The sequence below is a fragment of the Hungatella sp. SB206 genome, assembly GCF_051132295.1.
GTDB classification, from domain to species: domain Bacteria; phylum Bacillota; class Clostridia; order Lachnospirales; family Lachnospiraceae; genus Hungatella; species Hungatella effluvii.
This window is the reverse complement of record NZ_CP096603.1, coordinates 4560933-4617689: the sequence shown is the minus strand read 5'-3', so window position 1 is coordinate 4617689 and position 56757 is coordinate 4560933. Positions and strand designations below refer to the sequence as shown.

The following is a 56757-nucleotide window of genomic DNA, read 5'->3' as shown; positions in this document are numbered from 1 at the left end:
TTTAATTGAAAATGAGTTCGGGGAGATCGGCATCGACGGGGGATTCTTAAAGGATTCCGGAATCGAGATCCGTGAGATGAACAGCGGCTGCATTTGCTGCTCCCTGGTCGGTGATTTTGGAAAGTCCCTGGCGGAAGTGCTGACCAAGTACAAGCCGGATCGTGTGATCATCGAGCCGTCAGGCGTGGGCAAGCTTTCTGATGTCATGAAGGCAGTCAGAGATGTGGCGGCGGAGATCGAGGTTACCTTGAACAGCGCGGTTACCATCGTGGATGTGGCGAAATGCCGGATGTACATGAAGAATTTCGGCGAGTTCTTTAATAATCAGATCGAGAACGCAGGAACGGTTGTTTTAAGCCGTACCGACATTACTGCCATGGACAAGGTAAATCAGGCTGTGGAACTGATCCGTGAGAAGAATCCGAAGGCCGTGATCGTCACAACGCCATGCAGCCAGTTAAGCGGCGCCCAGCTTCTGGAAATCATCGAGAAGCCGGATACGATGGCGGAAGACTTAATGAAGGAAGTTGAGGAGTACCGTCATCACCATCACGACCATGACGGCGGGGCGTGCGGCTGCGGGCATGATGAGGAAGAGTGCGGCTGTGGCCATGATCATGAGCACCACCACCATCACGACCACGATCATGAAGCAGAGGAATGTGGCTGCGGCCATGACCATGAGCATCATCACGACCACGATCATGAAGCAGAGGAGTGTGGTTGCGGCCATGACCATGAGCACCACCACCATCACGACGGCGATCATGAAGCAGAGGAGTGCGGCTGCGGCCATGATCATGAGCACCACCACCATCACGACCACGATCATGAAGCAGAGGAGTGTGGCTGCGGCCACGATCATGAGCACCATCATCATCACGACCACGATCATGAAGCAGAGGAGTGCGGCTGCGGCCATGATCATGAGCACCACCATCATAACGACGGCGAGGCCTGCAGCTGCGGTCACGATCACCACCATGCGGATGAGGTATTCACCAGCTGGGGCCTTGAGAATGTTGCGGCCATGACGAGGGAAGACTTAGACCGGATTCTGGACGAACTGGCATATGGTGACCAGTACGGCGAGGTGCTTCGCGCCAAGGGCATGGTTCCTGGAGAGAAAGAGGGAAGCTGGCTCTATTTCGACCTTGTACCGGAGCAGTATGAGATCCGTGACGGATCACCGGAATATACCGGCAAGGTATGCGTGATCGGCGCAAAGCTGAAAGAAGACGAATTAAAGAAAGCGTTTGGCAGGTGAGAAGATGGAGTACACGGATACATTAGATGACGATTTTATGCCGGTGTTTCTGATCAATGGATTTTTAGAAGCCGGTAAGACCCAGTTTCTCCAGTTCACCATGCAGCAGGATTATTTTCAGACCGATGGAAAGACCCTGCTGATCGTCTGCGAAGACGGTGATACGGAGTACGATACAGAACTGTTGAAACGCACCAAAACGGCAGGTATATTTATCGAAAGCATGGACGAGCTCACGCCGGAGCGTCTTCTGGAGCTGGAGCTACTCTATAATCCGGAGCGCGTCTTAATTGAGTGGAACGGCATGTGGAATCAGGATGACTTACAACTGCCGGACGACTGGCGTGTATATCAGCAGATTACCATTATTGACATGTCCACCTTTGACTTATATGTGGCGAATATGAAGCCTCTGCTGTATGCCATGATTAAGAATTCTGAACTGGTTATCTGTAACCGGTGTGACGGGATCGAAGATTTATCAGGCTGCCGCAGGACCCTTAAATCCATGTGCCAGAGAGGCGAGATTGTCTTTGAGGATTCAGAGGGAGAGATCGACGAGATCGCGGACGAGGATCTGCCTTACGATATGAGTGCGGACGTGATTGCAATTTCGCCGGAGGCTTACGGCATCTGGTATATTGACTGTATGGACAGGCGGGACCGCTACGAGGGAAAGATTGTGGAATTTACGGCCATGGTATTAAAGAGCCCGGATTTTCCGAAAAATTACTTTGTCCCGGGACGTATGGCCATGACCTGCTGTGAAGCCGACATGACGTTCCTCGGATTTGTCACGAAGGCCAGAGAAGCGAAGGACTTACAGACGAAGCAGTGGGTAAAGGTCCGGGCCAGGATCGCCTATGAATTCTGGAAGGACTATGAGGGCGAAGGCCCTGTGCTCTATGCGGAGTCCGTCCAGCCGGCGGAGCCCATCCGGGCCGTGGTACAGTTTTAACAAAACAAGCTTAACGGCAGTGGCGGGCGGAGAGAAATCGGTATCCCCCACTGACATGAAGTCAAGCCGCGCATCTATAAGAGGTAGTCGCACTCTTTGAAATGATCGAGCGTGGATTGAAATAACGAAACAAAGATCGGGCAGGCCGTCTCAGCGCCATATTTCCTTCGTGCGGAGTGTCGGCCTCCGGAGGGTTTTTGTCTCATAGGACAGCTTTCCTATGAAATAAAAAAAGAGCCTTGAGGCGGAACTGTCATGGTCCCGCTTCAAGGCTCTTTTGAGTTTGCAGTGTTTTGTAATAAATGATAAAGCTACATCTGTGGTACCGGTGTCGGTCTGGCCGGATCGAATACGTCCGGGACGCTGAATAAGTCGCTTAAGCTGTCCGGATAGTAATACATGCGGTAGCCATCCAGATTCCGTCTCCCCTGGCGGAAATGATCCGGTCCCAGCTGCATCCAGTAAGGCGTGCTGGCATCCACGTTGCAGAAATATCGGAATCCCAGTGATTTTAAATAGGTAAAGCGTTCATTATCATCCGTATAAGGCTTCCAGGTCCCGATATCGCTGCCAAAGGGGTAGAGAATGATATCGGTAGGACCGATGAGGGATTCCACGTTCTTTTCCCATTTATCCGCATCCATCCTGAAGTGTTCCATGGAGATCGTGCCCAGGTTGCGGTGGCCCCAGCTGTGGGAAGCCAGTTCCCAGCCGTGGTCTCTCAGGCACTGAGCGACTGCGGCAGCCTGTTTGCGATCCTCCTCGTAATTGGGATTGGTGTCCTTATAAGATTCATCTGTCCGGTATCCAAGAATTCCATTGTAGCCCGTAAATGCGATTATGGCTCTTGCGCCCTTATAAGAAAATCCCGGGTGTTCTTTAATGAAGGTTTCCAGTATGGGAACGAGATCGAAATCTCCGGTGACGACGCTTCCGTCATCCTGTTCCATCTCTGTGGTGGGATAGCCGTCTTCCCCGATCACCATGCGGGTGGCGAAGCCGTCTCCCTTCATATATTCATAGTAGCACACGTCATCCTGTGACATGACGAAGGCCTTTTTCCCTTCGGGAAGCATGATGTCGCCGTAGACGAACTTCGGATTGCCGTTTTCATCTGTCGTCTCATAGGCGAGATCGTGAATCTTTACGAGGACGTAGCCCTTATCGTACATGGACTGCATCATCTTGATAAACTCGTCTTTCGTCGTCATCATCTGGTTGTATCCGCCCTCCCGGTTGTCTCCGTCGAAGGCTTTGGAGGTGTCGACGATCAGAGAGTGGAAGAACACGTGGGTGACTTCCTGGGGATTGACGCGGACCAGCCGGCTCATCTGATCTTTGTAGGCGGCGACGGCGTCTGCGGCTTCCTTCACGGAGGCGTAGCGGCTGTCGGAGGTGATCAGGCTGATGGCGCCTTCATAATCGTACTGCAGGGCCAGGCTTTCTGCCTGTGTAAGGAGATCGATCAAACCGGTGTCCTCTGTCTCCGGTGCCGTGGTGATGATCTCCGGAGGGGATGCCTCCGCGGTGGTCTGGGTGACGGATGCCTTGACCGCCCCCAGACCCTTGCGGTGCCGGCCCAGTATAATGCCGCCCGTGACTAAGGCGGCAACCAGTAAAATTCCTATCATAATGACAATGATATTATGTAACGTGCGGCGACGCTTTTCCTGCTGACGCCGTTCACGGTATTCTTCCATATTCATGCTATTACCTCTTTTTCCAGTGTATTGAAGGAGCTTTGGGCGGCCGGATCAGACAGATGCTTCACAGAAAGTGACATACTGCTGTACCCGAAATCGTCCTGGATACCGGACACAGTACAAACTCCTGAACCAGTATACCATACTTTCAGACAGGATGAAATCGTATCAAGGGAAAATTAAGGAAAATTTTTTGGAAAAAAGTGGCATAGGACTGGAAATCCCACCCATACAATGAAACAAAGGATTTTATCAGGGGAAATTATGAAACGATTGTTAGCTCTTGTTTTAAGCATGCTGCTTTTCCTCTGTCCGTCTCATGCCGCGTGGGGGCAGGAGCCGGACATTGCCGTGGCGTCGGACATGGTAATCCGGTCGGAAGAGGCGAAGACTGTAAACGCCGAGGGAGGTCCATCCATACAGGCGCCCAGCGCTCTGCTGATGGAAGCTTCTACCGGACAGGTGATATACGAAAAAGATGCGGATACGAAAAGGAGTCCCGCCAGCATTACGAAAATCATGACTCTGATCCTGATTTTTGATGCCCTGGATTCCGGAAAAATAAAAATGACCGACGAGGTGGTCACCAGCGCACATGCCAAGTCCATGGGCGGCTCCCAGGTTTTCCTGGAAGAGGGGGAGACCCAGACGGTGGAAACCATGATCAAATGCATCGTGGTGGCCTCAGGAAACGACGCTTCCGTGGCCATGGCGGAATACATAGCTGGAACAGAGGAAGAATTTGTGAAAATGATGAACGAGAGGGCGGCCGGACTTGGCATGACCAACACCCATTTTGAGGACTGCTGCGGCCTGACCGATTCGCCTACCCATGTGACGACGGCCAGAGATATCGCCCTTATGTCGAGAGAACTGATCAACAAGTATCCCCAGATCCATAATTACTCCACCATCTGGATGGAGAACATCACCCACGTGACGAAACAGGGAACGAAGGAGTTTGGTCTCTCCAACACGAATAAGCTGTTAAAAATGGCGACCAACTTCAATGTGACCGGTTTGAAGACGGGATCTACGTCTCTGGCTAAATACTGTCTGTCGGCGACCGCAGAAAAAGACGGTGTCCGCCTGATCGCTTCCATTATGGCGGCTCCTGATTACAAGGCCAGGTTTGCAGACGCCCAGACGCTGCTGAACTACGGCTACGCCAACTGCCGCCTGTACGAGGATAAGGAGATGCTGCCGCTTCCGGAGCTGGTGGTGGATAACGGCGTTGTGGACAGTGTCCCCTTAAAATACGGCGGCACCTTCTCCTATCTGAGCTTAAACGGGGAAGACCTGGCTGCCATAGAGAAGGAACTGGTACTGCCGGAATCCATAGCGGCGCCGGTGGAGGAAGGCCAGAGCGTGGGCGTGATTAAATACAGCCTGGCGGGAAAGAAGCTGGGAGAAGTTCCGGTACTCACGGCTGGAGCGGTGAAGGAAGCTGGGTTCATGGATTACTTTAAGAGAGTGCTGGCGGGATTCGCAGTTTGACAGCGCGGCACCAGAAAGAAAACGAAAAACGGGAGGAAAAGCGTCTCATGCTTTTCCTCCCGTTTTTTATTTCACAGGAAAGTTCATCCTATGAAACAAAAACCCTCCGGGGGCTGCGCATTCCGCGCTAAGGAAATATGGCCGCTGAAGCGACCGCGCTTCAGCGCGAGAGTCCGGCGGGCCGGACTCTTTATTATAGAAGACCACCAAACTGTAAGAACAGCGGAGCGAATACCAGGGACATAATGGTCATCAGCTTGATCAGGATATTGATAGATGGTCCCGACGTATCCTTGAACGGATCGCCTACCGTGTCGCCGACGACAGCCGCCTTGTGCGCGGAGCTGCCCTTTCCGCCGTGGTTGCCTGTCTCGATGTATTTCTTCGCGTTATCCCAGGCGCCTCCTGCGTTGGACATGAAGATGGCAGTGAGAACACCGGTCACCAGGGCTCCGGTCAGGAGTCCGCCCAGGGCTTCCGGCCCGAGAATCAGCCCGACGGCCAGAGGGACGAGCACGGCCATGAGGCCGGGAAGAAACATTTCGCGGAGCGCGGCAGTGGTGGAGATGGATACGCAGGAGGCGTAGTCCGGCCGGTCGGTCCCTTCCAGGATGCCCGGCTTCTCGTGGAACTGCCGGCGCACTTCCTCGATCATCTGGTGAGCAGCCTTCGACACGGATTCCATGGTCATGGAAGAGAAGAGGAAGGTGAGCATTCCGCCGATGAACAGTCCGACGATCACATGAGCATTTAAAATATCAATTGTTTTTAAATTTACCGCTTCTGCATAGGAGACGAACAAGGCCAGGGCGGTTAAGGCGGCGGAACCGATGGCAAAGCCCTTTCCGATCGCTGCCGTGGTGTTGCCGACAGAGTCCAGCTTGTCGGTGATTTCGCGGACCGAATCATCGAGACCGGCCATCTCTGCGATGCCGCCGGCGTTATCTGCGATAGGACCGTATGCGTCGATGGCGACGGTAATGCCGGTGGTGGAAAGCATGCCGACCGCTGCCAGGGCGATTCCGTAGAGGCCCATCAGGCGGAAGGAGACGAGAATGCCGATGCAGACCAGCAGGATCGGAATCGCGGTGGACTGCATACCGACGGCAATTCCGCTGATCACGGTGGTAGCGGACCCGGTCTCAGACTGTTTGGCAATCTTTTTTACAAAACGATAGTCGCCGGAGGTGTAGATCTCCGTGACGAATCCGATCATAACGCCCACAAGGAGTCCGGCGATGATGGCAAAGGCGGCGTTGAAGCTGCCGAAATATACGTAGCTTAAGAGGAAGGAGGCGGCCACGACCAGGGCTGTGGCGCTGTACTCTCCGCTCTTTAACGCGCGGTGCGGATTGGAATTGTTGCCGGCTCTCACGATCAGGGCTCCGATGATGGACGCCACGACTCCGCAGGCGGAGAGCAGCAACGGGAAGATGACGCCCGCTTCCTGGTAGAATACGACACCCAGCGTCAGCGCTGAGATCAGGGACCCTACATACGACTCGAACAAGTCAGCCCCCATACCGGCCACGTCGCCTACGTTATCGCCTACGTTGTCTGCGATGACGGCCGGGTTCCGGGGATCATCCTCAGGAATTCCGGCTTCCACCTTGCCGACTAAATCGGCGCCCACATCGGCCGCCTTGGTGTAGATTCCGCCGCCCACACGGGCGAATAAGGCGATGGAGGAGGCGCCGAGGCTGAAGCCTGCAAGCACTTCCACATCCTTTGTAATAAGGAAAAGCGTTCCGACACCGAGAAGTCCCAGTCCGACGACGGCCATACCCATGACACTTCCGCCGGAAAACGCCACGGATAAAGCCCGGCTCATACCGGAGGTCCTTGCGGCGTTGGCGGTACGGCAGTTGGCGCGGATCGCCGCACTCATGCCAAGATAACCGGCGATGGTGGAGAAGGCGCTGCCCACCAGGAAGCAGACGGCCGTAGTCCAGCTTCTCGTACCAAAGCCGATCACGACGAAGAGGACAGCGACAAAGATGATGAGGACACGGTATTCCGAGGTCATAAATGCCCTTGCGCCTTCCGCGATCGCGTCCGCAATCTCGCGCATCCGGTCATTTCCCGGGTCCTGCTTAATCACGTGAAGACGCAGAAAGATGGCGAATAAAAGGCCGATCAGGCCGATAACGGGTACAGACAGTATCATTTTTTCCATAATAACCCTCCCAATTTTCATGATATTTGTGCAAATTGATACCTGTGTAAACCATTGTAGCAGATAAACAACGAGAATACAACAAAAAGTTTTAGATAACCTAAAAATAATTTAGAGTAATTTATTCTGTGATTTAGTTGACAAACAATATTATACGATATATAATATAACCATGCTATACAAGATATAATATAGAACACAAAATAATATTATACTAAACAATAAGAGAAAGGTCGAGTGAGTATGGAGACGAAACGTTTATACCGATCAGTAAAGAATAAGGTAATTTGCGGCGTGTGCGGCGGCATCGGAGAGTATTTTAATGTGGACCCGGTTATTATAAGGCTTATATGGGTAATTCTGATGTTCTTCCAGCCATGGCGTCATATGTTCCATTCGTTTGCAGGATTTTCCCTCATCGGCGGCAGTTTAGTCGTTTATTTCATCGCGGCAGTGATTATACCGCGGGCACCCTCAGATGACGGAAGCCGTTAAAGGCCGTTCGGATCTGACTGAATGAGAAGATAGGAGTGGGAATATGGTTTTTAACACAGGTGCAGCCCTCCTTGACGCGATCGTACTGGCGGTTGTGTCAAAGGAACAGGAAGGGACTTACGGATATAAAATCACACAGGATGTGAGGAGTGTCATCGACATTTCGGAATCGACCCTTTACCCGGTGCTTCGCAGGCTTCAGAAAGAAGAGTGCCTGGAAGTCTACGATATGGCTATCGACGGCAGAAACCGCAGATATTATAAGATTACGGAAAAGGGAAGAGTACAGCTGAATTTGTACAAAGGTGAGTGGGCAGGCTACTCCCGGAAGATATCTCAAATCTTTGAGGAGGCATTAATATGAACAGGGAAGAGTTTATGAAGGAGCTGGAATATCTGCTTTCCGATATTCCGGATGAAGATAAGGCGGAGGCCATCGGCTACTACAGAGATTATCTGGAGGAAGCCGGAGATGAGAATGAGGAAGCTGCTATTAAGGAATTTGGAAGCCCGGAGCGCATCGCGGCGATTATCCGTTCCGATCTGTCCGGGCATTTGGAAGACGGCGGGGAGTTCACGGAGAAAGGGTATCAGGATGAACGGTTCCGCGACCCGAATTACCAGGTGGCGAAGCGGTATGACCTGCCGGACGCCGTGGAAGGACAGAAGACAGAGGAACATGAGGAAAAGAGAGAGAATCAGCCGAGAACCAACAGGACGGTGAAGATCATCCTGTGGATTATCTTAATCATTGTGGCGTCTCCGGTCCTGTTTGGAATCGGCGGCGGGCTGGTCGGGATGTTCGGCGGCCTCTTCGGACTGCTGGTAGCTGCTGTAGTGCTCGTGGGCGTCCTTACCGGAGTGCTGTTTATCTGTGGGATTGCACTGCTCATAGTGGGCATCGTGTCGATGGTGATTCATCCCTTAAGCGGGATACTGGTTATCGGCATTTCCGTACTGACGCTGGGATTTGCCTTTGCATGTCTGGCTTTATGCGGAGTGTTTTACGGTAAGTTTCTGCCGTTTCTGTTCCGGTCGATTGTGAACGGAATCAGTGGTTTACTCTATGGAAGGAGGAGTCGCTCATGAAGAATTTTACGAAGGCATGCCTGATAGCAGGCGGCGTCTGCATTCTGATCGGAGGTGGGATTACCACTGTGGCGGCCGCCATGGGCGGCAGACTGTCGGATGTGTCTGCTTACCATTACAGCTGGCTCGGCCGTGATATCGCCGACGGTATTACCCGTGACATCAGGTCGGGGATGGACGATCTCAGCCGCGACCTGTCGGATAGTTTCGACGACAGCTTTGACGAGCTGGGCCGCGAATTTGATGATATCGGCCGCAGCATCCATGACAGGCTGGATGATGGGGTATTAAACGAGAGTGCATTTTCTGAGATTTACGCCAGGAAGCTGGATCTGGAGGTTCGAAGAGGAAAGGCCGTTATCGTATATGATGCTCCGGCGGATAAGATTGTTGTCTCCAGTGAGGAAGATATGGCACGCTGGAATGTCTACAGCGAAGAGGATGAACTGAAGGTAACGGTTGGGTCCAAGTCCTGGGATTCCCATGATTATAAAGATACGGTGATATATATTCACGTTCCGGCAGATTACCGCTTCGAGGAGGTCGAACTGAAGGTCAAGGCCCAGAGTAACAACAAGGTCATCAACAGCGATAATGGTCCTGCCATTGTGGCGGAAGGCTTGAAGGCCGGCAAGATAGAGATCGACGCATCTGTCGGCGCAGTAAGAGTGACCGGAGCTGACACGGGAAAGCTGGAGGTTGATTCCGATGTGGGAGCCGTGCAGTTTGAAGGAAAGGTAGACGGCGATGTGGACACGGAATGCAGCGTCGGCGCTGTTAAACTCGACCTGGCCGGAGCGAAGGCAGACTTTAACTACGAGATCAAGTGCAAGGTAGGCAGCATTACCGTTGACGGCGAGGGCTTTTCCGGTCTGTCCAAGGAAAGAAAGATCAATAACGGGGTAGTCAAAAAGATGGAACTGGACTGCAACACAGGCGCGATTGAAGTTAAATTTCACTGATAAAATGGAAAACATAGAGAGAACAGAGAGGAGATTCGAAGATGGATGACAGAGAGACAAGAAGATTATATCGTTCTGATACAGATAAGATGATTTGCGGCGTATGCGGAGGAATCGGTGAGTATTTTAACGTTGACGCCACGCTGATCCGGCTCTTATGGGCTGTGCTGGCCTGTTCCGGCACGGGCGTTGTGGCCTATTTCATCGCGGCGATCATTATTCCCCGCAGATAGGAATTACGCGGATACGATTACCATTCCGGCTCCGGCTGCTTTTGCGGCCCGGAGCTTTTTTTCATTTCATAGGAACGTTCGTCCCATGAAATAAAAACCCTCCGGACTCTTTATTCTAAACTGAACCATTTTATCCCCTGGAGGCTCTTATATACAGGTGCACCAAAAACGGAAGGGAGAGAAGCGATGAACGAAACCCGTCCGAGGCGCCCTGCGAACAGGTGATCCGGCAGGAAGAAAAGGACCGGGTCTATGAGGCCGTATGCGCCCTGGACAGAAAGCAGAAGACCGTGGTCATCTTTTATTACTATCAGCAGCTGACGACGAGAGAGATCGCGGATATTCTGGGCTGTATGGAAGGAACGGTTAAATCGCGGCTTCATACGGCCAGGAAAAAACTTTCAAAGGCTCTTGAAGACTTGGGATGGCAAGAGGAGGAGAAAATATGGACGAAAAAAAACTGGAATCTCTGATTACGGAAACACTCGCTGAGAGGGCAGAGCGCCTTTCTGTATCTCCTGAAGTAAAGCAGCTTGTGAGACAGAAAATTTCTGAGGAAAAAAGGAGAAAACGAATATGAAACATCGGATCAGCGGAAAAATAGTAATTCTCGCGGCGGCCCTGTGCCTGCTTGGAACCATGGGTGCGGTGGCGGCAGGAAGGGCAGCTGGACTTGTCAGCCATTCCGATGGGAACGATCCGGTCTATGGAAGCTACGGGGAACTGAGAAGTAATGTGAAGCAGGATCTGGGATATTCCGTAAAAACGGTGGATTCGCTGGGAGAAGGATGGGATTTCCGGAGGGCTTCCATTGGGAGCGTGCAGGCTCAGGATGAGACGGGAAATGTGATCGGCACGTATCTGAACCTGAAGGTCTGTTACGGCGCCTCTAAGAAGGAGGCGGTCAGCCTGATCGTCAGACGGCCGGGAAGCCTCGTCAGCGAAGAGGTGAGGCAGCCTGACGCGGCAGGGGAACATGAGGGAATCGAACTCCGCTATTACTGTGACAGGTACAAATTCCTTCCGGTTGGAACCGAGATATCCGAGGAAGACAGGCTGGCCGAGGAACGGGGAGAACTGTTCCTTTCCTATGGGTCCGATCAGACAGAGATAAACGATTACTATACCGTATCGTGGAAGGACGATGGAATCAGCTACTCCATCATGTCCTTGGATCGGAGCTTTACTGCAGATGAGATGTTTGCAATGGCGGCGGAAGTCATTGATGGGAAATAATCGTAGTTTCCCTGTCTGCCGCAGCGCCTGACGGTTCGGGGTTCAGCAGGACAGAAGTCTCAAAGACGCCGTCTTCATACCGGAACCGGGTGATACCGTGGTACTGGTCTGCGATGTGGCGTACAGACATGGTACCGATGCCTTCCCCGGCGTGATGAGAGGAGAGGAAGACTCCGTTCTCTTCCCGGATCTCCCCGGAGTAGGAGTTGACGACAGACAGTGTGACCATGGAGCGGCCCGCCATTCCCAGCTTCATGCGGATAAAGCGTTCCCCTTCCGTCTGCCGGAGGCATGCCTCCACGGCATTGGACAGCAAATTCCCCAGAATAGTGCAGAAGTCTACCTCAGGAACTGTCAGAAGGGAGGGAAGCTGGATCTCGATGAAGACGGTGACCCCGCTGCTGACGGCTGTGTTTTCATAATAGCTGATGATGGAATTGACCGCATGATTGTCACAGTACTGTTTCAGGGCGTAGCTGTCGGTCTGTTTTAAAAACTCTTCAATGTAGCGGAGGCATCCTTCATAGTCCCTCCGCTCAGCGTATCCCCGCATGGCCAGCAGATGGTGACGGAGATCGTGACGGGCCTTCCGTGTCCCCTCAATGTTGTCCTGCAGAAGGCTGTACTGCTTCTTCTCCATCTCTGTCAGCAGTTCGGCGGTATGAAGCTTTTCCCGCAGAACGATGTTCTGGGAGGTCTCCGACAGCAGCCGGAAGATGCAGAGCTGGCAGAAAAACATACCCGGATACCAGACCAGGGGAAACAGCAGCATGGAATTCTTATTTCCGGTCTCAATGGCGGTATAGTATGGATTGATGCCGAGCCGGTAGAGAAAGAAAAAGGACACGGGAATAATCCATAAATAGTTCCAGATATTCATGCTTTTTGTGCTGGCGATGGCCGGATGGATACACACCTTGAAGAAGTGGTAGAGTACCGGTACAAGGAGAATATAGACAGTCAGGCGGCACAAAAAACCGGTGGCGGTCTGGCTGCCGGAAAAGGAAGCTGAATGCCAGATCACACTCACCAGGTCGGAGATCATATTGGTTCCATCCAGATAGTTGCGCGCCGCAAACACCATGAAGATGGTGACGAATATACTTTCGCGAAAAAGCCAGGACAGAAATAGGATGATGACTGCCAGGCTGTAGATGGAATATAAGGTCTTAAATGAGTCTCCGCCCCCAAACAGGGGACGGAGCAGAAAGTAAGAACCGGTCGTAACAAAGAATAAAAGAACCAGAATAAAAAAGCTCCGTACGCCGTTTACCCGTAAACGGCCCCGGAAGAACAGCAGGATACAGAAAATAATCGTCAAAAGTTCAAGCCCGACGGATAAGATGGAAAAAGGGAACTCCATTATACGCCTCCGCTCAGCCGCAGAAACTGATAGTCCGCGTAGCGCTGGTGAATTTCCTGACGGTTCTTCCGCGTAATCGGCACACGCTCATCGGTATCCATGATAAAGTCATTTTTTTCTAAAGAGATCACCCGGTCCATGTTGACGATGCAGTTTCTGTAACAGCAGAGAAACTGGGGATAACAGAGAAGACAGGGTGAAAATGTCTCAAATTTCATGTAGGAACGGATCGTTCTCGTTTTGGTGTGAATCTGAATATAGTGATTAAAGTAATCTGTAAATATAATATCATCGAGCCGTATCTTAATCATGGTCCGGCTTTCCTTCACTTCTATGTACCGCGCGTGGCTGCGCATGGACCGTTCGCAGTATTTTAGCGTGTCTTTAAATTTCTCATAGGAAAAGGGCTTTACAAGATAATCAGAAACCCGCAGTTCAAATCCCCTGACTGCAAAGTCACTGCTGTTGGTAGTAAAGACCATCAGGCAGTCCGCATCGCTGTTTCTTACCTTCTCCGCGATCTCCAGTCCATTGATTCCATCTAAAAAAATGTCGATAAAAAGCAGATCATAAGCCCCCGGCCTCCAGCATTCCATAAACTGTTCACCGTTTTCAAATAGGTCGATCTGCCTGTATATGGGATTCCCTGAATAATATTCCTTAATATAGCCGGATAACTGTTCCCTCTGTGCTGAAGAGTCATCTATGACTGCAATACGCAATGTTATCACTCTCCTTCGTTCATATAGCATACCTATAAAATTATATCATATTATCGACAGACCTGCTGGAAAGATTGGGTAAAAACAGGATAAATACAGTAAACTATAGTATATTTTGGTAAAATGTGTCATTAGTGCTGTCGAAAATTGACATATGGGGCCGCCGCCCCATCCTGCAAATCAGAAAACCCTCCGGTCCGGATGTTTAAGGGGTCTCATAACGGGCATACTCTCCTTAGATTCGAGAAAGGAGCAAGCCTGTAATCATGTCAAAAGGAAAAAAGAACGAACCATTCGATCCTCATAATTTAAAACCAGAGGAAATACTTAAATTCGAAATTGCCACGGAGTTAGGTCTCAGTGACAAAGTAATCAACGGCGGCTGGCGTTCCCTCACCGCGAAAGAAAGCGGCCGCATCGGCGGTCTCATTACGAAACGCAAACGCGAATTAAAACAAGAGGCTTTAGAAGAAAAGTAAGAACTGCGCGACAGCGCTTAAGGAGAGGGGAAGGGAGACCGGAGCTGACAAACAGACGGTTTCCCCTCCCCTCTCCTCAAGCTATGTGGCTAAGAATTGGCTTTGTAAGGGGAAAAGCCATAGGGGACTCCCTGTTTAAAAAAACTTGCCACCCCCCTCGCTATCCATTATAATATACGGGAAAGAGGATACAGCGATGGAAGAGAAAAAGTTGAGAAGTGGTTTTACCACGGGTACGTGTGCGGCCTGTGCGGCGAAGGCTGCCGCGGTTATGCTGCTGCAGCGGGAAGCGGTGGAGTGTGTCCAGGTGATGACGCCGGGAGGAACCCGGGCGGAGCTGTTGCTGCATGATGCGGAACGGACAGAACATTCGGCCGTGTGCGCCGTCAGAAAAGACGCGGGAGATGACCCGGATGTAACGGATAAGGCTTTGATTTATGCTTCGGTAGAGTACATAACAGACAGCGGTGACCCGGATATGTGTTACCGGAACAATCATATTTTCTTAACCGGAGGCCCTGGGGTCGGGATTGTTACGAAGCCGGGCCTTGCGTGTCCTGTGGGGCTTCATGCCATCAATCCGGTACCCAGAAAGATGATCTTTGAAGAAGTGGAGGCGGTGGCGCGAAGCGCAGGCTGCGAAGGACGCCTCCTTGTCCGAATATGGATTCCGGAGGGGGAGCGTCTGGCTCTCAGCACCTTTAACCCAAAGCTAGGAATCGAGGGCGGGATTTCTGTGCTCGGAACCAGCGGGATCGTGGAGCCGATGAGTGAGGCCGCTTTAAGAGCCACCATTCAGCTGGAACTCCATATGAAGGCCGTGGCAGGGCAGCGGGAAGTGATCTTAACCCCCGGAAATTACGGGGAGAATTTTTTGAAGGAGACATTAAATCTCTCCCTGGCCCAGGGGATCCAGTGCAGCAATTTCGTACAGGATTCCGTGAAAATGGCGGCGGACGAGGGGATGAACGGTCTTCTTTTTGTCGGCCACGTCGGAAAACTGATCAAGGTGGCCGGCGGTGTCGGAAATACGCATTCGAAGTACGGGGACAGGCGTATGGGAATTATGTGGGACTGTGCCCGGATACACTGTGAGGAGATGGCGGAGAGTGACAGGAACCGGTTGAAAGACCAGGTGCTCGCATCCAATACGACGGAGGAGGCGGTAATCTGGCTGGAAAAGGCCGGAGTCCTGAAAACGGCGATGATGACTGCGGTGGAACGGATGAAGCAGTACGTAGAAGAGTGGAGCGGGAGAACCGTGTGCGCCGAGGTGGTGACATTTACGAACAGATACGGTATACTTGGTATGACCTGCGGGGCAGAGAACATGATTGAGGCATTTCGCATTCGGGAAGAAGCAAACGAAATGCAGAAAGAATAGAAGAGAGAACAAGGACAGAAGAGAAAACAAGAATAGAAGAGAAAACAAGAACAGGAGAGACAATCATGTCTGGAATTCTATACGGAATCGGAGTCGGTCCGGGAGACCCGGAATTAATGACCATAAAAGCAGCAAAGCAGATAAAGGAATGTGCGGTGATCGCCATTCCACACAGGGAAAAGGAACTGTGTACAGCTTACCAGATCGCGCGTCAGGCGGTGCCGGAGATTGAGGAGAAAGAGTGCCTCTACCTCCCCATGCCGATGACAAAGGATAAAAAAGTGCTGGATGAAAGCCATGATCTGGCGGCCAGCGCTGTGATGGAACGGCTGGACAGAGGGGAGGATGTGGGCTTCATCACACTGGGTGATGTGAGCATCTACTCGACCTGCAGCTATCTGCTGGAGCGCCTGTGGAGCAAAGGGTATGCGACGAGGCTGGAATGCGGGATTCCCTCCTTTTCAGCGGCGGCGGCCAGGCTTGGCATGCCGCTGGTGTCCGGAGCGGAGGAGCTGCATGTGATACCGGCTACGTACCAGGTGAAGGAAGCGCTTAAGCTTCCAGGCGTCAAGGTGCTTATGAAGACGGGAAAACAGATGAAGGCAGTCAAGGAAGAGATCCGCAAATGCGGGGCCAGTGCCGTTATGGTGGAAAACTGCGGCATGGCCGATGAACGGATTTTTATGTCCCTGGAGGAAATTCCGGATGAGCCGGGATATTATTCACTGTTGATTGTGAGGTAGAGATGGTACATATCGTAGGAGCAGGTCCGGGAGCACCGGATCTTATTACCGTCCGTGGGAAGGAACTGATCTCACAGGCGGATACAATCATTTACGCAGGCTCGCTGGTAAATCCGGCGCTGCTGGAATACAGAAAAGAAGGCTGCCGCGTGTTAAACAGCGCGTATATGACGCTCGATCAGGTGGTAGAGGCGGTCCGTGAGACCGAGGCAGAGGGAAAGATGACTGTCCGCCTGCACACGGGGGACCCCTGCATCTATGGGGCGATCCGGGAACAGATGGATGAATTTGACCGTTTGGGGATATCCTGTCAAGTCTGCCCGGGAGTCAGTTCCTTCTGTGGAGCCGCCGCAGCCTTGAATATGGAATACACGCTTCCGGAGATATCCCAGAGCGTGGTGATCACCAGGATGGCAGGGCGGACTCCGGTTCCGGAGCGGGAATCCATCGCTTCATTTGCGGCGCATGGGGCGACCATGGTCCTGTTCTTAAGCTCAGGCATGGTGGCAGAGCTGGCGGCTGAGCTGATGCGCGGCGGATACGGCGCGGACACTCCGGCGGCCATCGTCTACCGGGCTACCTGGGATGATGAGAAGAAGGTCATCTGCACGGTGGGAACGCTGGCAGAGCGGGCGGCCGGGGAGCAGATCAGGAAAACAGCCCTGATCATCGTGGGAAACGCGGTGAGCCAGAGCGGATATGCCCTTTCGAAGCTGTATGATTCGGGGTTTACGACGGAATACAGGCAGGGAAGTGATACTGAGGGGAAAGAGAGGAAATGATGAGGCTTTCGCTGATTTGTTTTACAGGAGCGGGGGCGAAGCTTGGCGCCCGGCTGTTGAAGGAACTGAAACGGAACGGCCATGAATGCCGTGGGTTCGTGCTGGAGAAGTTTTTGAATCCGTTTCACGAGACAAATGGTCTGGAACCCTTAAAATCCAGCCTTCAGGAATGGACCGGGAACCAGTTTGAGACGCGGGAGGGGCTGATTTTCATCGGGGCCGCAGGGATCGCCGTCAGGGCCATTGCACCGTGGGTAAAGGACAAGAGGACAGATCCGGCCGTTGTGGTCATCGATGATAGCGGCCGTTTTTCCATTTCCCTTCTGTCAGGCCATTTGGGAGGTGCCAATGGGCTGGCGGAAGAGACGGCGAAGCTGACGGGAGGAATCCCCGTCATCACCACAGCCACGGATATCCATGGCCGCTTTGCGGTAGATAATTTTGCAAAGGAGCAGGGGCTTTGGATCTCGGATATGAAGACGGCAAAGGCGGTGTCCGCCGATGTCCTGGCCGGTGAGCCGGTGGGATTTTTCAGCGATTTCCCCGCAGCGGGAAGAGTGCCGGAGGGCTTTACCCAGAAGGAAAGCTGTAAAAGAAATGTCTGGATTACGGTGAAGCGTTATCCGGAGAACCATGACAGCTTATGCGGCCGCGCTCCGGCGCGTGAGTCCGGCGGGCCGGACTCTTTTTCGAAGCTGTACCTGCCGGAAGGCGGGGAGGTGCTCCGGCTGGTACCGCGGATTGTGATCCTGGGAATCGGCTGTAAGAGGGGCACGGAAAAAGAAAGAATAGAAGCAGCCGTGGAGGAGGCATTACGCCGGTGGAACATCGAGCCGGAGAGTGCGGCCGCCGTGGCGACAATCGATATAAAGAAAGAGGAAGCCGGACTCCTTTCCTATGTAAGGGAGCATGGCCTCTCCTTTCAAACGTATCCGGCCGAACGGCTGCTGCAGGCGGAGGGGGAATTCTCCCCGTCTTCTTTTGTTAAGGAGATCACAGGCGTGGACAACGTCTGCGAGCGGGCCGCTGTAAGCCTTGTAGAGGACTTAGGCGGAGGAAGACTGATGATGAGAAAACAGGCGGGCGGCGGCGTCACGGTGGCGGCCGCGGTCCGGGATTGGAAGGTGAAGCTGTGAAGCAGACAGGAAAACTATATGTGGTGGGAATCGGACCGGGTTCCTACGAACATATGACGATAAAGGCGGTTCGCGCCATGGAAGAGAGCCAGGTGGTGGTCGGATATACGGTGTATGCGGATTTGATGCGGGAACATTTTCCCGGAAAAGAGTGGATCACCACGCCTATGAGGCAGGAGACAGAACGGTGCCGTATGGCAATCGAGAAGGCGGAGGCCGGCATAACGGTGGCGCTGATCTGCAGCGGGGATGCCGGTGTGTACGGGATGAGCGGCCTTATTCTGGAACTGGTGGGAGAATCGGATTCCCCGATCGTGGAGGTGATTCCCGGAGTGACGGCGGCGTTAAGCGGCGGCGCCTTGCTCGGCGCGCCTCTGGGGCACGATTTTGCCGTGATCAGCTTAAGCGATTTACTGACTCCGATGGAGCTGATCGAGGACAGGCTTTTGCACGCGGCAAAGGCGGATCTGGCCATATGCCTCTATAATCCCTCCAGCCGGAAGCGGTCGGATTACTTAAGACGGGCGTGTGACATCATGCTCACCGCCAAGAAGCCGGAAACGGTCTGCGGCATTGCAATGAATATCGGCCGGGAAGGGGAGTCCGTGGAGCTTATGACGCTTTCCGAATTAAGAGACACATCCACCGACATGTTTACCACCGTGTTCATCGGCAATGAGAAGACAAAGGCGGTAAACGGGAGGATGGTAACGCCGAGAGGATACCGGAATGTGTAGGATTTTAATCTTCGGAGGCACTACGGAAGGCCGTCTTCTTGCCGAATACTGCCACCAGCAGGAAATAGAGGCGTACGTCAGCGTTGTCAGCGGTTACGGTGCGGATCTGCTTCCGGAAAGTGAATCTCTCCATGTGCTTTCGGGCCGCATGGCCGGTGATGCGATGGAAGGCTTCATGAAGCGGGCATCCATCCGCGCCGTCTTTGACGCGACCCATCCGTATGCCGCGGAGGCAACCAGAAATATAAAAGAAGCCTGCGGCCGCGCCGGGGTCTCCTATCTGCGGGTGACGCGGGAGTCTGCCGCAGCGGAGAGCCCCGGAGGTGACAGCGGCAAAGGCTCAGCCGCAGCATTTGCATCTCAAGTCGTATACGTGCATTCCGTAGAGGAAGCAGTCTGTTACTTGAAGGACAGGGAGGGAGACATCCTCGTGACTACGGGGAGCAAGGAACTTGCCGCCTATACAGCGCTTCCGGGATATGAGGAAAGGCTTTATGTGCGGGTTCTTCCCTCCTGCGCCGCCATATCCGCCTGCGAAGACATCGGAATAAGAGGAAAACGCATCATCGCCATGCAGGGTCCGTTTTCCGAAGAAATGAACCGGGCCATGATGCGGCAGCTGGGAGTCCGCTATCTGGTGACAAAGGAAGCAGGGACAGCGGGAGGCTTTTTAGAGAAGCTCTCCGCAGCGGAAGCACTTTCCGTGACAGCGGTTGTGATTGGAAGACCGTTGGAGGAGGGAGACGGAATTACATTGGACGCGGCGAAAATACTCCTGAAAGAAGCGGGAACCGTATCCGCCAAACGGAAGCTTTCTCTCATCGGGACAGGGATGGGAGGCCCGGGCCAGATGACGCTTGCAGCCGCTGAGGCGCTGAAACGATGCGATGTCTTATTTGGCGCCAGACGCATGACGGACGCGGCGGAGACGCTGGGAGAAGCGGCGTCGAAAATCCTGCGGGTTCCGATTTACGGGAACCGTGAAATCCTGGAATGGCTTGAGAGCCATCCGGAGCATAAAAGAGCCGGTGTCCTGTATTCCGGCGATACGGGGTTTTACAGCGGCGCGTCCGGTATGGGCGCCGTGCTTTCGGAAAAACCGTACTGCGATTCCTATGAATTCACCATTTACCCGGGGATATCGTCCGTGTCGTACTTATGTGCCAAAATGGGACGAAGCTGGGAGCATGTGAAACTGATCAGTCTGCACGGGCGGGACTGCGACGCGGCCCAGGCGCTGGCCCAGAATCCGGCGGTATTTACGCTGCTGGGCGGGGTGCACACGGTAAAGGAACTCTGTGAGCAGCTTTTGAGAGCCGGGCTTACCGACGTGAGAATCACTGCGGGAGAGCGGCTCTCCTATGCCGATGAGCGGATTGTGACCGGAACGCCGGACCAGCTTGCAGCCATGGAATTTACAAGCCTGGCTGTGGTTCTGATGGAACGGAACGAAGAGAGTGAGGGTGTCAGATGAGAGACGAATGGTTTATCCGGGGAGAGGTCCCCATGACGAAGAGCGAGGTTCGTGCCGTTTCGGTGGAGAAGCTGGAGCTTTCGCCCGATTCGGTCCTCTTTGATATCGGAGCGGGGACCGGTTCCGTGTCGGTGGAGGCCGCGGCTTTTATGCCGGAAGGCACAGTCTATGCGGTCGAGAAGAAGCGGGAGGCCGTGGAGCTGCTGGAGAAAAACAGGAAAAAGTTTCAGGCGGAGCAGATTCGAATCATAGAAGGCGCGGCCCCGGAGGCTTTAGAGGGTCTGGAGGCGCCTACTCATGCATTTCTGGGAGGCACCTCCGGCAAAATGGCAGATATTCTTTCTCTGCTGCTGGCAAAGAATCCAGAGGTCCGGGTGGTGGTGAATGCGATCACGCTGGAATCCGTTTCGAAGGTGATGGAATGGACCGCCGCCCGCGGGATCGAGGCCGATATCGTTCTGGTGTCAGTTTCACGGGCGAAGGCGGCGGGCCGGGTCCACATGATGATGGCTCAGAACCCTGTTTATGTGATTTCCTTTGGGGGGAGAGAGACAGGGGGCGTGAAAGCGGCAAAGCAAGCGGTGACAGCCGAAGAGGCCTCCGGCTCAGAAACCGCATATCCGCGTTTGATGCTTGCCGCACCCAAGAGCGGCAGCGGAAAAACGATGATGACCTGCGGACTGCTGGCTGCATGGAAAAAGCGGGAGATAGAATGCCGGGCGTTTAAGTGCGGGCCGGACTACATCGATCCCATGTTTCACAAATACGTACTGGGAATCGACGGTGGAAATCTGGATACCTTTTTCCTGCCTGATGAAGAGGTGCGAAATCAGTTTAAGGATCTGGCAGCCGGTGCTGACCTTTCGGTGGTGGAAGGCGTGATGGGATATTACGACGGTGTCGGAGGAAATGACACTTGGGCCAGCTCCTACGACACGGCCCGCGCTCTTGACGCGCCCGTCGTACTGGTTCTGGACTGCAAGGGAGCCTCGCTTTCCCTGGCGGCAGAAATAAAAGGATTTCTGGAATATAGAAAAGACAGCCGTATACGCGGCGTTATCCTAAACAGGATCTCTCCGGTGATGGCGGAGCGTCTCGTGCCGGAGATCGAAAAGCTGGGAATTTCCGTGTTCGGCTATCTGCCGGAATGCGACGCGGCAAAAGTAACCAGCCGTCATCTCGGACTTGTGATTCCGGAGGAGTCCAAAGCCCTGCGGGAGCGGCTGGAACTGCTGGCTTTGGAGATGGAGAAGACCGTGGATGTGGAAGGGCTTTTACGTCTGGCAGGCGGTGCCGGGGAATTGAAGGACGACGGTGAAGCGGCGGAGGGCAGTGCGGAAGCCGTAATCGCCATTGAAGCACCCGGAACGGAACGCATCCGGATCGGTATCGCCAGAGACGAGGCTTTCTGTTTTTACTATCAGGAAAATATAAAGCTTTTTGAGAGTCTGGGAGCCGAGTTCGTGGAATTTGATCCCATGCGGGACGAGCATCTGCCAAAGGAAATTGCCGGGCTGATGCTCGGCGGCGGTTACCCGGAACTCTATGCCGAAAGATTGTCGGCCAACGGCTCCCTTTTAAGAGAAATAAATGAAGCGGCGGCCGGGGGAATGCCCATACTTGCGGAGTGCGGCGGTTTCCTCTATCTACATGAGGAGCTGGAGACGAAGGAGGGGGAGGTCTTTCCCATGGCGGGAGTCATTGCAGGACGGGCATTTCCAACCGGAAAACTGTCCCGATTCGGATACATCGGGCTCGTGCCCTATGGGGACACCCCGCTTTTGAAAGAAGGGGAAGAGATCCGCGGCCATGAATTCCACTACTGGGACAGCACGGCCTGCGGCAATGCAATGAAGGCCGTGAAACCAGGCGGAAAGAGAAGCTGGGACTGCATTCATGCAGATGGCGGTCTGCTGGCCGGTTTCCCCCATCTTTATTATCCATCGAATCCATCTGCCGCAGAGCGGTGGCTGGAGCTTTGCAGGAAAGGAACTTAAGTCATGACAGAAGAATTAAACATACGGCGGGGTGTCTCAGAGGACATTCCCGAACTGGTGCGGCTATACGACGAGACGGTCGGGCATCTGGAAAGCCATGTCAACTATCCGGGCTGGAAAAAGGGAGTCTATCCCGGAAGGGATGCGGCGGAAGAGGGTGTGGAGACAGGCACACTCTATGTGGCGGAGACTAAAGGCCGCATCATCGGTTCCATCATATTAAATGGAAAGCAGGAGGCCGCATACAACGGTGTCTCCTGGGGCGTGGAGGCGGAGCCGGATGAGGTAATGGTGATCCATACATTTCTCGTTCACCCGGATTTCCGTAAATCAGGCGCGGGGAAATTTCTGATGGAGTTTGCGGAATTACAGGCCCTGAGGGAAGGAAAGAAGACGATCCGCCTTGACGTATATGAGAAAAATGAACCCGCAGTCCGGCTCTATGAGCGGCAGGGATACCGCTATGTGGCGACTGTGGATCTGGGACTGGGCTCCTGGGGCCTTCCGTGGTTTAAACTCTATGAGAGAACGGCAGAAGAATGCTTAAACGGGGTGTTGTCCAGGATATCCCCTCTTTCGTCAGATGCCATGGAACTGGCCTCTCTCACATGGAGCCATGTGGCGAAGCCGCTCTATAGCCTGGGGATTCTCGAAGAGGACGTGATAAAGATCGCCGGAATATCAGAGACCCAGCATGTTGATATCGGTAAACGGGCGCTGATTATCATGTGCAGTGATAACGGCATTGTAGAAGAAGGTGTAACGCAGACCGGACAGGAAGTCACTGCCGTGGTAACTGAAAATATGACGGATGGAAACAGCAGTGTCTGCCTCATGGCTGACCGGGCGGGAGTGGACGTGTTTCCGGTGGATATCGGAGCCTCCAGAGATTTGCGTTCCGGCGCCAGGAACCCGCTGATACGGAAAAAACTGGCTTATGGAACAAAGAATTTCCATAAAGAACCGGCCATGACCCGGGAAACCGCTGTAGCGGCCATTGCCGCGGGAATTAGCGTGGCTGGAGAGCTGAAGGAAAAAGGGTACCGTCTGATCGCCACAGGAGAGATGGGGATAGGCAACACCACGACGAGCAGTGCCGTGGCGGCCATGCTGCTGGATCGTGATCCGGCTGAAATGACGGGCCGCGGGGCGGGACTGTCGGACGAGGGCCTGATGAAAAAAGTATCCGTTATCCGGGAAGCTGTAAAGCGGTACGGACCGGAATGCAGAGATGCCATCGATGTGATTGCCCATGTGGGAGGCTTAGATCTCGCCGGCCTTACCGGTGTCTTTTTAGGGGGCGCGGTCTACCGCATTCCCGTTCTGATCGACGGCTTTATCTCGGGTACTGCGGCGCTTGCCGCAGCAAAGCTGGCGCCGGCCGGCCGCGATTATATGCTGGCCACCCACGTTTCGGCGGAACCGGCGGGACGCCTGCTCCTGGATGAACTGGGCTTAAAACCATTTGTGGCGGCAGGGATGTGTCTGGGGGAGGGAACCGGCGCGGTTGCGTCCATCCCGCTTCTCGATATGGCGCTGGAGGTTTATACCAAAATGAGCACATTTCAGGATATTCAGATTGAGGAGTACAAGCCGCTGGCGCCTCAGAAAAATTCCGGGACGCAGTAGCAGTGCATCCCGGCACCACCAGGGCGTGCTGGTGCTCACAGCGAGGAGGAAGAGGATGGTAACACTGGTAACGGGAGGCAGCGGCAGCGGAAAATCGGCCTTTGCCGAGCAGGAGATTGTCAGACTGGGAAAACGGAGGCGGATCTACATTGCGACCATGAAGCCTTGGGATGAGGAGTGCAGACGCCGGATTGAACGTCACCGTCTGATGCGGGCAGATAAGCAGTTTGAGACTGTGGAGTGCTACCGCGGCTTAGAGCGGCTGAAGCTGCCTGCCGCGGGAAAATACGGAGAGCTGACCGGAGCAGCGGAGTATGCAGTTCTTTTGGAATGCCTCTCCAACCTGGTTTCCAATGAACTGTTTGGAACCGGGGAGGACGACTGCCCGGACAGCTTTTCCGCCGAATACGGCTCTGCGGTGGCGGATTCGGTAGTAGACGGAATTCTGAGTCTGAGAAGGAAAGTATCTGATCTCGTCATCGTGACCAACGAGGTATTTTCGGCCGGCGATTACCGCAAACAACCGGTCTGCATAAAATGGGACGAAAACGGGGAAAATCCGGATACCGGAGATCTTTGCGGCTGGGATGAATCCACGGCTCTCTATCTAAAGGTTCTGGGAGAAATCAACTGCCGCCTGGGAATGCTTGCAGACCGCGTCATCGAGGTGAGCGCAGGAATTCCCGTTGTAATTAAATAATCATGTCATACAGTTGTCGTGTTTACTGTGTTACACTCATAAAAAAGTAAGGAGGCAGCAGTATGACACCATTTGATTATAAAAAAGAGTATAAGGCATTGTATCTTCCGAAGGAGATGCCAGCCATCGTGGAGGTACCTTCCATGCAGTACGCGGCAGTGAGAGGACACGGAGATCCGAACGAGCCGGATGGGGAATACGGAAGGGCGGTTGCCGTTCTGTACGGGATTTCCTACACGATTAAGATGAGCTATAAGGGAAGCCGGAAGGTTGACGGCTTCTTCGAGTACGTCGTTCCGCCGCTGGAGGGCTTCTGGTGGATGGAAGGCGGCGCGCCGGGCGTCGATTACAGGAACAAGTCCCGATTTAACTGGATTTCCATAATCAGAGTGCCCGAATTCGTCACAGAGGAGGTATTTGCCTGGGCGAAGGAGGAGGCGCAGCGAAAAAAAGGGATCGATACGAGTCTTGCGGAGCTGATCACAGTTTCGGAGGGCCTGTGTGTCCAGTGTCTCCACATTGGAAGCTATAACGAGGAACCGGCCACCGTTGCAAAAATGGACCATTATATAAAGGAACAGGGCTATGAGAACGATATCTCTGATCGCAGGCGTCACCATGAGATATACTTAAGTGATCCGAGGAAGGTTTCACCGGAACGAATGAAAACTGTAATCAGGCATCCGGTGAGACCGAAGATTGATTAGAGCGTATCTAGTACAGCATTGCGCAAGTTCCGGTGAATTCTGCACTCGCTATTCACGCCAGGACCACGCCCACGAAGCTAGACGTAGGGTCCACTACGCCGTCGCTTCGCAGTCGCGCCCCTGGCGCAAATATCAAGCACATAATTCATCGAAACTTACGCAATGCTGTACTAGATATGAATTTTCAGACATGCTCTGGGAGAGGAAGGAAAAAATGATAGTCATGATTTGTGTTGACGACCATAACGGCATGATGTTCAACCACCGGCGTCAGAGCAGAGACAGCGCAGTGCAGGAGCGGGTGCTCCGGTGCTCGGAGAACAGCAGACTTTGGATGAACGAGTATTCCAGTAAGCTGTTCCCGGAGCCTAAACCGGACTGGCTGTCCGTCGATCCGGCATTTCTTGACAGGGCGGGAAGCGGCGAGTACTGCTTTGTTGAGGATCAGGACATACTGCCATATGAAGATGAGCTTGAATCGATCATTCTGTTTCAATGGAACCGCAGTTATCCGGCGGATTTCCATTTTCCCGCGGATATCCTGTCTCATGGCTGGACCATGACGGAATCCGAGGAGTTTGAGGGAAGCTCCCACGAAAAAATAATAAGAGAAGTGTATAAAAAAGATGAAGAGAATAAGTAATTATATTGCAGTTTTAGTCATGACGGCGCTGCTCCTTGCCGGCTGCGCCCAGTCACCGGCCCCGATACCGGACCAGGCGCTGGCTCAGACATCGGCTCAAATGTCAGACCAGACATCGGCTCAGACCGGCGAAAGCCAAAGCACTGCCGGTGTATTGGCCAATGAGACAGAGCTTGTGGGTAGTACAGGACCGAAGCAGTTCAAAGTATCCGATATTCCCGCCTATTCGGGAGAAGCGTATGCCGCGGTAAACGGGAATGTCCCCTATTTCGAAACGTCAGATTTCACGACAGAATCCTTCGAGACTTACAGTGATTTAGACAGCCTCGGAAGATGCGGCACGGCCTATGCCAATGTTGGCACAGACCTTATGCCGACGGAAAAACGCGGGTCCATAGGCAAGGTGAAGCCTTCCGGGTGGCAGACCATAAAATACGATTTTGTAGACGGTAAGTACCTCTATAACCGGTGTCACTTAATCGGCTTTCAGCTGACGGCTGAGAATGCCAATGAAAAGAATCTGATCACAGGTACCCGGTATATGAATGTGGACGGCATGCTGCCGTTTGAGAACATGGTGGCTGACTACGTCAAGGAAACGAAAAACCATGTCCTGTACCGTGTTACTCCGGTTTTCCAGGGTAATAATCTGATCGCTGACGGCGTACTGATGGAGGCAGAATCCGTTGAGGACGAGGGCGACGGAATTTTATTCTGTGTATTCGTCTATAACGTGCAGCCCGGAGTCACCATAGACTACGCTACCGGCAGCAGTCAGCGATCAGAGAGTGCACCACAGGAGACCGCAGCGTCCGAGGACGGCAGCACAGCCGGAAAAAAAGCTGAGAGCAGCGCAGAAAGTAAAAACGAAAGTAAATCCAGTACCGAGACCACTTATATTTTCAATACCAATACTCACAAATTTCACTATCCTTCCTGTTCCAGTGTTTCACAGATGAATGAATCAAACAAGCAGAGCTTCACCGGCAGCCGGGATGAAGCGATCGCGCAGGGCTATGAGCCGTGCGGGAGATGTAAGCCTTAATTTCTTTTTCTGCCGGCTGGTATCTTTAGCTATAAAATTTATAGTTGTAGTGGGGGAGAGGCTCTGTGTCCCTCCTCTTTCCCGTCTTCACTCCAGGTCTCTCCCGAGCGTATCTTTCAGCCTCCAAATCCAATTCTGCGCCGGTAAATACGAATTGAAACCGTGATATTTTTTAAAATATTATAGACTTTATACGCCTGTATATGGTATTATATACATAAGAAACACGTCACTAACAGTTAATAATTGGATTGTAAAAAGTATGGTTCAATTTACTTGTATGGAGGTATATATGACAGATACAGAAAAAATTGATCAGATCCTATTAAAAATGGAAAGTTTTGCGACAAAAGACGATTTGAAGGCCTTTGCAACAAAAGACGATTTGAAAGCCTTTGCGACAAAAGCAGACTTAAGGCATGAAACCAATTTGGTGTTGGATGAGTTGGATTCAACGGAGCAGAGACTCAACCGAAGGATTGATTCAACCAACAAAGACCTGCAAGAGTTACGTCAATATGTCTCAGTTGTGCGATATAACAATGAGATTGTCGAAATTCTGATGAAACGACAGGACAATGTAGAACAAAGATTGCAAAAAGTGGAAAGAAAGGTGTTGTGTTCATAAGTTGTAACAGTTCAGACGGCGGGATAATTGGCGCATAAGTTGTTTGGATCTGTCTGTAAAAGGCAGAAAACAATTGAAAATATTTACAGCTCGTGATATGCTATTACTGTATCCTGACGCCAAAAACATGTTTTGAGGCGAAAGGTTCGGCTCGAGATAGGAAATATAACATGGAATGCAGATCGCATTCTTTTCTTGCCGTACCTTTTGGGGTGCGGCATTTTTGCTTTAACAAAATCAATGAGAATTCTCCCAGCCTCTACAGGTGGGAGATGAATCGCAAAAACAAACTTAGCGTCAGTGGCGGGCAGATATCCCCCACTGACATGAGGTCAAAACAATCTGGAGGTGTAACGATGGAAACAAGGATCGCGGTGGTGGGAATCGTTGTGGAAGCAGAGGAATCCGTAGAGGAACTCAACGAAATTCTTCATGAATACCGCCAGTATATCATTGGCCGTATGGGGATTCCCTATCATGAGAAGAAGATCAGCATTATCAGCATTGCGGTGGACGCTCCCCAGAGTATTATATCGGCTCTTTCCGGCAAGGTGGGAAAATTGAAGGGCGTCAGCTCGAAGACCGCCTACTCGGGAGTGAAATCATGAGCGACGCTGCAAAAAAGGTCATGGACTTAGCCGTGCGGCTGGCGGAGAATCACGATCTGCCGGATGACGCGCTGTATACGCTGATTACGGAACGGAATGAAGAGACAGCCCTGTTTTTGAGAAACGAGGCCAGAGCACTGTGCGAACGGATCTACGGACGCTTCGTCTATATCCGAGGACTGATTGAATTTACGAATTACTGTAAAAATGACTGTTACTACTGTGGAATCAGGAGAAGCAACCGGGAGGCAGAGCGGTACCGGCTGACAGAGGAGGAGATTCTGTCGTGCTGTGAGGCTGGCTACGGCCTGGGATTCCGCACTTTTGTGCTTCAGGGCGGAGAAGATCCCTATTTTACGGATGAACGGCTTTGCACCATTGTGGCGTCAATCCGAGGGTTGTGTCCGGACTGCGCCATCACCCTGTCGGCAGGGGAGCGAAGTCATGACAGTTATAGACGCCTCCATGATGCGGGGGCAGACCGTTACTTACTCCGCCATGAGACGGCCGATCCGTGTCATTACGGAAGGCTTCATCCGGAGTCGATGAGCTTCGATAAGCGGATGGCAGCGCTGAGGGATCTGAAGGAAATCGGTTATCAGACTGGCTGCGGCTTTATGGTTGGGTCACCATACCAGACCGCGTCCATGATCGTAAAGGATCTGCGCTTCATGAAGGAATTCGGTCCTCATATGATCGGGATCGGACCGTTTCTCTCTCATAAGGACACTCCCTTTTGTGATATGGAAAATGGGACAGCCGAATTGACACTGTATCTGCTGTCGGTTATCCGTCTGATGATGCCGAAGGTGCTGCTTCCTGCTACCACGGCACTCGGAACCGTGACGGAAGGCGGCAGAGAGGCGGGAATCTTAAGCGGCGCAAATGTGGTCATGCCGAATCTGTCCCCGGCAGGCGTCCGAAAGAAGTATATGCTGTATGACAACAAGCTGTCCTCCGGCTCCGAGGCCGCGGAGAGCCTGGAACTCTTAAGGGAATCCTTAAGTAAAATCGGTTATGGGATTGCCGTCTCGCGGGGCGACAGTCTAGTAATATAAAAATGAATGACTGACGGAGAAGCATTTGCTGACCCGGAAGAAAGGAAGGAATCATGTATAATCCAGAATCGTTAAAAGCAGAGGAATTTATTTCACACGAGGAGATCCAGGAGACACTCGACTATGCGGAAAAAAACAAAGAAAACGTGGAGTTGATCGACTCGATCATCGAAAAGGCAAGGCAGCTGAAGGGACTCAGCCACAGGGAGGCATCCGTGCTGCTGGCCTGCGAGATGCCGGACAAGATTTTAGAGATGTATAACCTGGCGGAAGAGATTAAGAAGAAATTCTATGGAAACCGTATCGTCATGTTCGCGCCTCTCTACTTATCCAACTACTGTATCAACGGCTGTACGTACTGTCCGTACCACGGCAAGAACAAGCACATCGCCCGCAAGAAGCTGACGCAGGAGGAAGTGGCAAAGGAAGTAATCGCCCTTCAGGATATGGGCCACAAACGTCTGGCTATCGAGGCGGGAGAGGACCCGGTGAGGAATCCCATCGAATACATATTGGAATGTATCGATACGATCTATTCCATTAAGCATAAGAACGGAGCTATCCGCCGTGTGAATGTAAATATTGCGGCTACCACGGTCGAGAACTACAGGAAGTTAAAGGACGCGGGAATCGGAACCTACATTCTGTTCCAGGAGACGTATCACAAGGAGAGCTATGAGAAGCTTCATCCGACGGGACCGAAGCACGATTACGCCTACCATACTGAGGCTATGGACCGGGCCATGGACGGCGGAATCGATGATGTGGGACTTGGCGTACTCTTCGGACTGGAGCTCTACAAATATGAGTTTGCAGGTCTTTTAATGCATGCCGAGCATTTAGAGGCGGTTCACGGTGTGGGCCCTCACACAATCAGCGTTCCGCGTATCAAGCATGCCGACGATATCGATCCAAGCGCATTTGACAACAGCATCAGCGACGACATCTTTGCAAAGCTCTGCGCATTGATCCGTCTTGCTGTGCCATATACGGGAATGATCATATCCACAAGGGAGAGCCAGCAGGTGAGGGAAAAGGTGATCCGCCTCGGTGTGTCCCAGATCAGCGGCGCTTCCAGAACGAGCGTAGGCGGTTATCAGGAGGAGATCCGGCCGACCGATACAGAGCAGTTTGACGTTTCCGACCAGAGAAGCCTCGACGAGGTGGTGCGCTGGCTGATGGAGATGGGGTATATTCCGTCCTTCTGTACCGCGTGCTATCGGGAAGGCAGGACCGGCGACCGTTTCATGAGCCTCTGTAAGAGCGGCCAGATTCAGAACTGCTGCCATCCCAATGCGCTTATGACGCTAAAGGAATTTTTGATGGATTACGCCTCCGAGGACACGAAAGCCATCGGAGAGAAGTTAATCGAGGCAGAGCTGGCCAATATTCCAAAAGACAAGGTGCGGGATATCTGTAAGGATCATTTGGAAAAGATCGAACAGGGAATCCGGGATTTCCGGTTCTGAGATAGTATGGTTCATACAAAAGACAACTCAGAGGACTGTGGGGTGAAGAAATATGGGACTAGGTGATACGCCGGGCGGCGAGCGCATACACATCGGCTTCTTTGGCCGCCGCAATGCGGGAAAATCCAGCATAGTAAACGCGGTCACGGGCCAGGAACTGTCCGTGGTATCTGATATCAAGGGAACGACGACGGACCCGGTCTATAAATCCATGGAGCTGCTTCCCATGGGCCCTGTGGTGATCATTGATACCCCGGGCTTTGACGATGAAGGCGCTCTCGGAGAGCTGCGCGTGAAAAAGACCCGGGAGATTTTAAACAGGGCGGACTGTGCCGTGCTGGTGGTCGATTCGGTTTTGGGAAAGACGAAGGCCGATGAGGAGATGCTTTCACTATTTAAAGAGAAACAGCTTCCATATCTGATCGCTTATAATAAATGGGATCTGCTGGACAAAAAAGAGTATAAAACAGAAGAGCAGACAGCGGACGAAAAATCTGTTTTCGTCAGTGCCGAGACGAACTGCCATATTAAGGAGTTAAAGGAGAGGATTGCCGGTCTCATAAAAGAGAAGGAAAATGGCTGCCGTCTGGTGGGAGATTTCTTAAAACCTCTCGATCTTGTGGTGCTGGTGGTCCCCATCGATAAGGCTGCACCGAAGGGACGGCTGATCCTGCCGCAGCAGCAGGCCATCCGGGATATTCTGGAGGCAGGGGCCATGTCCGTGGTGGTGCGCGACACGCAGCTTCAAGCAGCGCTTAAGAAGCTGGGCCGCGATCCGGATCTGGTGATCACGGACAGCCAGGCATTTTCCGAGGTGGCCGAGGTGGTACCGGACCATGTACTGCTCACCTCCTTTTCCGTTCTGATGGCAAGATATAAAGGATTCCTGGATGCGGCGGCAAGCGGAGTGAAGGCCGTGAACCAGCTGCAGGACGGGGACCGGATTCTCATATCCGAGGGGTGTACCCACCACCGGCAGTGCAATGATATCGGCACGGTGAAGATTCCGGCCTGGATTAAGAAATACACGGGGAAGAATGTCATCATCGAAACGTCCTCGGGGCGAAGCTTTCCTGAGGACTTATCCGGTTACCGCCTGGTGATCCACTGCGGCGGCTGTATGCTTAATGAGAGAGAAATCAGATACCGCATGCAGTGCGCGGGGGACGCGGGCGTTCCCTTTACGAATTACGGTATGGTCATTGCGCAGATGAAGGGGATTTTAGAGCGAAGCATGGAAATCTTCCGGAAGGTTCGGTGATTAGTCCGGGAAACATATTTCCGGCTTGCGGGAATAACAGCAGAGCAGGAAGGATAACGGGATCCGCGTTATCTTTCCTGCTTTTTTTATCAGTGAAAAAGGATTCTTAGTACAGGGATGATTCGCAGAGAACGAACCGGCAGTACAGACTGGGCGCGGAGGCGGTTCGTCAGCTGTGAACACGACGGCAAATGGAAAAAAATACCATATATGGAGTTTAAGGACTACTGAGCGTGCGTTCCAAATACTGATTATTTCATGTAAAATAATAAAAGAAGTATTTTACATCAGGAAGGATTTATTTTACATGAATGATAACAGAAGTAAAAATCAGCCGCGAGTACGGAAATTTCCATCAGAGCCGGCCGGGGAGAAGGGCCCGGGACGTGCATCAAAGGGCGGACGAAACAAAGAAGAACTGCTGCGTGAAATGGGGAACCGCTTAAGGCAGATCAGGTTGGAAAAGAACTGGACTCAGGATAAGATGGCGGAATGTCTCGGTATTACGAAAGCATTCTATGGAAAAATCGAGAGGGGAGAGAGCAGCATTGCCCTGGAAAAACTGGCCCTGTTGAATGAAACCATGGACATTGACTTAAACTATCTGATAACCGGGGAGACAATTCCGGTACTTCCGATCAATTTCCAGGATGTCCCCCGCGAGAAGCGATACAGCATGGAACAGCTTATCAAATATGCCGTCAGTCTGGCATCATCAAAAGAGGGGTGACAGAGAAATGAGAATTTTATCGTTGACAATCAGACTTCACGCCCCGTGGGTCCATTCTTTAAAGGAAAAGCGGATGGTGGTGAAGAGTCTGACTGCAAAGCTTCGCAATAAATATAATGTATCCGCAGCAGAGACCGATGAACAGGATATTCACCAGATAATCGTCATCGGAGTGGCCTCGATTGCTGCAAACCACGCCCAGGCCGACAGCATGGAGGAGGAGATTCTGCATTTTGTGGAGTCGAATACGGAGGCGGAACTGGTGGAACACGTGAAAGAAGTATTTTAAAGGCAGAGATAAAAGCGGCATTGTTAAAATGGGCTTGACAGAAGCTGGAAAAAGGGATATAGTTGCTATACTGTAAAGATACTTAACAAATTCGGAGGCAGCTACATGAACGATTATTCGCAGATGACGGTACTTATGGAACGTATTATTCATAAATACAATCAGTGGGAGAACAGAAAACGCACGTATGGCACAAAGATGCTGCTGACCCGATCAGAGATTCACACGATTGCGGCCGTGGGAGACAATCCGGGAATTAATATTACTGCTCTGGCCTCTGCGCTGGGAGTTACGAAAGCCGCCGCTTCGCAGATGATCTATAAACTGGTGGATAAAGGCGTCGTGGAGAAGGCGGTATCCCACTATTCGGACACGGAGGTGGTCTTAAACCTGACGGAGGAAGGGCAGAAGAATTATATTGCCCACAGGGAGATCCACACCCGCTCGGATGAAGAATCCCTCCGGCTGATTCAGGAGATGCCGGAGCCGTTCTGCGGAGAGATGATTCAGTTCCTGACTGCGTTTGAAGAAATTATGGATAAGAGATTAAAAGAAGAATAGGCTGTCGCTGACAGCATTTCTTTTTTTTATTATGTTAAGTAAGTTTACAGTAAATCATATTAACATAGCGTTACATTGACAGCGCGCCACACTAACATGGGAAGCACATTAACATGGGAAGCACATTAACGAGCACCACACTGAGAGGAAAGCATAAGGAGGAAATCATGATACAGGAATATCGCACAAAGGAACTTTACGGAGATTTTTATAAGAATGAAGGAAAACCGCTGGTGGTAATCATAGGCGGCAGCAGGCCGGGACTTCCGGCGCCTTTGAACAAAGATTTTTTAGAACGATTAAAGAAAGATTTTCAGGTTCTGCTGCTGGCGTACTTCGGCGCCGGTGATCTTCCGGAGAGTCTTGAGTGCCTGCCGATGGAATACTTTGTTAATGCGGTATCCGCCGTAAAACAGGAGTACGGCATCGGCGACAGGGAGGTGATCGTAATCGGCCAGTCGAAGGGAGGGGAAGCCGCGCTGCTGCTGACAAACTATATGCGATCAGCAGTGACAATCGCGCTGGTCCCTTCCTGTTATGCGTTTCAGGGACTGCCCGCGGAATTCACCCTGGAGAGCTTTACAAACAGGAAGTCCTCCTGGTCCTTTCAGGGAAAAGAACTGCCCTATATCAAATTCTATTTTGACCGGGAGATTGTAAAGGAGATTATGGATGGAAATTACTGTACGTGTTATGTAGCGTCGATAGAGAAAAACGGGAATGAAGACGCGCTCATCCGCGTTGACGGATATACCGGGAAAATACTTCTGACTTCTGATTTCTGAGGAAAACGACAGGTACTGGCCGAGCCGGGCGATGAGTGAGCAGCTGGTTAAGAGAAGCGGAAACAGAGAAAATATGAGACATATTTCCATGAAGCTGGACGGCCATTATCTCATGAATTATGAGGAGTCCGCCGGGGAAATCGTGAAGTACCTGGAAGAGTATCTGGCCGGTAAAAGGTGATGCTCCCTTAAATTTTGAAAGAGAGAGGCTAAAAAAATTCCAGATAATTTACTAAAAAAGTTTATTTACTAAAAAAATTGAATACTTAAAATTAATGGATTGACAAGAAACGACATTATTGTTATACTAATCCCAACAAATGCAAAGAGGCAGAAAATGGAGTTCATTTTCTGCATTTTTTGTAAATATTTGCTTTAGCGAACTAAAGCGAAAGGCATAGGAGGACTCGTTATGAGAAAACGTAGAAGTGTACTTGCAGCAATATTACTGTCCGCGATGGCTCTTACAACCGCATGTGGTGGGAGCGGCGGCACGACAGAAACGAGCGGCGGCGGGAACGTTCAGGCTGAAGCTGGATCGGAAGCGGGAAATACGGGGGAGGAAACCGTAGTACAGATTGGCCAGACCTCTGAGGTAGCCAACTTGAACCCGACGATTCAGCCGAGAACACCGGACAGCAATGTTCAATGTATGATCTTTAACTATCTGGTTATTCCGGACGAAGAACTGAACTACGTGGGGGATTTGGCAGAAGGATGGGATGTATCGGACGACGGCAGGACGTATACCTTCCATTTAAGAAAAGGCGTAAAGTGGCATGACGGAGAACCGTTTACCTCCGCCGACGTCGCATTTACATTAACATCTCTTGCGGCACCGACCTACAAGGGCGGCGCGGACAGCCGTATCGTCTCCATCGTCGGAGCCAAAGCGTACCAGGAAGGCAGCGCAGACAGCGTATCCGGCATTACCACACCGGATGACAAGACGGTTGTTGTGGAACTGGAAGAGGCGAATGCCGCGTTTATCGGCAACATGTATACCTGTATTCTTCCGAAGCACATTCTGGAGAATGTGGATCCAGGCACATGGGATACCGACGATTTTAACCGTCATCCCATTGGAACCGGCAAGTACAAATTCGTTGAGTGGAAGTCGGGCCAGTACATCGAACTGGAGAAGAACGAAGATTACTTCGGCACAAAGCCTGGCATTGACCGCGTCTATGTGAAGTTCGGCGACGAGACAACACTGACCGCTTCCTTAATCAATGGCGAGCTGGACGTTCTGTATGGCTTGAGCGCTTCCGAGATTGAGACCGTAGAGGCCATGGGCGGCGTCAGAGTGGAAGCGTACGATATGTTAAGCGTTTACTATATCGGCTTAAACCAGTTAAATGAAGACTTAAGTGATTTAAAGGTACGCCAGGCACTGGCTTACGGTATTGACAAAGATAAGATTGTAGCGACGATTTATGGAGAGACCGGTTACGTGCAGGACAGCATTTTCCCGAGCAACCACTGGACCTACAGTGACGATGTAACGAAGTATCCGTACGATCCGGCGAAGTCAAAATCTCTTCTGGAAGAGGCTGGATATACTATGAATGCATCGACCGGATTCTACGAGAAGAACGGCAAGACGCTTCATCTTACCTATGACCTCGTAACAAGTACAGACGGCAATTCCGTAGCTCAGCTGATCCAGCAGCAGTGGAAGGAGATCGGTGTGGAGATGGAGATCATCGAGCAGGATTTCTCCACACTGGCTTACACGAAGCTGTTCCCATCCGATGACAACGGCAGCCCGCGCCGTGTAACGGCGGACGATTTTGCCTGCTACACCTTAGGCTTCGGCATGGAGGCCGATCCGGACGAGTACAGAATGTACTTAACCACCGCAGATGCACCGGGTACCTGGAATTTCGTTACATACAGCAACTCCAAGGTGGATGAATTATTTGAGAAGCAGCTTTACTCTACAAAACCGGAGGAGAGAGCGGCCTGCTACCATGAGATCGGCAAGCTGATTTCCGAAGATGTTCCGTGGATTCCGTTATATGGTAAAAAGAGCCTTGCAGGAGTCAGTGAGAAGGTGCAGAACTTCGCAGCAGACTTCCGCGGAATTACATTCCAGATTGAAAAATGGAGCGTTGCTCAGTAAATCAAACACCCCGCCGCAAGCTGCGGGGTGTTTGCCCCCGCGGGCAGTCGTCAAATGGACATGCCAGCATGCCCACCTGGCTCGTTGCCTTCGCGAGAATAAATGAATGAGGTAAATGGCCCAAAGCACATTGTTTTGGGCCATTTCACCAATGGAGAGCCAAATGAAATACGATTATACAGAAGTTTTAAAGGACCTGGTCAGGATTGATACCACCAATCCACCGGGAAATGAAAAAAAGGCGCTTGATTATATTCAAAAGATTCTTGAACAGGAAGGGATCGATTCGACGATTTACGAGAGCGCTCCCGGCAGGGGCAATCTCCTGGCCTGCCTGCCGGCCCATGAAGATGTGGCCGATAAAGATGCGTCTGATGAAGGTGCAGGAGACTTGGCGCCGGCCGAACGGCCGCTGATTCTCCTGAGCCATATTGACGTGGTCCTGGCAAAGGAATCCCAGTGGAAGCATCCTCCCTTTGCTGCGGTGGAGGAGGACGGCTTCATCTATGGGCGCGGCACCGTGGACACGAAGCAGCTGACAGTCATGGAACTGGCTGCCCTTCTGGCGCTGGCGGAAAATGGAGAGCAAAGGAAACGGGATGTTTTTCTTCTTGTGACCTGTGACGAGGAGAGCGGCAGCGCGCTCGGACTATCCGCATTTCTCGAGGAAACAGTCTCCGCAGGCGGTCGTACCATCACGGGAAAGGAACTCTTCGAAAACAGTGAGGTAATCAGTGAAGGCGGAGGCTTCCCGATTCTGGTGGGAGACACGGCTTTTTACTTATGTGAGTCGGGCCAGAAGGGATGCGGCACCGTGGAATTTACCGTGGAGGCCAGAAATGCCAAAGGCCCATTCTTCGGAAGCGGAGACGGGATGGTAAGAGCCATGAAGCTGGTGGCCGACATCGGGGCCCTGGAGCTGGAGCAGAGGAAGCTGCCTACGGTAGCGCGCTTCGAAAAACGGCTTTCCGAATGTGCGGACGGCAATTGCCACGGTGACCCGGGCGCAGAGCGCGCGAGTGATCGTTTCAGAGAGGCGCTGTCCCCGGTCATGAACAATATTCTGACGGCCATGAACCGGAATACCATAACCGTGACCATGATTCAGGGAAAAAGCGTCAATCAGGTAAAGGTGATCTGCGACGTGCGCCTTCTGCCTGGTTACGGAACCGCATATCTGAAAGAGATTACGGACCGCCTGGCGGAAAAATGGGATGCCGAATGCCGGATTCTATCCTTCAGCGAGGGCTATGAGAGTCAGCCGGAGGGCGGACTGATCAGATGTCTGGAGGAAGCGACAAAGATGGAGCTGGGAGAAGACGGGAAACGGGCGGAAGTGCTTCCGTTCATTTCCATGGGATCCAGCGACGGACGTTTTCTGGTTCCCATGAAGGCGAAGGTATACGGCTACAGTCCGGTCCTTTCCTGGGACATGACCTTTGATCAGGCCGTTTCCATGGTTCACGGCGTAGATGAAAAGATTCACCGGGAATCGGTGCTGTTTGGATGCCGGGTACTTGAAAATGCGGTCTGCAGGGCGGTCTGCGGCCGGATTCACCAATGAAAATGAAATCGAAAAGAAAGAAGAGGAACATTATGGTAGACAGAAAAAATGTAGCGGTTGAAAAGATGGACCGCGCAGTCCAGATGTTAAAAGAAAATCAGATCGATATGTGGATGTTTTATTCCAGACTGAATCAGGATCCGTCACTGGAACTGATGTTCAATACCGATACGAAGAACGAGGTCCTGTTCGTGCTGACGGCAGAAGGGGATAAGATGGCGTTTGCGGAAGCGTCCGACGCGGCGGTATATGAAGCGGCCGGGATCTTTACTAGTGTGAAGACCGTGACACCGGATACGGTAATGAAGGAATTTGCAGCAGTGTGTGACGAAAAGAAGCCCAATCGGATCGCGGTCAACGATTCCACCGAGGATTCCCGCTGCGACGGCCTTGGACTGGGACTCTATAAAAAAGTATGCGGAGCCCTGGGGGAGGAACGCATGAAAGCATTAAAGACCGGAAGCTACCGGATGCTGGAAGAACTCCGCGCGGTAAAGACCCCCAGCGAGATTGCCATCATGGAAGAGTGCAGCCGCTTAACGACGGATATTTACGACGCACTTTTTGCGCGCCTCCATGTTGGACTCAGTGAAATCGATGTGGGAGATATTATGATGGAAGAGTGTGCGAAGCGGAACGTCATCACCGCCTTTGGAAATCCGCCGGAATATCCGCTGGTTCTTCTCGTCAAGGGCGGTATGTCCCACAGGAAGCCGAACGCGAAGAATATCTGCCTTCCGGGTGATATGCTGGTCATCGATTTCAGCATCCGCTTTAACGGCTACACCTCCGACATCGCGCGTACCATGTATTTCTTAAAGCCAGGCGAGGAGCATGCGCCGAAAGAGGTTACTGACTGCGCAAACGGGGCAATCCGTGCGGTCGGTGAGGTTATGAAGGTGATCAAACCGGGCATGAAGGGCTATGAGGTGGACGCGGTCGGAAGACAGTCCATTCTGGACAGCGGTTATCCCAATATCCCACACTCCGTAGGCCATCAGGTAGGTCTGGAAGTACACGACGGCGGAACAACCCTCGGGCCAAATAAAGCCAGGCTAAGCTGCCAGGGCGTCTTGAGAAAGAATGAGATATACGCGCTGGAACCGACCGTACTTCAGCCGGATGGACTTCCCTGTGCGATCATCGAGGACGACGTAATCCTGACCGATGATGGATGCAGACTGATCAGCAAACGCCAGACAGCGTTGATCGAGATCCCATACAGAGAGGCTTAATTCATGGAAAATGTGAAAGAGACACTGATTCATCTCATTTCAATTCCCTCGGTAACCGCATCTCCCTCCGAGAAGGAGGCCATCATCTTCCTCGAACAGATTCTGAAGGAGGAGGGGATCGAGACAGAACGGATCTTTAAAGATCCGGAGCGGTTAAACCTCCTCGCCCATTTACCAGCCAAACAGCCGGAGGAAGGGCCCCTCGTGCTGATTTCTCACGTGGATGTGGTGGACGGAGATTCTGACAAATGGAACTGGCCGGTCTTCGGCGGAGTGGAAGAAGAGGGCAGAATCTACGGAAGGGGAACTCTGGATACGAAACATTTAACCGTCATGGAGCTGAATGCATTTCTGAACCTGAAGCGGTCGGGAAGGAAGCTGAGACGCGACGTCTGGTTCCTGGCCACCATAGACGAGGAAGCAGGAAGTAAATTCGGTATGGAGTACGTAAAAGAGGCCAGGCCGGAGCTGTTTCAGAATGCCATGGTAATCAATGAAGGCGGCGGATTTCCCCTCCGGATTAACGGAAATGACTACCTGATGCTGACTGTGGGAGAAAAGGCTGTATGCCGGGTAAAGCTTACGGCCTCGGGCCGCGGCGGCCATGCCAGTGCGCCCGGTGACGATCAGGCCATCTTAAAGCTGGCAGCCGTACTGGAAGAGATCTTTGGAGCAGAGGATGAGCTGTGTTTCGGAAGCCACGCGACACAGGAAACCATGTCCCGGATTTTGGGCGGTTGCACCTGTGACAATCCGGTGGCGGCCGATATCTTCGGATACGCGGGACAGAATACCATCGGTCTTCGGGATTACCAGATTGGAGACCGGAGCAATGTGATTCCGGCTGCGGCGGAAGTGGTTCTGGAATTTAAAGTGCTTCCGGGCACGAGGGAAGAAGAGATCGAGGCGTTTGTAAAACGCCATGTGAAGACCGGTGTGCAGTATGAGATCCTGAGCTTTGAGAGGGGATTTGAGAGCAATTTTGACAATTCCGCCTTAAAAAGCCTGATCGGGGATTTGAGGACGATCAGCAGGGAGGAGGGCTTCTCCTGCGAGGTACTTCCCATGCTTGCGCTGGGACGCACGGATGGCCGCTTCTTCGGTTCGGAAGGCAGCATGGTTTATGGATGCTCTCCCCTGTTAATGGACGATTCCTTCGACGTAGTGCTTCCGAAGGTTCACGGAAATGACGAGAGCATATCCACGGAATCCTATCTCTTCGGATGCAGGGTGTTGGACCGCTTAATTGAGAAAAACTGTTTGTGAGCCGCAAAAGAGCGGCCTGCTATTACATAGTATGGAGGAAAATATGAAGAACTTTGAATTTCATAATCGTGTGATCCACGACGTGACTGAGAAACTGAAAGAACTGGACATAGACTTATTTTTGATCATTACCAGCGAGGGAAGCGATAAGATGACCCGGTTCATTCCCGGAGTCGATACTGTGGGTTCCGGAGCGTTCTTCTTTACAAAGGAAGGAAAACGCTACGGAGTGGCGTCTGCCATAGACGCTCAGGACGTAGAGGAATCCGGCCTGTTCGACGAGGTGATCCGCTATCAGGACTACGACAGCACGGTTTCCGGACTGCTGAAAAAGCTGAATCCGAAGCGGGTAGCCCTTGATTTTTCCGAGACGGATGCGGAATGCGACGGGCTGACACTGGGGCGGTACGAGTATTATAAGGCTCATATCAAGGGGCAGCTGGAGTTTTTGGAGGTCAGCTCTGATTTGTTTATTCCACAGGTGAAAGCTTTGAATCACCAATAAGATCAGGAGGTTATCGATGGGAAAATACATAAGAAAACGGTTAATACAGTCAATTCCCGTGGTGTTCGGCATTACGATACTGACCTATTTCATCATGAAACTGGCGCCGGGCGGCCCCCTGGCCAATATGATCAATCCGCGTACTTCTGCGGAGTCCATCTTAAGGGCCAAGGAAGCCATGGGCTTAAATAAGCCGATTATCATTCAGTACGTCAACTGGCTGAGGGAGCTGCTGCAGGGCAATTTCGGCTACAGCACCAACTCAGGACAGCAGGTTCTGGCCATGATTTTAGAGCGCCTTCCCGCTACGCTGCTGCTTACGGTAACGGCGTTTGTCATCAGCTTTGTGGTGGGAATTCCGCTGGGCGTATACTCTGCGACCCACAAATACTCGGCAGGAGATTACGGCCTTACCATCTTCTCCTTTATCGGTATTTCGATTCCCAGCTTCTTCTTCGGCATGGGCCTGATCTACATCTTCGCCATCAAGCTGAAATGGTTTCCGACATCGGGCTTTGGCGATACCACCTTTAAGGGGACCGGGATGGCTCTGTTCCTGAATAAGATGAAGTACCTTGTCATGCCTGCCCTTGTGATGTCCCTGGCCAATCTGGCCACGGTCATGCGCTTTACCCGGTCGAGCATGGTGGAAACGCTGAACCAGGATTATATCCGTACGGCCAGGGCCAAAGGGCTCTCGGAGAAGGTGGTCATCTACCGCCACGCGCTGAAGAATTCCCTGATTCCCGTTATCACCATCTTCGGTTTATCCATCCCGAATTTATTCGGCGGCGCCTATATCACGGAAAAAGTGTTCAGCTGGCCGGGTATGGGGCTTCTGGGCGTTGACGCCATCGCAAACAGAGACTACGCAGTGCTTATGGGTCTGACTCTGTTTACGGCGATTCTGGTTCTCGTGGGCAATCTCGTTGCGGATATTCTATATTCCTTCGTAGACCCGAGAATACGATACTAAGGAGGCTTCCATGGAGAAAAAAATTACATATAAAAAACGGACTAATCTCTTCAAGACGGATGCGTGGAAGCGGTTCAGCAAAAATAAACTGGCTCTGATCGGAAGCGTCATCATTCTTCTGATGATTGCCGCGGCCATACTGGCGCCCCTCATCGTACAGAATGATCCGTATGTGTCTTTAACCGATGCAAACGGCCTCATTTTAAAGAACAGCTCTCCTGCGAAGAGCGGCACGTTTCTGGGGACGGACAGCCTGGGACGCGATACGTTCAGCCGGGTGATCTACGCGGCCAGAGTGTCCATGAGCGTTGGCGTGGTGGCAGTCGGCATTTCCACCGGTATCGGTATTTTATTAGGCGCGCTGGCCGGTTATTTCGGCGGGTGGGTGGATACCTTTATTATGCGTGTGGTCGATGTGGTCTACTGCTTTCCGGTGCTTTTCCTGGTCATCATTATCGCAACCATCTTAAAGCCCAGCATTTATAATATTATGATTATCATCGGCCTCTGTAACTGGACCGGAACGGCGAGGTTCGTCAGAGGCGAGATTTTAAGGGTCCGGGAGCTGGAGTATGTGCAGGCCTCCATCTCACTGGGGGCGACGGATGGACGCACTATTTTCCATCATATTATTCCGAATATCATGGCCCCGATTATCGTGGAAGCCACCCTTCAGATGGCGAGGGCGATCCTGACAGAAGCTTCCTTGAGCTATCTGGGTGTCGGTGTTCAGATGCCGACGGCCAGCTGGGGGAACATGCTGATGAGCGCCAACAACTTATCCACGCTGACGCTGCGCCCGTGGCAGTGGGTGCCGCCGGGAGTCTGCATTTTCCTGGCAGTGCTGAGCATCAACTTTATCGGTGACGGCTTAAGAGACGCGTTTGACGCAAGACAGAAGAAGTAACCGCGGGACAGGAGTTTAGATGAAGAAGATACAATATGAAAAGAGGCTGTCGGGCCTCAGAGCTTACATCGAGGATCACGGCCTTACGGGAGCGCTGATCACTTCGTATGAAAACCGCAGATATTTCTGCGGATTTACAGGGAGCAGCGGTTACCTTCTCGTCACGCGTGACCACGTCGTTCTCATAACGGACAAACGGTATACGACCCAGGCGAAGGAGCAGACTGTGGACTGCGAGATCGTGGAGCACAGCCAGGACCGGCTGGGACTGGTGGCGGACACCATGAAGCGGCTTGGAATCACTTCTTCCGTCATGGAAAGCGGCATGACCGCCGGAGAGTATTTTTCCTTAAAGGAGCACTTGGGAGACCACAGGACCGTACTGGAGGATGAGTACTTCCTGGAGCTGCGCATGGTGAAGGACGAATGGGAAATAGAAGCCACCAGGGAGGCCATCCGGCGCGCCGAGGCAGGCTTTGACCGGCTGATTCCGAGACTTAAAATCGGTATGACGGAAAAGGATTTAGCGGATGAACTTCATTACCTGGTAAATAGAGAGGGCGCCGAGGCCATGAGCTTTGGAACCATTGTCGCATCGGGGGCGCGAGGAGCTATGGCTCACGGATTTCCGACGAACAAGGTCATCGAAAACGGTGATATGGTGGTGGTTGACTTCGGCGTCATGTACGACGGTTACTGCTCCGATATGACGAGGACGCTGCTTTTCGGAGATATTTCACAGGAAAACAGGAGGATTTTTAATCTGGTCCTGGAATCCGGAAAACGGGCCGTGGAAGCGGTGCGGCCGGGTGTGCACTCCAGCGAGGTGGAGGCGGCTCACAGGGATGTATTTATCAGAGAGGGGCTGGACGATTACGCGCTTCGCGGATTGGGGCATGGAATCGGCCTTCAGATCCACGAATGTCCGAGAGTCCAGATTGGAAAGGATACGGTATTGAGGCCGAATATGATATTTACCATAGAGCCGGGCCTCTATTTCCCGGGAGTCTGCGGCGTCCGCACGGAGGATGACGTACTGGTGACGGAAAGCGGAGTGGAAAACCTTTCCCATACGCCGCATGAGATTCATATTAAATAGGAAAGGAGACCGTTAATGAGCTTATTGGAAGTAAAAGACTTAAAAACATATTTTTATACGGATGCGGGCTGCGCAAAGGCGGTGGACGGTGTATCCTTTTCCCTGGACAAGGGGAAGGTGCTGGGCATCGTGGGCGAGTCCGGATGCGGCAAGAGCGTGACCAGCTTATCGATCATGGGGCTGGTGGACCCGGTGACGGGAAGGCATGAAGGCGGGGAAATCCTGTTTCACGGGGAGGACTTAAGCAAGCTTTCGGAAAAGGAGAAGAGGAAGATCCGCGGAAATAAGATCTCCATGATCTTCCAGGAACCCATGACCTCTTTAAATCCCGTGTTTACCGTCGGCTACCAGATCGAGGAGGCGTTGATGCTGCATCTCGGTATGGATAAGAATGCGGCCCGCCAGAGGGCAGTTGAACTGCTGAAGCTGGTGGAGATCCCGGAGGCGGAAAAGCGGGTGGATGAGTATCCCCACCAGCTGTCGGGCGGAATGAGACAGAGGGTGATGATTGCCATGGCGCTGTCCTGTAACCCCGAGCTGCTGATCGCCGATGAACCGACCACGGCTCTCGATGTGACCATACAGGCGCAGATCCTGGAACTGTTAAATGAACTGAAGGACAAGCTGGGCATGGCCATCATCTTTATTACCCATGACCTGGGCGTGATCTCGGAGATGGCCGACGAGGTGGTCGTCATGTATGCGGGGGAGATTGTGGAAAAGGCGGAGACACGCCAGCTTTTTGACAACCCCATGCATCCTTACACGGAGGGGCTCATGGCCTCCATCCCCGACATCGATCAGGAGGTGGACAGGCTCCAGACCCTGGAGGGACTGGTTCCCAGTCTCTATGATATGCCGTCAGGCTGCCGTTTCGGTCCGCGCTGCCGATATTATACGGAGGAGTGCGGAAAGAACCACAGCCAGTTGACACGGCTGGAAGGCCAACGAGAAGTCAGATGCAGGAGGTATGAACATGAGTGAAATCCTGATTCAGGCAAAAAATATAAAAAAATACTTTCCTACCAGTGACAGAAGCAAGGTCGTGAAAGCCGTGGATGATATCAGTTTTGATATTTACAAGGGCGAGACCCTGGGGGTGGTAGGGGAATCCGGCTGCGGAAAATCCACCACGGGACGCATGGTTTTAAAGCTCCTTGACTGTACAGAAGGAACCGTTCTGTACAAAGGAAAAGACATTGGTAAGATGAAGGGAAAAGAAATGCGCTCCTTAAGAAAGGAAATGCAGATCATTTTCCAGGATCCTTATGCGTCGCTGGATCCGAGAAAGACGGTATTTCAAATCCTGGCAGAGCCGTTCTGGATTCACCATCCAGAGATGAGTAAGGAAGATATCTACCGGGAAGTGGAAAAGCTGATCGAGTGCGTGGGGCTGCGTCCCGAGCATATCCTTCGCTATCCCCACGAATTTTCCGGCGGCCAGCGCCAGCGTGTGGGCATTGCGAGAGCGATCGCCCTTCATCCGGAGTTCGTGGTCTGTGATGAGCCTGTCAGCGCCCTGGATGTATCGATCCAGGCCCAGGTAATTAATCTGATGCAGGACATCAAAAAAGAGTACCAGCTGACCTACCTCTTTATCTCCCATGATCTGCGGATCATCAAGCATTTCTGCGACCGAGTCATGGTCATGTATCTGGGGAATATCGTGGAGGTTGGAACCAAAGAGGCGATCTATGGGAACCAGAGGCATCCCTATACAAAGGCGCTTTTATCAGCAGTATCCAGCGTAAAGGGGCACGGCAGCAAGAACCGGATTATCTTACAGGGCGATATTCCCAGTCCGGTGAATCCGCCCAGCGGCTGCCCGTTCCATACGAGGTGCAGCTACTGCATGGATATCTGCAGGGAAAAGAAACCGGATTTAAAGAAGATGGCCGATGGCACGCTGGTAGCCTGTCATCTGGATATGGAATAAAACTACAACTATTTGGAGGATGGAACAATGAACAAGATCGTAACAGAAAACGCACCGAAGGCGATAGGACCGTATTCACAGGGAATGGTATTTGAAAATCTGGTATTTTCCAGCGGACAGATACCAGTCAATCCGGCGACCGGCGAAACAGAAGGAACCACCATCGAGACACAGGCGGCCCAGTCCTGCAAGAATGTGGCGGCGGTGCTGGAAGCGGCCGGAAGCAGCATGGAGCGCGTGATCAAAACCACCTGCTTCCTCGCGGACATGGCAGACTTCCCTGTGTTTAACCAGATTTACGAGACGTATTTTGTCAGCAGTCCGGCGCGTTCCTGTGTCGCGGTAAAGACACTGCCGAAGAACGTGCTGTGCGAAATTGAAGCGATCGCTTATAAGGAATAGAAGAGGAGAGGACCATGGCTTTATTCGATGGAAATAATATAAAACTGGATGTGCTGAAAAAATGGGCTTACAATTACCGCTGGGCGGAGGTGCCGGAGGGAACCATCCCTTTGACGGCCGCTGATCCTGACTATCCGGTGGCGCCGGAGATCCGGAAGGCGCTTCGCGATTACGTCGACAACGGCTACTTTTCCTATACGCCGAAGATGGGCTATCCGGAGTTTATGGAGGCGGCCTCCAGAGCGCTGTGGGAGCGGAAACACGAGAAAATCAGTGAGGATTGTATCCTTCCGATTGACAGTGCAGCCAGAGGGATGTATATTATCGCTGAGACGTTTTTAAAACCAGGCGATGAGATGATCGTGTTTGACCCGGTGGATTACTTATTTAAGGAGTCCTGCCTCGCTGCCGGCGGCGTGCCGGTTCTGTTCCCGGCGAAGCTGAAAGACGGTTATATTGACTTGAGCGAGCTGGAAAACTATATAACGCCAAAGACGAAGATGATTGGGCTGTGCAATCCCCACAATCCATACGGTGTTCTGTACCGTCAGGAGGATTTGGAACACATCATGAGCCTCTGCGAGAAATACGGTCTGTATATCATGAATGATGAGATCTGGTCCGATATCGTGTATCCGGAGAATCAGTTTTTAAGCATTCTCTCTCTCGGAGAGGAACGGACGGGACGTGTCATGAGCGTCTTCGGCTTCTCCAAGAGTTTTGGCATCGCGGGACTTCGGGCGGGAATGATCTACTGTACGGACAAAGCGGTGTTTGACCGCCTTGTGGATAAGTCCGCGGTGATGACTACGGCGGGCGGTATCGCTTCTGTCTCCCAGATCGCGGGAATTGCGTGCTTAAAGGAGTGTTACTACTGGGTAGATGAATTTATCGGCCATCTGGTAAAGAACCGGGATTACGCGGTGGAGAGAATTAACCGCATGCCGGTGATCCGCTGCCATAAACCGCAGGCCACGTATCTTCTGTATGTGGATATCAGCGGTCTGGGTGTGCCTTCCTCTCAGTTTACCGATTATCTGATCGAACACGCCGGCCTTGCACTGGTTCCGGGAGGGGACGCGTTCTTTGGCCCGGGATCCGAGGGCTGCATGAGAATCTGTTTTGCCACCAGCCATGAAATTCTGGAAGAAGGCTTAAACCGGCTGGAAAAGGGATTAAAGATGTTTCTGGAAGAAAAAAAATAAGGAAAAGGTCGAGTTAATGATGCATGAAAATCTTCAGGTAATTCAAAAAATGTTAAGGAGCATCCATCAGATGCTCGGCGACAGGTATGAGGTCATTCTGCACGATTTAAGCCATGTGGAAAGCTCAATCGTGGGAATAGAAGGAAGCATTACCCACAGAAAGATTGGGGGACCGGCGACGAATTACCTGATTCAATTGCTGAGAGAGTACGGGGATGAGGCAAAAGACAGCATCAATTATAAAAACGTTATGCCTGACGGGCGTGTACTGCGTTCCTCCACCATTTTTATCAGAGACAACGATGGGAAAATTATCGGTTCGCTCTGCATCAACCAGGATCTGACGGATTTTATGGTTGCCAACCGGCTGCTGGAGCGGCTGGTGGAATTTAAGAATGAGGAGCACGAAGTCCCGAAGGAGATGTTTGCCCAGGATATTTCTGAGGTCATGGAATCCATGGTCGGCAGCGAGCTGGCCCTGGTGAATAAGCCGGTGGCCTATATGCAGAAAGAGGACAAACTGGCCCTGGTGGACGATTTGGAGCACAAGGGAGTCTTTGATGTCAAGGGCTCTGTGGAATACGTAGCGGAGTGTCTGGGCGTGACAAACTTTACTGTTTATAATTATTTAAAAGAAATCAGAACAAAGCATAAGTAACCGCGTCAAGCGGAGTGGGAGTCCCTGCAGGGGAAATGGCTGCGGGGGCTCTTTCTTTATTCTATACTGCCTGATATAAAATGTATCTGCTCTCTGTACGAAATCCCTGTTTTGTTGTATGATAATAGAGATAATTTTTATAATGGGAGGAATGGAACGATGAATTTACTGGGCAGCCTCGCAATCGCGTTTTCCATGTACTCTGTAATCCCCATGCCCCAGGTATCCTGGACGAAGGAGCGGATGAAATATGCCATGTGCTTCTTCCCGTTAATCGGTGTGGTGATCGGAGCCTTGACTTACGGTTCCGTGCTGGTGCTTACGGTGCTTAAGCTGGACTGGATGGCTAAAATATTACCGGTCCTGGTACCTCTGATTGTTACGGGGGGAATCCATATGGATGGGTTTCTCGACGTGACGGATGCCAGAGCCTCGCACGCGCCGGTGGAAAAGAAACTGGAGATTTTAAAGGACCCACATACGGGGGCTTTCGCCATAATCGGCTGCTGCGTGTATCTGCTGCTCTACGTAGCGGTTTTCGGAGAGATGAAACCGGTGCTTCTGGGAGCCTACGGAGGGATTTTTGTGATATCGAGGGCGCTTTCCGGACTTGCCGTGGTGACCTTTCCGATGGCGAAGAACAGCGGACTCGCTGCGTCATTTTCCGGACAGGCACAGAAGAAGACTGTCGCCGTGACCATGTGGTGCTGTCTGGTTCTGGCAGAAGGCTGGATTCTGTATGCGGGAGGAGCCGCGGCTGCATCGATGACAGCGGTTGGCGCCGCTCTGACATTTTTGTACTATTACCGTATGGCGAAAAAAGAATTTGGCGGAATTACGGGAGACCTGGCCGGGTTCTTCCTTCAGGTGTGTGAGCTGGTACTGACGGCGGTGCTGGCGGCTGTGACCCGATTTGCCATATAAAGAACAGGAGAATATTTATGATATTTATTACGGGCGGTGCGTGGCAGGGAAAGACGGCATTTGCGGAAACACTTGCGGCAGGCCGGGCCACGCCGGGAATAGGGGAACACGTACTTTACGCCGGTCCCAAAACGGAAGAGAGAACGCTTCCGGTGGCCAGCGGACGGAGGGATTCGTTCGAAACGGCCCTTGAGCGGCCGGTTATCAGCGGATTTCATTACTTTGTGAGGAGACTGCTCTGGGAAGAACGGGATGTCAATGAATTTATAGCCGCGATTGAGGCGAAGAATCCGGATGTCGTGATTACCGCGGACGAGATGGGATGCGGTATCGTTCCGGTGGACCCGGAGGAGCGGGCATGGAGGGAGGCAGCCGGGAGGGCGGCCGAAAAGCTGGCGGCAGATTCCGAAGCGGTGTACCGCATGGTCTGCGGCATCGCCACCAGGCTGAAATGAGGGAGAACAGATGATACGTTACCATATACTGGCTGCATTTGCGGGCTGTGCCCTCGATGCGCTGTTTGGAGATCCACGGAATATGCCCCATCCGGTCTGCGGCATCGGTAACCTGATCGCATGGATGGAGGCACGGCTCCGCAAATGGTTTCCGGCAAACGAAAAGTCGGAGAGAATGGCGGGAACCGCGCTGGTCGTCGCTGTTCTTCTGATCACAGGACTTGCCTCGGTGCTCGTTCTGGCCGCCGCGTACACGGTTCATCCATTGGCCGGAGTGGCAGTGGAAAGCGTGATGTGCGGGCAGATGATGGCGTGGCGTTCTTTGAAAAAAGAGAGCATGAAGGTGTATGACGCGCTGGCCGCCGGGGATACAGAGGGCGCAAGAACCGCAGTCTCCATGATCGTAGGGCGGGATACCAAAGATCTCACAGACCTGGGAATTATCAAGGCTGCGGTGGAGACTGTGGCGGAAAATACCTCGGATGGAATCATTGCTCCGCTCTTTTACATGGTGCTGGGAGGCGGAACCGGGATATTTCTCTATAAGGCGGTTAATACCATGGATTCCATGGTTGGATATAAAAATGACAAATACATAAACTTCGGAAGAACAGCAGCCAGACTGGACGATGTGTGCAACTACATTCCGGCCAGGCTTTCGGCCTGTTTCATGATCGCGGCGGGATATGTCCTGGAGGCGGCAGAAGGAGCCGGAATCCGTCACTACAGCGGAAGAGGCGGAATTCGGATCTTCAGACGTGACCGCTATAACCATAAGAGTCCCAACTCCGCCCAGACGGAATCGGTCTGTGCCGGAGTACTGGGGATTCAGCTGGCGGGAAACGCGTTCTACTTCGGAAAGCTGTACGAGAAACCGACTATCGGCGATGCAGACCGGTCCGTGGAATATGCGGATATCCGGCGGGCAAACACGCTGATGACGGGAACGTATGCGGCGGCGCTGTTTGCAGCGGCGGTTCTTGGGCTTCTGGTTACAATACCATTTATTAGATAATCCGGCACTGTACAACAGACTGTAAAATGACAGAATGGAGATATACATCATGGAATACCAGCATGGAGGAGACATATATACGAATCAGGTGGAGCTGGATTACTCCGCCAATCTAAACCCGCTCGGGCTTCCCGAGGGTGTGAAAAATGCTTACATAGGGGCGGCAGACTGCTGCAGCGTGTATCCGGACAGCCGGTGCCAGGCCCTTCGAACGAAGCTGGCGGATTACCACCGGATCGGAAGGGAGGCTGTTCTCTGCGGAAACGGCGCGGCGGAGCTTATCTTTCTGATTGTACAGGCGAAGCGTCCGAAGCGGGCGCTGTTAATCGCCCCCTCCTTTATGGAATATGAGCAGGCGTTAAAGGCCGTAGGATGCGGGACGACCTGGTTCGACTTAAAGGAAGAGGAAGATTTTGCCCTTTCGGTACCGGAGCTCCTCGCGCATTTAAAGGAGGCAGAGGCGGCCGGACAGCGGCCGGATATCCTGTTCCTCTGCAATCCCAATAATCCCACCGGATTTGCGGTGGAACGGGAAGCGCTGATCCCTCTTCTGGAGTACTGCGAAGAGCGGGGCATTGTCTGTGTGGTGGATGAGTGTTTTATGGAGTTCCTGGATGAGCCGGAGCGCTTTTCCGTGATGAAGGAACTGCGGTCGGGACGTTTCCGCCGGCTGTTTATTCTGAAGGCATTTACGAAGATTTACGCCATGGCCGGGCTGCGGCTGGGCTACGGTATTTCTCTGGACCGGGAACTTCTGGAAGCAATGGACGGCTGTCGTCAGCCGTGGAGTGTCTCCGGTCCGGCTCAGTCGGCGGGCGAGGCTGCGCTTGGGGAGACGGAGTATGTGAACCGGGCGAGGGAGCTGGTGAAACGTGAGAGGAGCTGGCTGAAGGCGCAGATGGAGGGCCTGGGGCTTTTCGTCTACGATTCCAGGGCCAACTATCTGTTTTTCAGGGATCCGGCGCAGGCCAGGGCCCGGACGCCGGAATCCCGCAGCCTCTATGACGCCTGCTTGAAAAACGGTGTCTTAATCCGCTCCTGCGCCAACTACCGGGGGCTTGACGGACGTTTTTACCGGATCTGCGTAAAGGACAGGGCCAATAACGAGACATTTATCCGGGTGCTGAAAAAGGCGATGGAAGAGAGGGATTAGATCAATGGCAAAATCAATTATGATACAGGGGACGATGTCCAACGCGGGCAAGAGTCTGATCGCGGCAGGATTATGCAGGGTCTTTAAGCAGGACGGCTACCGGGTCGCCCCTTTCAAATCGCAGAATATGGCGTTAAACTCTTATATAACGGAGGACGGGCTGGAGATGGGACGCGCCCAGGTGGTGCAGGCGGAAGCCGCCGGTATTAAACCGCAGGCGGACATGAATCCGATTCTGCTGAAGCCGACTTCCGACTCCGGTTCCCAGGTCATCGTCCACGGCGTACCGATCGGAACGATGCCGGCGAAAGAGTATTTTGCATATAAAAAGACGCTGATTCCCGAGGTGGAAAAGGCATACCGGAGACTGGAGGAGGAGTACGATATCATCGTGATCGAGGGCGCCGGAAGCCCGGCGGAGATCAATCTGAAGAAGGATGATATCGTGAACATGGGCATGGCGAAGATGGCGGATGCGCCCGTCCTTTTGGTGGGAGATATCGACCGCGGCGGTGTGTTTGCTCAGCTTTACGGGACTGTGGCTCTGCTTTCGGAAGAAGAGCGGGCGCGGGTGAAGGGGCTCGTCGTCAATAAATTCAGGGGAGACAAGACCATTCTGGAACCGGGGCTTTACATGATCGAGGACCTGTGCGGCATACCGGTTACGGGAGTGGTTCCTTATGCTGATGTGGACATCGAGGATGAGGACAGCCTGGGACACCATTTAAGCGGAACAGAAAAAGGGAAAAAGACGCTGGTGGACATTGCCGTCATACGGCTGCCCAGAATTTCCAATTTTACGGATTTCCAGGTCTTTTCCTGTATGCCGGAAGTCGGCCTTACGTATGTGAACCGTTTGTCGGATCTGGGAAAACCGGACCTGATCCTGCTTCCCGGGACGAAGAACACGATAGAAGATTTACTCTGGATGCGGGAGAACGGCCTGGAGGCGGCAGTGCTGAAGCTGGCATCCGCCGGCGTTCCTGTGTTCGGAATCTGCGGCGGCTTTCAGATGCTGGGAGAAAGCCTGGAAGACCCGTTCGGCGTGGAGACGGAAACCTACAGAGGGCGGCCGGTGGAGGGGCTTAAGCTTCTTCCGGTAAGGACCGTATTCGGGAAAGAGAAGACGAGAACCCGGGTGACCGGTTCCTGTGCCTCCGTGGGCGGAATCCTAGATGAGCTTTCGGGCATGGAGATCGAGGGATACGAAATCCACATGGGTGAGACGGTCCGCGCGGTGCCGCCCCTGTCCTATGTAATGGAACAGAACGGCTCTCATCTGGCCAAAATGGATGGATGCCAGAGAAATCATGTCTACGGCACGTACATCCATGGATTTTTTGACCGGGAGGGAATCGCAGAGACGGTTGTGAGCGCTCTCCTTGAGAAAAAGGGGCTGACCGCAGTGCGAAACGAAGAGTTTCATTATGCCGCCTACCGGGAGCAGCAGTACGACCGTCTCGCGGCAGTCATCAGAGAGAGCTTTGACATGGCGGCGGTTTACGAAATGATGGGAATCGACGGCAATCGCATGACGGACAGCAGAAAGGAAGATTCAGAATGATAAAGACGGAACTGGAACGGGTGCTTCCCGGTGACATAGAGAAAAGAAGCTTTGAGATTATCACAGAGGAGCTGGGGGACCGGGTCCTGGACCCGGAAAATGAACTGGTCATCAAACGCGTAATTCACACGACCGCCGACTTCGACTATGCGGACAGCTTAATCTTTTCCGAACACGCAGTGGAGCTGGCGAAGGCGGCGATTAAAGAAGGCGTCCGCTTCATCACAGACACCAATATGGGGAAATCGGGCGTCAACCGGGCGGCCCTCCGGAAATGCGGCTGTACGGTGGACTGTTTCATGGCCGACGAAGACGTGGCGGAGGCGGCGAAGCGGCTCGGAACCACCAGAGCCTGCGCCAGTATGGAGAAGGCGGCCGATTTGGGCGGAGACTGTATCTTTGCAGTCGGCAATGCCCCCACGGCACTGGTCCGGCTGTACGAGCTGATTAAAGAGGGCAGGCTGAAACCGAAATTGGTGATCGGTGTGCCTGTTGGTTTTGTCAACGTGGTCCAGTCCAAGGAGATGATCCTTTCGCTGCCCGACACTCCGTTTATTGTGGCGAGAGGACGGAAGGGCGGAAGCAATGTGGCGGCTGCCATCTGCAACGCGCTGCTGTATCAGTGCATATAACGGGACTGAATAGAGACAAAATCTTATTATTTACAGGAGAGAAGGGGTATAGATCATGAATTTATACAGTATTATTTTGGTGGACGACGAGGAAGAGGTCCGCAAGAGCATTATCAAACAGATCGACTGGGAATCAGCCGGATTCAAGGTGGTGGGGGATGCTGAGAACGGAGAAGACGCGCTGGAAAAGATCGAGGTCTTAGAGCCGGATGTGGTGCTGACCGATATCCGTATGCCCTATATGGATGGCCTTACTCTGGCGGAGAAAATCCGGCAGAGGTATCCTTCCATGAAGGTGGTTATTTTTTCGGGCTACGACGATTTCGAGTACGCCCAGAAGGCGATTAAGCTGAACGTGACGGAGTACATTCTAAAACCGGTCAACGTGGAGGAACTGACCTCCATCCTGAAACGGATCAAGTCCAATTTAGACGAAGAGATCGAAGAGAAGCGCAACGTGAGCCGCCTTCGTGAAAATTACAGAAAGAGCCTGCCAATTATCCGCGAGCAGTTTTTCAACGACATGGTGCACCGGAGGCTGTCGGATGATTTGATCGAGTCGAAGCTTAAGGAATACGATATCCCGATTATGGGAGCCAGGAAATGGGTGATCGCGGCTATCGATGTGGAAAAGAGTGATGACAGAAGCAAGAAGACACTGTCACTCCACGAGGAGGAAGAGCTGATCCCGATTTCCGTCATGCAGATCGTGCGGGAAAAACTGAAAAGCTACTGCCGGTTCTCCTTATTCCAGTCCACGGCTGAAGCCGAAATGGTGGTGATCGCGGCGCTCGACGACGACAATACGACGACGGGGCTCATCGATGTCCTGGGAGATATCTGTAAGGAGGCCAAACGTATTCTGGAGGTTCCGGTCACCATCGGCATCGGCCACAGCGTGACCGGCCTGTCGAAGATCGCAGGCTCCTACCAGTCGGCAGTAGAAGCCCTGGGATATAAGGCGGTGGTAGGCAGCGGAATCACGATCTACATCAACGATATGGAGCCGGTAGGCAGCGGCAAGCTGGAATTTGACAATGCAGACGAGTCTGATTTTATTTCCGCCGTCAAGTTTGGACCGGATGAGAAGATTGAGGCCGTAACGGCCAGGATTTCCGGCAAGCTGGAATCAGCAAAGGTGCATTACCGCCAGCAGCAGGTGTATGTTTTCGGCGTCCTGAACACCATCATTCAGATGATCCAGCAGTATGATTTAAACCTGGAGGAGATTCTGGGCGGCGAGCTGGAATACTTAAGTGTCATCGACAAGCTTCAGAAACGGGAGGAGTTCGGCGAGTGGCTGTTTAAGACGGCGCACAAGATGAACCAGGCCATCAATCAGGAGCGTGACATAACGACGCGCCAGGTGATCCAGCAGGCGAAGCAGTATATTATGGACAACTATCAGAACCCCGATCTGTCTGTGGAGATGATCTGCCGCCACCTGCACATGAGCCCGGCTTATTTCTCGACCATGTTCAAGAAGGAGACAGGGCAGGCCTACATCGCCTATCTCACGGAAATCCGCTTAAATAAGGCCGTGGAACTGTTAAACAAGACGGACGACAAGACGTACGTCATCGCCTCCAAGGTGGGTTACCAGGAGCAGAACTATTTCAGCTACGTATTCAAGAAAAAATTTGGAGTGTCACCGACGAAATTCCGTGGAGCCAGATAAATGAATAAAAAGAAAAACGGCAAGAGGATTCATAACAACAGCATACGGTATACGATCTTTACGTATTTTACCGTGACTGCCTTAGCGGCCAGTCTGCTCATTACGTTTTCCATCTACCAGCGTCTGTCGAGCCAGGTGTCCGAGACGGTCATGGAGGAAAATCAGAGCCTGATCGGCCAGGTGGCGCGGTCTGTGGAGAGCTATCTGCGCACGGTCATGAAGCTGTCGGATTCCCTGTATTACGGTGCGATAAAGAACGCGGACCTGTCCTCGGAGTCCATCAACAGCGAGATCACCCTGCTGTACGACAACAACAAGGACAATGTGGACAACATTGCCCTGTTCTCCCAGGATGGGACTTTAAAGGAGGCGGTGCCGGCGGCCAGAATCAAGACGAATCTGGACGTAACCGGGGACGGCTGGTTTTTAAGCGCAATGGAGAAGACGGAGAACCAGCACTTCTCCAATCCTCACGTCCAGTATATTTTCGACGGCAATGAAAGCCAGTACCGGTGGGTGATCTCTCTGTCCCGGGCGGTGGAGCTGACGGAAGGGACATCGACGGCCCAGGGCGTGCTTTTGGTGGATTTAAGCTACTCCAGCCTGGCGCATCTGTTTGAGGGCGTGACCACAGGCACCGGAGGCTACGTCTACTTAATCAGCAGCGACGGGGAAATCCTCTACCATCCTAAGATCCAGCTGATTGATTCCGGACGGGTCTCCGAGAATAATTTAACAGCGGCCGGATACAAGGACGGAAACCATTTGGAAAAGTTCGAGGGGCGTGAGCGGATTATCACCGTGAAGTCCGTGGGCTACACGGGCTGGAAGGTCGTAGGGGTGACGCCAAAGAACGTGGTATCCCTAAACTCCATAAAGACGAGGCTGTTTATCATTTTCCTGATCACCCTG

At 52.5% G+C, this 56757-nt stretch carries 58 protein-coding genes and 1 pseudogene (2 of these 59 running past the window's edge); 55 read left to right on the top strand and 4 right to left on the bottom strand.

Annotated features, from left to right (window positions below; genetic code table 11):
• Together M1L66_RS20430 and M1L66_RS20425 are read left to right on the top strand one after the other, a co-directional pair.
• Nucleotides 1-1267 carry the 3' portion of a CobW family GTP-binding protein gene (locus M1L66_RS20430; RefSeq protein ID WP_434687870.1) on the top strand. It extends 98 nt beyond the left edge of the window, so only the last 1267 of its 1365 coding nucleotides appear in the window; the start codon falls outside the window, past its left edge; it ends in the stop codon at nucleotides 1265-1267.
• Nucleotides 1268-1271: 4 nt separating this feature from the next.
• Entirely contained in the window at nucleotides 1272-2225 is a 954-nt protein-coding gene (locus tag M1L66_RS20425) for a TIGR03943 family putative permease subunit (protein ID WP_187019142.1), read from the top strand.
• 311 nt (nucleotides 2226-2536) lie between these two features.
• Here M1L66_RS20425 and M1L66_RS20420 read toward each other — a convergent pair whose 3' ends face one another.
• Complete coding sequence (locus tag M1L66_RS20420) at nucleotides 2537-3931, bottom strand: polysaccharide deacetylase family protein (protein ID WP_434687868.1); 1395 nt, start codon at nucleotides 3929-3931, stop codon at nucleotides 2537-2539.
• Between the two features lie 261 nt (nucleotides 3932-4192).
• Between M1L66_RS20420 and M1L66_RS20415 the strand changes: the two genes are divergently transcribed.
• Nucleotides 4193-5425, top strand: a complete 1233-nt coding sequence (locus M1L66_RS20415; RefSeq protein WP_002603473.1) for a D-alanyl-D-alanine carboxypeptidase family protein — start codon at nucleotides 4193-4195, stop codon at nucleotides 5423-5425.
• A gap of 193 nt (nucleotides 5426-5618) precedes the next feature.
• Here M1L66_RS20415 and M1L66_RS20410 read toward each other — a convergent pair whose 3' ends face one another.
• Nucleotides 5619-7601, bottom strand: coding sequence for a sodium-translocating pyrophosphatase (locus M1L66_RS20410; protein WP_434687865.1), 1983 nt, complete (start codon nucleotides 7599-7601; stop codon nucleotides 5619-5621).
• 243 nt (nucleotides 7602-7844) lie between these two features.
• Here M1L66_RS20410 and M1L66_RS20405 point away from each other — a divergent pair, with 243 nt between their 5' ends.
• The 7 genes from M1L66_RS20405 (at nucleotide 7845) to M1L66_RS20375 (ending at nucleotide 11616) form a co-directional block, all read left to right on the top strand.
• A complete protein-coding gene (locus tag M1L66_RS20405) occupies nucleotides 7845-8096 on the top strand; it encodes a PspC domain-containing protein (RefSeq protein WP_002603475.1) in 252 nt (83 codons plus the stop codon).
• A 43-nt stretch (nucleotides 8097-8139) separates the two neighbouring features.
• On the top strand, nucleotides 8140-8460 hold the full coding sequence (locus M1L66_RS20400; protein WP_002603476.1) for a PadR family transcriptional regulator: 321 nt from the start codon (nucleotides 8140-8142) through the stop codon (nucleotides 8458-8460).
• The gene (locus M1L66_RS20395) at nucleotides 8457-9185 is read left to right on the top strand and encodes an HAAS signaling domain-containing protein (protein ID WP_055657104.1); all 729 of its coding nucleotides are present in this window, start codon (nucleotides 8457-8459) and stop codon (nucleotides 9183-9185) included. Before M1L66_RS20400 ends, M1L66_RS20395 begins: the two co-directional genes overlap by 4 nt.
• The gene (locus M1L66_RS20390) at nucleotides 9182-10147 is read left to right on the top strand and encodes a hypothetical protein (RefSeq protein WP_434687863.1); all 966 of its coding nucleotides are present in this window, start codon (nucleotides 9182-9184) and stop codon (nucleotides 10145-10147) included. Before M1L66_RS20395 ends, M1L66_RS20390 begins: the two co-directional genes overlap by 4 nt.
• A 41-nt stretch (nucleotides 10148-10188) precedes the next feature.
• On the top strand, nucleotides 10189-10380 hold the full coding sequence (locus M1L66_RS20385) for a PspC domain-containing protein (protein WP_002603479.1): 192 nt from the start codon (nucleotides 10189-10191) through the stop codon (nucleotides 10378-10380).
• Nucleotides 10381-10601: 221 nt separating this feature from the next.
• The gene (locus M1L66_RS20380; protein WP_434687860.1) at nucleotides 10602-10853 is read left to right on the top strand and encodes an RNA polymerase sigma factor; all 252 of its coding nucleotides are present in this window, start codon (nucleotides 10602-10604) and stop codon (nucleotides 10851-10853) included.
• Between the two features lie 103 nt (nucleotides 10854-10956).
• Complete coding sequence (locus M1L66_RS20375) at nucleotides 10957-11616, top strand: hypothetical protein (RefSeq protein WP_434687858.1); 660 nt, start codon at nucleotides 10957-10959, stop codon at nucleotides 11614-11616.
• Here M1L66_RS20375 and M1L66_RS20370 read toward each other — a convergent pair.
• Together M1L66_RS20370 and M1L66_RS20365 are read right to left on the bottom strand one after the other, a co-directional pair.
• Nucleotides 11600-12979: an ATP-binding protein gene (locus M1L66_RS20370; protein WP_187019152.1), complete on the bottom strand. Its 1380-nt coding sequence runs from the start codon at nucleotides 12977-12979 to the stop codon at nucleotides 11600-11602. The two genes, M1L66_RS20375 and M1L66_RS20370, sit on opposite strands and share 17 nt — an antisense overlap.
• Nucleotides 12979-13701 (bottom strand): LytR/AlgR family response regulator transcription factor, encoded by a 723-nt coding sequence (locus tag M1L66_RS20365; protein ID WP_187019154.1) that lies wholly within the window; start codon nucleotides 13699-13701, stop codon nucleotides 12979-12981. The genes M1L66_RS20370 and M1L66_RS20365 overlap by 1 nt, the downstream gene beginning before the upstream one ends.
• A 266-nt stretch (nucleotides 13702-13967) precedes the next feature.
• Here M1L66_RS20365 and M1L66_RS20360 point away from each other — a divergent pair, with 266 nt between their 5' ends.
• The 45 genes and pseudogenes from M1L66_RS20360 to M1L66_RS20140 all read left to right on the top strand — a co-directional run.
• Nucleotides 13968-14180, top strand: coding sequence for a small, acid-soluble spore protein, alpha/beta type (locus tag M1L66_RS20360; protein WP_002603484.1), 213 nt, complete (start codon nucleotides 13968-13970; stop codon nucleotides 14178-14180).
• 196 nt (nucleotides 14181-14376) lie between these two features.
• The gene (gene cbiD, locus M1L66_RS20355) at nucleotides 14377-15564 is read left to right on the top strand and encodes a cobalt-precorrin-5B (C(1))-methyltransferase CbiD (RefSeq protein WP_434687855.1); all 1188 of its coding nucleotides are present in this window, start codon (nucleotides 14377-14379) and stop codon (nucleotides 15562-15564) included.
• Between the two features lie 65 nt (nucleotides 15565-15629).
• Complete coding sequence (gene cobI / locus M1L66_RS20350; RefSeq protein WP_187019157.1) at nucleotides 15630-16307, top strand: precorrin-2 C(20)-methyltransferase; 678 nt, start codon at nucleotides 15630-15632, stop codon at nucleotides 16305-16307.
• 2 nt (nucleotides 16308-16309) lie between these two features.
• The gene (gene cobM, locus M1L66_RS20345; protein WP_434687853.1) at nucleotides 16310-17089 is read left to right on the top strand and encodes a precorrin-4 C(11)-methyltransferase; all 780 of its coding nucleotides are present in this window, start codon (nucleotides 16310-16312) and stop codon (nucleotides 17087-17089) included.
• A complete protein-coding gene (locus M1L66_RS20340; RefSeq protein ID WP_434687851.1) occupies nucleotides 17086-18225 on the top strand; it encodes a cobalt-precorrin 5A hydrolase in 1140 nt (379 codons plus the stop codon). The genes cobM and M1L66_RS20340 overlap by 4 nt, the downstream gene beginning before the upstream one ends.
• Nucleotides 18222-18962, top strand: coding sequence for a precorrin-3B C(17)-methyltransferase (gene cobJ, locus M1L66_RS20335; RefSeq protein ID WP_434687849.1), 741 nt, complete (start codon nucleotides 18222-18224; stop codon nucleotides 18960-18962). The genes M1L66_RS20340 and cobJ overlap by 4 nt, the downstream gene beginning before the upstream one ends.
• Entirely contained in the window at nucleotides 18955-20436 is a 1482-nt protein-coding gene (cobK, locus tag M1L66_RS20330; protein ID WP_434687847.1) for a precorrin-6A reductase, read from the top strand. The genes cobJ and cobK overlap by 8 nt, the downstream gene beginning before the upstream one ends.
• Nucleotides 20433-22433 carry a cobyrinate a,c-diamide synthase gene (locus tag M1L66_RS20325; RefSeq protein WP_243270156.1) on the top strand — a complete coding sequence of 667 codons (2001 nt, stop codon included), beginning with the start codon at nucleotides 20433-20435 and terminating at the stop codon, nucleotides 22431-22433. The genes cobK and M1L66_RS20325 overlap by 4 nt, the downstream gene beginning before the upstream one ends.
• 3 nt (nucleotides 22434-22436) lie before the next feature.
• A pseudogene (locus M1L66_RS20320) lies at nucleotides 22437-22841 on the top strand (GNAT family N-acetyltransferase); the annotation flags it as partial.
• 180 nt (nucleotides 22842-23021) lie between these two features.
• On the top strand, nucleotides 23022-24062 hold the full coding sequence (gene cobT, locus M1L66_RS20315; protein WP_434694290.1) for a nicotinate-nucleotide--dimethylbenzimidazole phosphoribosyltransferase: 1041 nt from the start codon (nucleotides 23022-23024) through the stop codon (nucleotides 24060-24062).
• Nucleotides 24063-24117: 55 nt separating this feature from the next.
• Nucleotides 24118-24762: a bifunctional adenosylcobinamide kinase/adenosylcobinamide-phosphate guanylyltransferase gene (locus tag M1L66_RS20310; RefSeq protein WP_187019165.1), complete on the top strand. Its 645-nt coding sequence runs from the start codon at nucleotides 24118-24120 to the stop codon at nucleotides 24760-24762.
• 62 nt (nucleotides 24763-24824) lie between these two features.
• Nucleotides 24825-25469: a GyrI-like domain-containing protein gene (locus tag M1L66_RS20305; RefSeq protein ID WP_434687844.1), complete on the top strand. Its 645-nt coding sequence runs from the start codon at nucleotides 24825-24827 to the stop codon at nucleotides 25467-25469.
• Between the two features lie 214 nt (nucleotides 25470-25683).
• Nucleotides 25684-26112, top strand: a complete 429-nt coding sequence (locus M1L66_RS20300; protein ID WP_187019169.1) for a ribonuclease Z — start codon at nucleotides 25684-25686, stop codon at nucleotides 26110-26112.
• Nucleotides 26096-27157, top strand: a complete 1062-nt coding sequence (locus M1L66_RS20295) for a DNA/RNA non-specific endonuclease (protein ID WP_002603496.1) — start codon at nucleotides 26096-26098, stop codon at nucleotides 27155-27157. The genes M1L66_RS20300 and M1L66_RS20295 overlap by 17 nt, the downstream gene beginning before the upstream one ends.
• A gap of 292 nt (nucleotides 27158-27449) precedes the next feature.
• A complete protein-coding gene (locus M1L66_RS20290; protein WP_434687841.1) occupies nucleotides 27450-27785 on the top strand; it encodes a hypothetical protein in 336 nt (111 codons plus the stop codon).
• Nucleotides 27786-28141: 356 nt separating this feature from the next.
• Entirely contained in the window at nucleotides 28142-28393 is a 252-nt protein-coding gene (locus M1L66_RS20285) for a TM1266 family iron-only hydrogenase system putative regulator (RefSeq protein ID WP_002603498.1), read from the top strand.
• Entirely contained in the window at nucleotides 28390-29451 is a 1062-nt protein-coding gene (hydE, locus tag M1L66_RS20280) for a [FeFe] hydrogenase H-cluster radical SAM maturase HydE (RefSeq protein ID WP_187019174.1), read from the top strand. The genes M1L66_RS20285 and hydE overlap by 4 nt, the downstream gene beginning before the upstream one ends.
• A gap of 53 nt (nucleotides 29452-29504) precedes the next feature.
• On the top strand, nucleotides 29505-30920 hold the full coding sequence (gene hydG / locus M1L66_RS20275) for a [FeFe] hydrogenase H-cluster radical SAM maturase HydG (protein WP_002603500.1): 1416 nt from the start codon (nucleotides 29505-29507) through the stop codon (nucleotides 30918-30920).
• Between the two features lie 52 nt (nucleotides 30921-30972).
• Nucleotides 30973-32181, top strand: a complete 1209-nt coding sequence (gene hydF, locus M1L66_RS20270; RefSeq protein ID WP_187019175.1) for a [FeFe] hydrogenase H-cluster maturation GTPase HydF — start codon at nucleotides 30973-30975, stop codon at nucleotides 32179-32181.
• A 307-nt stretch (nucleotides 32182-32488) separates the two neighbouring features.
• Nucleotides 32489-32911 (top strand): helix-turn-helix domain-containing protein, encoded by a 423-nt coding sequence (locus M1L66_RS20265; RefSeq protein WP_187019177.1) that lies wholly within the window; start codon nucleotides 32489-32491, stop codon nucleotides 32909-32911.
• A 7-nt stretch (nucleotides 32912-32918) separates the two neighbouring features.
• The gene (locus M1L66_RS20260; protein WP_025530730.1) at nucleotides 32919-33200 is read left to right on the top strand and encodes a DUF503 domain-containing protein; all 282 of its coding nucleotides are present in this window, start codon (nucleotides 32919-32921) and stop codon (nucleotides 33198-33200) included.
• A gap of 105 nt (nucleotides 33201-33305) precedes the next feature.
• Nucleotides 33306-33761 carry a MarR family transcriptional regulator gene (locus tag M1L66_RS20255; protein WP_434687837.1) on the top strand — a complete coding sequence of 152 codons (456 nt, stop codon included), beginning with the start codon at nucleotides 33306-33308 and terminating at the stop codon, nucleotides 33759-33761.
• Nucleotides 33762-33928: 167 nt separating this feature from the next.
• Complete coding sequence (locus tag M1L66_RS20250; protein WP_434687835.1) at nucleotides 33929-34546, top strand: alpha/beta fold hydrolase; 618 nt, start codon at nucleotides 33929-33931, stop codon at nucleotides 34544-34546.
• A 31-nt stretch (nucleotides 34547-34577) separates the two neighbouring features.
• Entirely contained in the window at nucleotides 34578-34727 is a 150-nt protein-coding gene (locus tag M1L66_RS20245; protein WP_434687833.1) for a hypothetical protein, read from the top strand.
• A gap of 231 nt (nucleotides 34728-34958) precedes the next feature.
• Nucleotides 34959-36671, top strand: a complete 1713-nt coding sequence (locus M1L66_RS20240) for an ABC transporter substrate-binding protein (RefSeq protein ID WP_434687831.1) — start codon at nucleotides 34959-34961, stop codon at nucleotides 36669-36671.
• A gap of 163 nt (nucleotides 36672-36834) precedes the next feature.
• On the top strand, nucleotides 36835-38235 hold the full coding sequence (locus tag M1L66_RS20235; RefSeq protein ID WP_434687829.1) for a M20/M25/M40 family metallo-hydrolase: 1401 nt from the start codon (nucleotides 36835-36837) through the stop codon (nucleotides 38233-38235).
• A gap of 32 nt (nucleotides 38236-38267) precedes the next feature.
• The gene (locus M1L66_RS20230; RefSeq protein ID WP_320929899.1) at nucleotides 38268-39470 is read left to right on the top strand and encodes a M24 family metallopeptidase; all 1203 of its coding nucleotides are present in this window, start codon (nucleotides 38268-38270) and stop codon (nucleotides 39468-39470) included.
• A gap of 3 nt (nucleotides 39471-39473) precedes the next feature.
• Nucleotides 39474-40736, top strand: coding sequence for a M20/M25/M40 family metallo-hydrolase (locus tag M1L66_RS20225; RefSeq protein ID WP_434687826.1), 1263 nt, complete (start codon nucleotides 39474-39476; stop codon nucleotides 40734-40736).
• A 43-nt stretch (nucleotides 40737-40779) separates the two neighbouring features.
• A complete protein-coding gene (locus M1L66_RS20220; protein WP_434687824.1) occupies nucleotides 40780-41241 on the top strand; it encodes an aminopeptidase P family N-terminal domain-containing protein in 462 nt (153 codons plus the stop codon).
• Between the two features lie 16 nt (nucleotides 41242-41257).
• A complete protein-coding gene (locus tag M1L66_RS20215; protein ID WP_025530738.1) occupies nucleotides 41258-42217 on the top strand; it encodes an ABC transporter permease in 960 nt (319 codons plus the stop codon).
• Between the two features lie 10 nt (nucleotides 42218-42227).
• On the top strand, nucleotides 42228-43124 hold the full coding sequence (opp4C, locus tag M1L66_RS20210; protein WP_117630861.1) for an oligopeptide ABC transporter permease: 897 nt from the start codon (nucleotides 42228-42230) through the stop codon (nucleotides 43122-43124).
• A 19-nt stretch (nucleotides 43125-43143) separates the two neighbouring features.
• A complete protein-coding gene (locus M1L66_RS20205) occupies nucleotides 43144-44223 on the top strand; it encodes a M24 family metallopeptidase (RefSeq protein WP_434687822.1) in 1080 nt (359 codons plus the stop codon).
• A gap of 15 nt (nucleotides 44224-44238) precedes the next feature.
• Nucleotides 44239-45207 (top strand): ABC transporter ATP-binding protein, encoded by a 969-nt coding sequence (locus M1L66_RS20200; RefSeq protein ID WP_434687820.1) that lies wholly within the window; start codon nucleotides 44239-44241, stop codon nucleotides 45205-45207.
• Nucleotides 45200-46159 (top strand): ABC transporter ATP-binding protein, encoded by a 960-nt coding sequence (locus M1L66_RS20195; RefSeq protein WP_434687818.1) that lies wholly within the window; start codon nucleotides 45200-45202, stop codon nucleotides 46157-46159. The genes M1L66_RS20200 and M1L66_RS20195 overlap by 8 nt, the downstream gene beginning before the upstream one ends.
• A gap of 27 nt (nucleotides 46160-46186) precedes the next feature.
• Nucleotides 46187-46561, top strand: a complete 375-nt coding sequence (locus M1L66_RS20190; RefSeq protein ID WP_110324485.1) for a RidA family protein — start codon at nucleotides 46187-46189, stop codon at nucleotides 46559-46561.
• A gap of 14 nt (nucleotides 46562-46575) precedes the next feature.
• Complete coding sequence (locus M1L66_RS20185) at nucleotides 46576-47766, top strand: aminotransferase class I/II-fold pyridoxal phosphate-dependent enzyme (RefSeq protein ID WP_434687816.1); 1191 nt, start codon at nucleotides 46576-46578, stop codon at nucleotides 47764-47766.
• Between the two features lie 16 nt (nucleotides 47767-47782).
• On the top strand, nucleotides 47783-48424 hold the full coding sequence (locus M1L66_RS20180) for a helix-turn-helix transcriptional regulator (RefSeq protein WP_434687814.1): 642 nt from the start codon (nucleotides 47783-47785) through the stop codon (nucleotides 48422-48424).
• 159 nt (nucleotides 48425-48583) lie between these two features.
• On the top strand, nucleotides 48584-49348 hold the full coding sequence (locus tag M1L66_RS20175) for an adenosylcobinamide-GDP ribazoletransferase (RefSeq protein ID WP_187019182.1): 765 nt from the start codon (nucleotides 48584-48586) through the stop codon (nucleotides 49346-49348).
• Between the two features lie 17 nt (nucleotides 49349-49365).
• On the top strand, nucleotides 49366-49803 hold the full coding sequence (locus M1L66_RS20170; RefSeq protein WP_187019184.1) for a bifunctional adenosylcobinamide kinase/adenosylcobinamide-phosphate guanylyltransferase: 438 nt from the start codon (nucleotides 49366-49368) through the stop codon (nucleotides 49801-49803).
• A 10-nt stretch (nucleotides 49804-49813) separates the two neighbouring features.
• Nucleotides 49814-50818 carry an adenosylcobinamide-phosphate synthase CbiB gene (gene cbiB, locus M1L66_RS20165; RefSeq protein ID WP_434687812.1) on the top strand — a complete coding sequence of 335 codons (1005 nt, stop codon included), beginning with the start codon at nucleotides 49814-49816 and terminating at the stop codon, nucleotides 50816-50818.
• 49 nt (nucleotides 50819-50867) lie between these two features.
• Nucleotides 50868-51971, top strand: coding sequence for a pyridoxal phosphate-dependent aminotransferase (locus tag M1L66_RS20160; protein ID WP_434687811.1), 1104 nt, complete (start codon nucleotides 50868-50870; stop codon nucleotides 51969-51971).
• A 4-nt stretch (nucleotides 51972-51975) separates the two neighbouring features.
• Complete coding sequence (locus M1L66_RS20155) at nucleotides 51976-53535, top strand: cobyric acid synthase (protein WP_434687809.1); 1560 nt, start codon at nucleotides 51976-51978, stop codon at nucleotides 53533-53535.
• On the top strand, nucleotides 53532-54167 hold the full coding sequence (locus M1L66_RS20150) for a precorrin-8X methylmutase (RefSeq protein ID WP_187019193.1): 636 nt from the start codon (nucleotides 53532-53534) through the stop codon (nucleotides 54165-54167). Before M1L66_RS20155 ends, M1L66_RS20150 begins: the two co-directional genes overlap by 4 nt.
• Nucleotides 54168-54222: 55 nt before the next feature.
• The gene (locus M1L66_RS20145) at nucleotides 54223-55845 is read left to right on the top strand and encodes a response regulator (RefSeq protein WP_434687807.1); all 1623 of its coding nucleotides are present in this window, start codon (nucleotides 54223-54225) and stop codon (nucleotides 55843-55845) included.
• Nucleotides 55846-56757 carry the 5' portion of a sensor histidine kinase gene (locus M1L66_RS20140; RefSeq protein ID WP_187019197.1) on the top strand. The gene runs 882 nt beyond the window's last position, so only the first 912 of its 1794 coding nucleotides appear in the window; its start codon is at nucleotides 55846-55848; the stop codon falls past the right edge of the window. It begins immediately after the preceding gene.

What these genes read in the sequence shown, in the direction of transcription:
- M1L66_RS20425 (WP_187019142.1), top strand. Translation starts at nt 1,272, where the DNA reads ATGGAGTACACGGATACATTAGATGACGATTTTATGCCGGTGTTTCTG.
- M1L66_RS20420 (WP_434687868.1), bottom strand. Translation starts at nt 3,931, where the DNA reads ATGAATATGGAAGAATACCGTGAACGGCGTCAGCAGGAAAAGCGTCGC.
- M1L66_RS20415 (WP_002603473.1), top strand. Translation starts at nt 4,193, where the DNA reads ATGAAACGATTGTTAGCTCTTGTTTTAAGCATGCTGCTTTTCCTCTGT.
- M1L66_RS20410 (WP_434687865.1), bottom strand. Translation starts at nt 7,601, where the DNA reads ATGGAAAAAATGATACTGTCTGTACCCGTTATCGGCCTGATCGGCCTT.
- M1L66_RS20405 (WP_002603475.1), top strand. Translation starts at nt 7,845, where the DNA reads ATGGAGACGAAACGTTTATACCGATCAGTAAAGAATAAGGTAATTTGC.
- M1L66_RS20400 (WP_002603476.1), top strand. Translation starts at nt 8,140, where the DNA reads ATGGTTTTTAACACAGGTGCAGCCCTCCTTGACGCGATCGTACTGGCG.
- M1L66_RS20395 (WP_055657104.1), top strand. Translation starts at nt 8,457, where the DNA reads ATGAACAGGGAAGAGTTTATGAAGGAGCTGGAATATCTGCTTTCCGAT.
- M1L66_RS20390 (WP_434687863.1), top strand. Translation starts at nt 9,182, where the DNA reads ATGAAGAATTTTACGAAGGCATGCCTGATAGCAGGCGGCGTCTGCATT.
- M1L66_RS20385 (WP_002603479.1), top strand. Translation starts at nt 10,189, where the DNA reads ATGGATGACAGAGAGACAAGAAGATTATATCGTTCTGATACAGATAAG.
- M1L66_RS20375 (WP_434687858.1), top strand. Translation starts at nt 10,957, where the DNA reads ATGAAACATCGGATCAGCGGAAAAATAGTAATTCTCGCGGCGGCCCTG.
- M1L66_RS20370 (WP_187019152.1), bottom strand. Translation starts at nt 12,979, where the DNA reads ATGGAGTTCCCTTTTTCCATCTTATCCGTCGGGCTTGAACTTTTGACG.
- M1L66_RS20360 (WP_002603484.1), top strand. Translation starts at nt 13,968, where the DNA reads ATGTCAAAAGGAAAAAAGAACGAACCATTCGATCCTCATAATTTAAAA.
- cbiD (WP_434687855.1), top strand. Translation starts at nt 14,377, where the DNA reads ATGGAAGAGAAAAAGTTGAGAAGTGGTTTTACCACGGGTACGTGTGCG.
- cobI (WP_187019157.1), top strand. Translation starts at nt 15,630, where the DNA reads ATGTCTGGAATTCTATACGGAATCGGAGTCGGTCCGGGAGACCCGGAA.
- cobM (WP_434687853.1), top strand. Translation starts at nt 16,310, where the DNA reads ATGGTACATATCGTAGGAGCAGGTCCGGGAGCACCGGATCTTATTACC.
- M1L66_RS20340 (WP_434687851.1), top strand. Translation starts at nt 17,086, where the DNA reads ATGATGAGGCTTTCGCTGATTTGTTTTACAGGAGCGGGGGCGAAGCTT.
- cobK (WP_434687847.1), top strand. Translation starts at nt 18,955, where the DNA reads ATGTGTAGGATTTTAATCTTCGGAGGCACTACGGAAGGCCGTCTTCTT.
- M1L66_RS20325 (WP_243270156.1), top strand. Translation starts at nt 20,433, where the DNA reads ATGAGAGACGAATGGTTTATCCGGGGAGAGGTCCCCATGACGAAGAGC.
- cobT (WP_434694290.1), top strand. Translation starts at nt 23,022, where the DNA reads ATGGAACTGGCCTCTCTCACATGGAGCCATGTGGCGAAGCCGCTCTAT.
- M1L66_RS20310 (WP_187019165.1), top strand. Translation starts at nt 24,118, where the DNA reads ATGGTAACACTGGTAACGGGAGGCAGCGGCAGCGGAAAATCGGCCTTT.
- M1L66_RS20305 (WP_434687844.1), top strand. Translation starts at nt 24,825, where the DNA reads ATGACACCATTTGATTATAAAAAAGAGTATAAGGCATTGTATCTTCCG.
- M1L66_RS20300 (WP_187019169.1), top strand. Translation starts at nt 25,684, where the DNA reads ATGATAGTCATGATTTGTGTTGACGACCATAACGGCATGATGTTCAAC.
- M1L66_RS20295 (WP_002603496.1), top strand. Translation starts at nt 26,096, where the DNA reads ATGAAGAGAATAAGTAATTATATTGCAGTTTTAGTCATGACGGCGCTG.
- M1L66_RS20290 (WP_434687841.1), top strand. Translation starts at nt 27,450, where the DNA reads ATGACAGATACAGAAAAAATTGATCAGATCCTATTAAAAATGGAAAGT.
- M1L66_RS20285 (WP_002603498.1), top strand. Translation starts at nt 28,142, where the DNA reads ATGGAAACAAGGATCGCGGTGGTGGGAATCGTTGTGGAAGCAGAGGAA.
- hydE (WP_187019174.1), top strand. Translation starts at nt 28,390, where the DNA reads ATGAGCGACGCTGCAAAAAAGGTCATGGACTTAGCCGTGCGGCTGGCG.
- hydG (WP_002603500.1), top strand. Translation starts at nt 29,505, where the DNA reads ATGTATAATCCAGAATCGTTAAAAGCAGAGGAATTTATTTCACACGAG.
- hydF (WP_187019175.1), top strand. Translation starts at nt 30,973, where the DNA reads ATGGGACTAGGTGATACGCCGGGCGGCGAGCGCATACACATCGGCTTC.
- M1L66_RS20265 (WP_187019177.1), top strand. Translation starts at nt 32,489, where the DNA reads ATGAATGATAACAGAAGTAAAAATCAGCCGCGAGTACGGAAATTTCCA.
- M1L66_RS20260 (WP_025530730.1), top strand. Translation starts at nt 32,919, where the DNA reads ATGAGAATTTTATCGTTGACAATCAGACTTCACGCCCCGTGGGTCCAT.
- M1L66_RS20255 (WP_434687837.1), top strand. Translation starts at nt 33,306, where the DNA reads ATGAACGATTATTCGCAGATGACGGTACTTATGGAACGTATTATTCAT.
- M1L66_RS20250 (WP_434687835.1), top strand. Translation starts at nt 33,929, where the DNA reads ATGATACAGGAATATCGCACAAAGGAACTTTACGGAGATTTTTATAAG.
- M1L66_RS20245 (WP_434687833.1), top strand. Translation starts at nt 34,578, where the DNA reads ATGAGTGAGCAGCTGGTTAAGAGAAGCGGAAACAGAGAAAATATGAGA.
- M1L66_RS20240 (WP_434687831.1), top strand. Translation starts at nt 34,959, where the DNA reads ATGAGAAAACGTAGAAGTGTACTTGCAGCAATATTACTGTCCGCGATG.
- M1L66_RS20235 (WP_434687829.1), top strand. Translation starts at nt 36,835, where the DNA reads ATGAAATACGATTATACAGAAGTTTTAAAGGACCTGGTCAGGATTGAT.
- M1L66_RS20230 (WP_320929899.1), top strand. Translation starts at nt 38,268, where the DNA reads ATGGTAGACAGAAAAAATGTAGCGGTTGAAAAGATGGACCGCGCAGTC.
- M1L66_RS20225 (WP_434687826.1), top strand. Translation starts at nt 39,474, where the DNA reads ATGGAAAATGTGAAAGAGACACTGATTCATCTCATTTCAATTCCCTCG.
- M1L66_RS20220 (WP_434687824.1), top strand. Translation starts at nt 40,780, where the DNA reads ATGAAGAACTTTGAATTTCATAATCGTGTGATCCACGACGTGACTGAG.
- M1L66_RS20215 (WP_025530738.1), top strand. Translation starts at nt 41,258, where the DNA reads ATGGGAAAATACATAAGAAAACGGTTAATACAGTCAATTCCCGTGGTG.
- opp4C (WP_117630861.1), top strand. Translation starts at nt 42,228, where the DNA reads ATGGAGAAAAAAATTACATATAAAAAACGGACTAATCTCTTCAAGACG.
- M1L66_RS20205 (WP_434687822.1), top strand. Translation starts at nt 43,144, where the DNA reads ATGAAGAAGATACAATATGAAAAGAGGCTGTCGGGCCTCAGAGCTTAC.
- M1L66_RS20200 (WP_434687820.1), top strand. Translation starts at nt 44,239, where the DNA reads ATGAGCTTATTGGAAGTAAAAGACTTAAAAACATATTTTTATACGGAT.
- M1L66_RS20195 (WP_434687818.1), top strand. Translation starts at nt 45,200, where the DNA reads ATGAGTGAAATCCTGATTCAGGCAAAAAATATAAAAAAATACTTTCCT.
- M1L66_RS20190 (WP_110324485.1), top strand. Translation starts at nt 46,187, where the DNA reads ATGAACAAGATCGTAACAGAAAACGCACCGAAGGCGATAGGACCGTAT.
- M1L66_RS20185 (WP_434687816.1), top strand. Translation starts at nt 46,576, where the DNA reads ATGGCTTTATTCGATGGAAATAATATAAAACTGGATGTGCTGAAAAAA.
- M1L66_RS20180 (WP_434687814.1), top strand. Translation starts at nt 47,783, where the DNA reads ATGATGCATGAAAATCTTCAGGTAATTCAAAAAATGTTAAGGAGCATC.
- M1L66_RS20175 (WP_187019182.1), top strand. Translation starts at nt 48,584, where the DNA reads ATGAATTTACTGGGCAGCCTCGCAATCGCGTTTTCCATGTACTCTGTA.
- M1L66_RS20170 (WP_187019184.1), top strand. Translation starts at nt 49,366, where the DNA reads ATGATATTTATTACGGGCGGTGCGTGGCAGGGAAAGACGGCATTTGCG.
- cbiB (WP_434687812.1), top strand. Translation starts at nt 49,814, where the DNA reads ATGATACGTTACCATATACTGGCTGCATTTGCGGGCTGTGCCCTCGAT.
- M1L66_RS20160 (WP_434687811.1), top strand. Translation starts at nt 50,868, where the DNA reads ATGGAATACCAGCATGGAGGAGACATATATACGAATCAGGTGGAGCTG.
- M1L66_RS20155 (WP_434687809.1), top strand. Translation starts at nt 51,976, where the DNA reads ATGGCAAAATCAATTATGATACAGGGGACGATGTCCAACGCGGGCAAG.
- M1L66_RS20150 (WP_187019193.1), top strand. Translation starts at nt 53,532, where the DNA reads ATGATAAAGACGGAACTGGAACGGGTGCTTCCCGGTGACATAGAGAAA.
- M1L66_RS20145 (WP_434687807.1), top strand. Translation starts at nt 54,223, where the DNA reads ATGAATTTATACAGTATTATTTTGGTGGACGACGAGGAAGAGGTCCGC.